At 41.0% G+C, this 42,022-nt stretch carries 41 protein-coding genes (1 of these 41 only partly in view); 16 read left to right on the top strand and 25 right to left on the bottom strand.

What is annotated here, in order from left to right:
* Positions 1 to 370: 370 nt before the first annotated feature.
* Positions 371 to 1,096: a lipopolysaccharide kinase InaA family protein gene (locus ACTG7Q_RS02760; RefSeq protein WP_439240606.1), complete on the top strand. Its 726-nt coding sequence runs from the start codon at positions 371 to 373 to the stop codon at positions 1,094 to 1,096.
* Between the two features lie 27 nt (positions 1,097 to 1,123).
* Entirely contained in the window at positions 1,124 to 1,792 is a 669-nt protein-coding gene (rpe, locus tag ACTG7Q_RS02755) for a ribulose-phosphate 3-epimerase (protein ID WP_439240604.1), read from the top strand.
* 106 nt (positions 1,793 to 1,898) lie between these two features.
* On the opposite strand, the gene ACTG7Q_RS02750 is transcribed toward rpe, so the two are convergent.
* The 5 genes from ACTG7Q_RS02750 to ACTG7Q_RS02730 form a co-directional block, all read right to left on the bottom strand.
* Positions 1,899 to 3,881 (bottom strand): TonB-dependent receptor plug domain-containing protein, encoded by a 1,983-nt coding sequence (locus ACTG7Q_RS02750; RefSeq protein ID WP_439240602.1) that lies wholly within the window; start codon positions 3,879 to 3,881, stop codon positions 1,899 to 1,901.
* A 90-nt stretch (positions 3,882 to 3,971) separates the two neighbouring features.
* Entirely contained in the window at positions 3,972 to 4,802 is an 831-nt protein-coding gene (locus tag ACTG7Q_RS02745; protein WP_439240600.1) for a class I SAM-dependent methyltransferase, read from the bottom strand.
* Between the two features lies 1 nt (position 4,803).
* The gene (locus ACTG7Q_RS02740) at positions 4,804 to 5,553 is read right to left on the bottom strand and encodes an ABC transporter ATP-binding protein (RefSeq protein ID WP_439240598.1); all 750 of its coding nucleotides are present in this window, start codon (positions 5,551 to 5,553) and stop codon (positions 4,804 to 4,806) included.
* On the bottom strand, positions 5,550 to 6,533 hold the full coding sequence (locus ACTG7Q_RS02735) for a FecCD family ABC transporter permease (protein ID WP_439240596.1): 984 nt from the start codon (positions 6,531 to 6,533) through the stop codon (positions 5,550 to 5,552). Before ACTG7Q_RS02735 ends, ACTG7Q_RS02740 begins: the two co-directional genes overlap by 4 nt.
* Positions 6,533 to 7,567, bottom strand: a complete 1,035-nt coding sequence (locus tag ACTG7Q_RS02730) for an iron ABC transporter substrate-binding protein (RefSeq protein WP_439240593.1) — start codon at positions 7,565 to 7,567, stop codon at positions 6,533 to 6,535. Before ACTG7Q_RS02730 ends, ACTG7Q_RS02735 begins: the two co-directional genes overlap by 1 nt.
* Positions 7,568 to 7,878: 311 nt before the next feature.
* On the opposite strand from ACTG7Q_RS02730, the gene ACTG7Q_RS02725 reads away from it, so the two are divergent.
* Positions 7,879 to 10,704: a S8 family serine peptidase gene (locus ACTG7Q_RS02725; RefSeq protein ID WP_439240591.1), complete on the top strand. Its 2,826-nt coding sequence runs from the start codon at positions 7,879 to 7,881 to the stop codon at positions 10,702 to 10,704.
* A 74-nt stretch (positions 10,705 to 10,778) separates the two neighbouring features.
* Here the strand turns inward: ACTG7Q_RS02725 and ACTG7Q_RS02720 are convergent, their stop codons facing one another.
* On the bottom strand, positions 10,779 to 12,083 hold the full coding sequence (locus tag ACTG7Q_RS02720) for a dicarboxylate/amino acid:cation symporter (protein ID WP_439240589.1): 1,305 nt from the start codon (positions 12,081 to 12,083) through the stop codon (positions 10,779 to 10,781).
* 264 nt (positions 12,084 to 12,347) lie between these two features.
* Between ACTG7Q_RS02720 and aspA the strand changes: the two genes are divergently transcribed.
* Positions 12,348 to 13,775 (top strand): aspartate ammonia-lyase, encoded by a 1,428-nt coding sequence (aspA, locus tag ACTG7Q_RS02715; RefSeq protein ID WP_439240587.1) that lies wholly within the window; start codon positions 12,348 to 12,350, stop codon positions 13,773 to 13,775.
* A gap of 64 nt (positions 13,776 to 13,839) precedes the next feature.
* Here the strand turns inward: aspA and ACTG7Q_RS02710 are convergent, their stop codons facing one another.
* The 9 genes from ACTG7Q_RS02710 to glmU all read right to left on the bottom strand — a co-directional run bounded on the left by ACTG7Q_RS02710 (position 13,840) and on the right by glmU (position 23,556).
* On the bottom strand, positions 13,840 to 14,448 hold the full coding sequence (locus tag ACTG7Q_RS02710) for a NapC/NirT family cytochrome c (protein WP_439240585.1): 609 nt from the start codon (positions 14,446 to 14,448) through the stop codon (positions 13,840 to 13,842).
* An 8-nt stretch (positions 14,449 to 14,456) separates the two neighbouring features.
* Positions 14,457 to 14,906, bottom strand: coding sequence for a nitrate reductase cytochrome c-type subunit (locus ACTG7Q_RS02705; protein WP_439240583.1), 450 nt, complete (start codon positions 14,904 to 14,906; stop codon positions 14,457 to 14,459).
* Positions 14,907 to 14,939: 33 nt separating this feature from the next.
* The gene (napH, locus tag ACTG7Q_RS02700; protein ID WP_439240580.1) at positions 14,940 to 15,833 is read right to left on the bottom strand and encodes a quinol dehydrogenase ferredoxin subunit NapH; all 894 of its coding nucleotides are present in this window, start codon (positions 15,831 to 15,833) and stop codon (positions 14,940 to 14,942) included.
* Positions 15,833 to 16,738 (bottom strand): ferredoxin-type protein NapG, encoded by a 906-nt coding sequence (napG, locus tag ACTG7Q_RS02695; protein ID WP_439240578.1) that lies wholly within the window; start codon positions 16,736 to 16,738, stop codon positions 15,833 to 15,835. The genes napH and napG overlap by 1 nt, the downstream gene beginning before the upstream one ends.
* 66 nt (positions 16,739 to 16,804) lie before the next feature.
* Positions 16,805 to 19,291, bottom strand: a complete 2,487-nt coding sequence (napA, locus tag ACTG7Q_RS02690; RefSeq protein ID WP_439240575.1) for a nitrate reductase catalytic subunit NapA — start codon at positions 19,289 to 19,291, stop codon at positions 16,805 to 16,807.
* 54 nt (positions 19,292 to 19,345) lie between these two features.
* Positions 19,346 to 19,609 carry a chaperone NapD gene (locus ACTG7Q_RS02685; RefSeq protein ID WP_439240572.1) on the bottom strand — a complete coding sequence of 88 codons (264 nt, stop codon included), beginning with the start codon at positions 19,607 to 19,609 and terminating at the stop codon, positions 19,346 to 19,348.
* Between the two features lie 6 nt (positions 19,610 to 19,615).
* Positions 19,616 to 20,140 carry a ferredoxin-type protein NapF gene (napF, locus tag ACTG7Q_RS02680; protein WP_439240569.1) on the bottom strand — a complete coding sequence of 175 codons (525 nt, stop codon included), beginning with the start codon at positions 20,138 to 20,140 and terminating at the stop codon, positions 19,616 to 19,618.
* Positions 20,141 to 20,340: 200 nt separating this feature from the next.
* Positions 20,341 to 21,957 (bottom strand): phosphoenolpyruvate carboxykinase (ATP), encoded by a 1,617-nt coding sequence (gene pckA / locus ACTG7Q_RS02675; protein ID WP_439240567.1) that lies wholly within the window; start codon positions 21,955 to 21,957, stop codon positions 20,341 to 20,343.
* 222 nt (positions 21,958 to 22,179) lie between these two features.
* The gene (glmU, locus tag ACTG7Q_RS02670) at positions 22,180 to 23,556 is read right to left on the bottom strand and encodes a bifunctional UDP-N-acetylglucosamine diphosphorylase/glucosamine-1-phosphate N-acetyltransferase GlmU (RefSeq protein WP_439240565.1); all 1,377 of its coding nucleotides are present in this window, start codon (positions 23,554 to 23,556) and stop codon (positions 22,180 to 22,182) included.
* Positions 23,557 to 23,720: 164 nt separating this feature from the next.
* On the opposite strand from glmU, the gene ACTG7Q_RS02665 reads away from it, so the two are divergent.
* The 5 genes from ACTG7Q_RS02665 to ACTG7Q_RS02645 all read left to right on the top strand — a co-directional run bounded on the left by ACTG7Q_RS02665 (position 23,721) and on the right by ACTG7Q_RS02645 (position 28,478).
* Positions 23,721 to 24,833: an anhydro-N-acetylmuramic acid kinase gene (locus ACTG7Q_RS02665; RefSeq protein WP_439240563.1), complete on the top strand. Its 1,113-nt coding sequence runs from the start codon at positions 23,721 to 23,723 to the stop codon at positions 24,831 to 24,833.
* A gap of 9 nt (positions 24,834 to 24,842) precedes the next feature.
* On the top strand, positions 24,843 to 25,754 hold the full coding sequence (gene murQ, locus ACTG7Q_RS02660; protein ID WP_439240561.1) for an N-acetylmuramic acid 6-phosphate etherase: 912 nt from the start codon (positions 24,843 to 24,845) through the stop codon (positions 25,752 to 25,754).
* Positions 25,755 to 25,850: 96 nt separating this feature from the next.
* A complete protein-coding gene (efeO, locus tag ACTG7Q_RS02655) occupies positions 25,851 to 26,663 on the top strand; it encodes an iron uptake system protein EfeO (protein WP_439240559.1) in 813 nt (270 codons plus the stop codon).
* Between the two features lie 14 nt (positions 26,664 to 26,677).
* Positions 26,678 to 27,871 carry an iron uptake transporter deferrochelatase/peroxidase subunit gene (gene efeB, locus ACTG7Q_RS02650; RefSeq protein WP_439240557.1) on the top strand — a complete coding sequence of 398 codons (1,194 nt, stop codon included), beginning with the start codon at positions 26,678 to 26,680 and terminating at the stop codon, positions 27,869 to 27,871.
* The gene (locus tag ACTG7Q_RS02645; protein WP_439240555.1) at positions 27,828 to 28,478 is read left to right on the top strand and encodes a hypothetical protein; all 651 of its coding nucleotides are present in this window, start codon (positions 27,828 to 27,830) and stop codon (positions 28,476 to 28,478) included. The genes efeB and ACTG7Q_RS02645 overlap by 44 nt, the downstream gene beginning before the upstream one ends.
* Before the next feature lie 51 nt (positions 28,479 to 28,529).
* Here ACTG7Q_RS02645 and rfaC read toward each other — a convergent pair whose 3' ends face one another.
* From rfaC to waaF, 3 genes are read right to left on the bottom strand one after another with little or no spacing between them, the layout of a single operon-like run.
* Complete coding sequence (gene rfaC, locus ACTG7Q_RS02640; RefSeq protein WP_439240553.1) at positions 28,530 to 29,489, bottom strand: lipopolysaccharide heptosyltransferase RfaC; 960 nt, start codon at positions 29,487 to 29,489, stop codon at positions 28,530 to 28,532.
* Complete coding sequence (locus ACTG7Q_RS02635; RefSeq protein WP_439240550.1) at positions 29,467 to 29,913, bottom strand: nucleotidyltransferase substrate binding protein; 447 nt, start codon at positions 29,911 to 29,913, stop codon at positions 29,467 to 29,469. The genes rfaC and ACTG7Q_RS02635 overlap by 23 nt, the downstream gene beginning before the upstream one ends.
* Before the next feature lie 9 nt (positions 29,914 to 29,922).
* On the bottom strand, positions 29,923 to 30,966 hold the full coding sequence (gene waaF / locus ACTG7Q_RS02630; protein WP_439240548.1) for a lipopolysaccharide heptosyltransferase II: 1,044 nt from the start codon (positions 30,964 to 30,966) through the stop codon (positions 29,923 to 29,925).
* Between the two features lie 154 nt (positions 30,967 to 31,120).
* Here waaF and ACTG7Q_RS02625 point away from each other — a divergent pair, with 154 nt between their 5' ends.
* Entirely contained in the window at positions 31,121 to 31,795 is a 675-nt protein-coding gene (locus ACTG7Q_RS02625; protein WP_439240546.1) for a hypothetical protein, read from the top strand.
* 39 nt (positions 31,796 to 31,834) lie between these two features.
* On the opposite strand, the gene ACTG7Q_RS02620 is transcribed toward ACTG7Q_RS02625, so the two are convergent.
* From ACTG7Q_RS02620 to ACTG7Q_RS02610, 3 genes are all read right to left on the bottom strand, one after another.
* Positions 31,835 to 32,971 (bottom strand): trans-sulfuration enzyme family protein, encoded by a 1,137-nt coding sequence (locus ACTG7Q_RS02620; RefSeq protein WP_439240544.1) that lies wholly within the window; start codon positions 32,969 to 32,971, stop codon positions 31,835 to 31,837.
* 13 nt (positions 32,972 to 32,984) lie between these two features.
* Entirely contained in the window at positions 32,985 to 33,653 is a 669-nt protein-coding gene (locus tag ACTG7Q_RS02615; RefSeq protein WP_439240542.1) for an amino acid ABC transporter permease, read from the bottom strand.
* A 79-nt stretch (positions 33,654 to 33,732) separates the two neighbouring features.
* A complete protein-coding gene (locus tag ACTG7Q_RS02610) occupies positions 33,733 to 34,491 on the bottom strand; it encodes an amino acid ABC transporter substrate-binding protein (protein WP_439240540.1) in 759 nt (252 codons plus the stop codon).
* 480 nt (positions 34,492 to 34,971) lie between these two features.
* Here ACTG7Q_RS02610 and ACTG7Q_RS02605 point away from each other — a divergent pair, with 480 nt between their 5' ends.
* The gene (locus ACTG7Q_RS02605; protein ID WP_439240537.1) at positions 34,972 to 35,346 is read left to right on the top strand and encodes a type II toxin-antitoxin system RelE/ParE family toxin; all 375 of its coding nucleotides are present in this window, start codon (positions 34,972 to 34,974) and stop codon (positions 35,344 to 35,346) included.
* A 35-nt stretch (positions 35,347 to 35,381) separates the two neighbouring features.
* Positions 35,382 to 35,651, top strand: coding sequence for a helix-turn-helix domain-containing protein (locus tag ACTG7Q_RS02600; RefSeq protein WP_439240652.1), 270 nt, complete (start codon positions 35,382 to 35,384; stop codon positions 35,649 to 35,651).
* Between the two features lie 63 nt (positions 35,652 to 35,714).
* On the opposite strand, the gene rfaD is transcribed toward ACTG7Q_RS02600, so the two are convergent.
* Positions 35,715 to 36,641: an ADP-glyceromanno-heptose 6-epimerase gene (gene rfaD / locus ACTG7Q_RS02595; protein WP_439240535.1), complete on the bottom strand. Its 927-nt coding sequence runs from the start codon at positions 36,639 to 36,641 to the stop codon at positions 35,715 to 35,717.
* 252 nt (positions 36,642 to 36,893) lie between these two features.
* Here rfaD and ACTG7Q_RS02590 point away from each other — a divergent pair, with 252 nt between their 5' ends.
* Both ACTG7Q_RS02590 and ACTG7Q_RS02585 read left to right on the top strand, forming a co-directional pair.
* On the top strand, positions 36,894 to 38,174 hold the full coding sequence (locus ACTG7Q_RS02590) for a transferrin-binding protein-like solute binding protein (RefSeq protein WP_439240533.1): 1,281 nt from the start codon (positions 36,894 to 36,896) through the stop codon (positions 38,172 to 38,174).
* A gap of 192 nt (positions 38,175 to 38,366) precedes the next feature.
* Positions 38,367 to 39,740 carry a surface lipoprotein assembly modifier gene (locus ACTG7Q_RS02585; RefSeq protein WP_439240531.1) on the top strand — a complete coding sequence of 458 codons (1,374 nt, stop codon included), beginning with the start codon at positions 38,367 to 38,369 and terminating at the stop codon, positions 39,738 to 39,740.
* Between the two features lie 42 nt (positions 39,741 to 39,782).
* Here ACTG7Q_RS02585 and ACTG7Q_RS02580 read toward each other — a convergent pair whose 3' ends face one another.
* Genes ACTG7Q_RS02580 through ACTG7Q_RS02570 form a run of 3 tightly spaced genes read right to left on the bottom strand, consistent with a single transcriptional unit; the run spans position 39,783 to position 41,034 of the window.
* A complete protein-coding gene (locus ACTG7Q_RS02580; protein ID WP_439240529.1) occupies positions 39,783 to 40,112 on the bottom strand; it encodes a DUF413 domain-containing protein in 330 nt (109 codons plus the stop codon).
* Positions 40,113 to 40,126: 14 nt separating this feature from the next.
* Positions 40,127 to 40,744 carry a thiol:disulfide interchange protein DsbA gene (dsbA, locus tag ACTG7Q_RS02575; RefSeq protein ID WP_439240527.1) on the bottom strand — a complete coding sequence of 206 codons (618 nt, stop codon included), beginning with the start codon at positions 40,742 to 40,744 and terminating at the stop codon, positions 40,127 to 40,129.
* 20 nt (positions 40,745 to 40,764) lie between these two features.
* A complete protein-coding gene (locus ACTG7Q_RS02570) occupies positions 40,765 to 41,034 on the bottom strand; it encodes a YihD family protein (RefSeq protein WP_439240525.1) in 270 nt (89 codons plus the stop codon).
* Between the two features lie 63 nt (positions 41,035 to 41,097).
* Here ACTG7Q_RS02570 and mobA point away from each other — a divergent pair, with 63 nt between their 5' ends.
* Positions 41,098 to 41,682: a molybdenum cofactor guanylyltransferase MobA gene (gene mobA / locus ACTG7Q_RS02565; RefSeq protein ID WP_439240523.1), complete on the top strand. Its 585-nt coding sequence runs from the start codon at positions 41,098 to 41,100 to the stop codon at positions 41,680 to 41,682.
* On the top strand, positions 41,666 to 42,022 hold the 5' portion of the coding sequence (locus ACTG7Q_RS02560) for a DNA-3-methyladenine glycosylase I (protein WP_439240650.1). The gene runs 195 nt beyond the window's last position; only the first 357 of its 552 coding nucleotides appear in the window; its start codon is at positions 41,666 to 41,668; its stop codon lies beyond the right edge, outside the window. The genes mobA and ACTG7Q_RS02560 overlap by 17 nt, the downstream gene beginning before the upstream one ends.

Raw genomic sequence — 42,022 nt, 5'->3', positions numbered from 1 at the left:
AACTGCTTGCTTTTAAATCGTACTTTCCATTCTTATTAAAGAATAGAAGTTAATGAATTTCTAAGTTAAGCACCTATTAAGACTTCAAGTTTTATTTAATTTTTTAAAACAAGTCAATCAACAAGTGCCCACACAGATTGTCTGATAAATTGTTAAAGAACAAAAAACAACGACGCACGCTAGAAAGTTCGATTTTCACAACAGTGCGTCGTTGTGTGGAGCGTATTATAGAGATTTGAAAATCCTTTGCAAGTGTTTTTTATCAATTTCTTTGAAAAAATACTGACTTGAATAAAAAAAACATAAATCCCCTCCGAGTAACCATCAATTTAATGGTATAATTAGCACTTTCAATTTCTTGTAATCATCAATGACACTTGAACAATATGCTAAAACCCTCTGTTTTCAATACCCCGAAAAACGTGTTCACCCATTTACTTTTGAAAACCACCATTATTGGCTAAAACAACCCGAACAGACTAAAGGTGCTCAACGCTTTCTCAAACCTCATCCTAGAAAAACGTTCCATAAAGAAGTCAAACGTTTATTAGTATTACAACAAAAGAAAGCCCCCATTCCTCATATTTATATTGCTAACGATAGTATGTTGGTGATGGAAGATGCGGGCATTTCCGTTAATCATTGGATGGCAGATCCTTTAATTTCCTCCGAACAAAAACAACAAATCCTCAATGACTGTGCGATTGCTTTAGCTGATTTACATAAACAAAAACTGATTCATGGTCGACCTTTTGTAAAAGATATCTTATGGAAAAATGGCATCGTGAGTTTTGTGGATTTTGAAGTCGATATTATCTCTCACAATCCAATTCAACAGCAGGTGCAAGATAATATTCTATTTATCATTGGTATGTGCCGAGAGCCAATTCTCACCAAAGAACAAATTAAACACGCTGTCATCACTTACAAAAACAGTACAGAGCACCCTATTTGGCAAGCAACATGCCAAAAACTCTGGTATTACCGCCTCATTTACTGGCTATTATTCCCTTTCAAAAAAATAGCGGGTAAAGACTTAAAAGCACTTTATTTACTTATAGAAATATGCTACAACGATGACATTCTGGTAAAATAAGCTCTGATTCTATATAGGAGAAATCGTATGCAACCTTATTTAATTGCCCCCTCTATTCTTTCCGCTGATCTTGCTCGTTTAGGTGAAGATGTGGAAAAAGTCATCAACTGCGGCGCAGATTTAATTCATTTTGATGTTATGGATAACCATTATGTACCGAACCTCACCTTTGGTGCACCAATTTGTCAGGCTTTACGTGATTACGGCATCACTTGCCCTATTGATGTCCATCTTATGGCCAGCCCAGTAGAACGATTAATTACTGACTTTGCCAAAGCAGGCGCAACATCAATCACATTCCACCCAGAAGCCAGTATCCATATTGACCGCACTTTACAACTGATTCGTGACCAAGGTTGCCAATCTGGCTTAGTATTCAACCCTGCCACACCGTTAAGCTATTTAGATTATGTCATGGATAAAGTCGATATTATTTTACTCATGTCAGTAAACCCAGGTTTCGGAGGGCAATCTTTTATTCCCGCTACACTAGATAAACTAAAACAAGTTCGCCAACGTATTAATGAAAGTGACTTGCCAATTCGGTTAGAAGTTGATGGCGGGGTGAAAGTAAATAATATTGCTCAAATTGCGAAAGCAGGTGCGGATATGTTCGTAGCGGGATCTGCTATTTTTGATCAACCTGATTACAAACAAGTGATTGACGCCATGAGAGCAGAGCTTGCACTGGTTTAAGATAATCCTAGCCGAGACAAAACAGCGCCTTCATCAATAAGTGATGAGGGCGCTTATTTTTCTAAGTATTAGACCCACGTGATATCTAAAAATCACGTCTTATATCTTAAAATGTATATTTCACATTTGCAAAATAAACCCGCCCTTCTTCGACATAACCATCCGCAAGATAATAATTTTTATCGAAGATATTAGATACGCCGACATCAAGGCTTAGGCCTTGTTTAAAGGCATAAGTGATTTTCGCATCGGTGGTGCCAAAGCCAGATAGCGTTTCGTATTTTTTGTTCACTAAAGCATAACGTCCTGATTCAGCCGTTTGACTTAAATACACTGATAATTCCGGTGTCATTTTCCAATCCACATACGCAAAGAATTTGTGGCGTGGTAATTCGGTCACTTTAATGCTCGCATCACTGTTTTTTGCTTTGGTGTAAGTGTAATTGGCGCCCAAAGTGAAATCTTTGGTCAAAAAGGCCGTTACGCCCAACTCTACACCTTTATAAATGGCTTTATCCACATTTTTGTTTTGTACTTCAGCGGTCGCATCGTTGATAGCGACTTCATTAATTGCATCTTTAATGTGACTATAAAATAATGCGCCTTCCACCTTAAACATATCATTAAAGGTATGGAAATAACCGAGTTCAACATGATCAGCAATCTCTGGTTTTAAGAATGGGTTAGGTAAGCGATTTCTACTCAAACTACGAGAATAACGCTCTTTCATGGTTGGCAAATGGCTTTTATGGGCATAACTAAGGCTTAACTCGTCATGTTGAGTAAAGTTATGCACAATCTTGGCTTGATAATTGACAGCATGTTGTGAACTCGTATCGAATTCATATAAACCATAAGGGCCTTTTGCATAAAGACGTTGATAATTTTGTGCTTGCACAGCGTCTTTATAGTCATAGCTCACGCCAATGATAGCTTTAGTGCTATCGGTGAAGCTATAGGTATCTTCCAATCCAATGCTGTAAGTACGATCTTCATTACGTGCCACAGGATCACCATCATTATGCTCACGATGCACATCAAATTTGTAAAGTGCGGATAATTTTAAGGTATTTTTTGCACTGGTGTTCGCCCCAAATTCTAGACCTGCACCATAGGAATAGTCTCGATAATGGCTGTTAAATGAGCTATTTTTACTTTGCGTGCTAAAGGTTTCATCATCATACACTGACAAATCATTATTGAACGTGTCGTGGAATAATTTGCTGTTGAGATAATATTGACCGCCTGCAAACTCAGTATGTGATAAGAAATAGATGCTTTCTTTATCCCACGCTGGCCAACGCCAGAATCTTGGCGAGCCATTGCCAGTATAAAATGGCTGTTGTTTTCTCGCATCTTGGTTGGAATAAGAAATCGCATATTCATCCGTTGCGTTAGGCGTATAACCTATACGCAAACTTAACTTACGATCACGGCTAGAGGAATTATCCGCTCGTCCACCATTTTCATAACTCGTGACTTGAAAATCACGAGAAAGCTGTAAACCTTGACGCTCAACGAAACTCCCGCTCACCTGCGCATAGAATTTTTCTTGTTTAGTACCTAAACTAAAATAAGGTTGGTTGACTGCAGTATGGTTATTACGCCCTGTTTGATAACCATAACCAATCACGCCCTCAAAAGGTTGGGCCGGTTTGCGGGTCACTAAATTGACGGCACCACCCATAGTATTGGCGCCATATAACACGGAACTTGCCCCTTTAGAAATATTGATTTCTGCTAAATCAAATGTCGTAAAACGACCTAAATCCATGGTGCCATCATAAGGTACATAAACAGGGATGCCATCAATAAATACAGGGACTCGACGAGCATCAAAACCTCGCACACGAATATTTTGTTCACCTCTTGCGCCACCACGATCAAAAGACACCCCAGGCGACATTTTCGCTACTTGAGCCACATTGGTGATTTGATTTTGACGCAGTTGATCTTGATTAACTGACACAGTACTCATATCCGCACTATGTTCTACAACTTCAATTTGACCAAGAGTAAAGACTTCAGCGTAGCTGGTTGCAGAGCAACAAGCTACGGCAATTGCCGTGCAAATGAATGATTTTTTCATTATGTTTCCTTATAGGTAAGAATAAAAAGAAATTATATAAACTATTATACAACGATAATTGTAAAAATTTGAATATTATTTCAGACTTGTTTACATTGGTTCTTTCACCCAACTCAAAAACGCCCATTTTTTCATACTTGGGCGAACCTTTAAATTAACTTGATTCTGGTGGTAATAATCCTTTAATTTGGCAATTTCCACCTCAGTCAAATCACTGCTGATTGACCATTTTACAGTGCGAATAAAATCTTGCTCAGAAAACACCGCTCTTTTTTCCACCGCAGGAGAAACCATGCCACAACCGCTCTCCAGAAAATCCACTTTCACCTGATAGCCTTGTTGATACAACATATTCACCGCATAAATATAATTAGGAAAACCCACGCCATCTCGCTGGATAAATCGCAACACATCCCGATCAATAAAGTCTTTATCCACCGTCATCGTCATATACACGGCTTTTTTGGCTTTTGCATTGAGTTTATCCAACGCCGCTTGTAAATCGCCCACCATTGAAGAACGTGATGACACACAAATATCACATTCAGGCACATCCGTCCAATCATCCTCCCACGAGCGCAACATCGGCAAGACATTATGAATATTAAGCTGTTGGCAGCGTTGTTGTAATAAATTCAGCATGCCTTGGCTGAAATCTAAAGCGTACACTTGTTTCACATGCGGTGCACAAGCCAGCGAAATGGCGCCACCACCACAACCCACGTCTAGTACAGAATCCACACCATCCAAATTCATGCGACTAAGAAAATCCTGCACATAGCGATTGTGTAAATCAAATTGGCTAGCTTGCATTTGCGCCGCCTTGCGATCCCAATCTTGTGGCAATTTAGGTTCTCGGCTAGCTTGTTGAAAATGATGCTGATAAAGTTCGGCAAAATTAATATCATGAATTGTGTTCATCTTATTCCTTAAATAACGCTAAATTTTTGACAAGCACCTCGGGGCTTAAGCGATAAATTTGTGCCAATAATGCCAATTCCATCACTGCTTTTGGCTCACCCTGTTTAACAATACGCGCCTGATCCATTAACACCACATTATCCGCATAACGCAGAGCTTGCTCAGGTTGGTGCGTAGTGAAAATTATGGTTAAGCCTTGTTGGCGTAGCTGTTGAATTTTCTCTAGCACCCGAATCTGATTGCCAAAATCCAGATTGGAGGTAGGTTCATCCATAATTAAACAACGGGGCTGTTGAGCCAACGCCCGTGCAATCAGCACTAATTGCCGTTCACCGCCACTTAATGCTATATAGGATTTGTTGGCTAAATGAGCAATGCTCAACTGCTCAAGGCATTGTTGAGCAATTTGTTTATCTTGCCGAGAGGGCGTGGCATACCAAGCCAAATAAGCGGTTCGCCCCAATAACACCATGTCCGAGACTGGAATAGAAAACACCCCTTGTTGAGCCTGTGGCACATAGCCAATAGTGCGAGCTAACTGAGCCGCAGTCCAATCAAAGTGCGGTGTATTTTCAATCAGAATGTCCCCTTGTAAGGGTTTAATTAATCCTAAAATAGTTTTTAATAAGGTGGTTTTGCCACAACCATTTGCACCGAGTAAAGCCGTGATTTTTTGATGTGGAAATTCAATATTCAGGTGATCTGCGACGGTTTGTTGATAACCAATTTTCAGATTTTTGACTTCAATCATTGCCGTTCCCCCTTGATTAATAAACTCAAGAAAAACGGCGCTCCGACAAAAGCGGTAATCACGCCTAATGGTACTTCAATGGCAAATAAACAACGGGCTAGCGTGTCAGTAATTAACAAAAAGGCTGATCCCAATAAAACGCAAGTAGGCAATAAAAAACGGAAATCCGCCCCAATCCAAAGACGAGCAATATGCGGAATAATTAAGCCCACCCAGCCGATAATCCCTGTTACCGACACTACGGCAGATGTCATTAAGGTCGCACATAAAATGAATAATAAACGGGTGCGATGCAAGTTTACGCCCAGTGCCGTGGCTTCTTCATCATCAAGACTTAACACATTCATTCGCCAACGCAATAAAATCAACGGAATTAAGGCGATTAACACCAAGGGGGCGACCAATTTTAAATCGTTAAAGCTGGTCATATTCAATCCCCCGAGTAACCAAAAGGTGATGGTGCTTAATTGACTATAGGGATCAGCAAGAATTTTCAGTAAGGAAATACCAGCCCCGAGTAAAGCAGAAATGGCGACACCCGATAACACCAAGGCAAGAATCGGATGTTGACGGCGAACCGTACTAGCAATGAAGTACACCAATCCCACCGCCAACAATCCACCAAGAAAAGCGAAAAATTGAATCATCCACAAGGGAAAATCAAAATAAATAGCGATGACTGCCCCCAACCCCGCCCCCGATGTAACCCCTAAAATATCAGGCGACACCAACGGATTTTTAAACATGCCTTGATAAGTTACCCCCGCCACCGACAAGGCCACCCCAACCAAGATCGCCGTTGCAATGCGTGGCAAGCGAATGTTCCACAAAATAATATCCTGTTGCGAAAGCACATCGCCAACCTGGCTCAAAGACTGCCAAATATCAGCAAAAGACAGGGAAAATTGCCCCGAACTCAAGGCAATCAAAAGGCTAACAAGCAACAGCAAACAAGGCAAAATCAAGCGAAAAAGCGGCATTAGTTATTCCCAAAAAGTGCGGTGATTTCTGATGGAGAAATCGCATAACCGTAAAATAAACGGAAATAGCGTTGCACCAACGCATAGGCAGTGGCTTGTGGCAATGCCTCAGGTTTTAATTGATGAGCCAACCACACACAACCCAATAAACGGTTAACACTCGGAGGCGAATCTAGCCAATTAAATGGCAAACTCGGGGCGAGAAAAACTCGCTGATTTTTCACCGCAGTTAACGCCTGCCAGAGCGGATCTTGTTGCGTACGCTGATAAAAATTGGCATCTTGGGTTAGAATCAAATCAGGTTGCCATTGGAAAAGTTGCTCCATTGACACTCGAGCTAATTTTTTCTCGCCCGCACCCTCTGCCACATTTTGTACACCAAGCCAATCCAACACTTCGGTATGAATTGCCCCTTTTAATGCGGTTTCTAGGCCGTCTGCTCCACGGCCCAAATACGCCTTTGTATTATCCGTTGCACAAAGCTGATGGGTTTTACTTAATATTTCATTGGCTAATTCCGCTAAGGCTTTCGCTCTCGTTTGTACTTGCAACAACTCGCCTAATTCGGTGAATTGTTGTGCAGAATCCGCTAACTTGCCTGACAGGATAAAATACGGCAAGTGGGTTTGTTGGCTGATTTTTTCGGCAGTGGACAAAAAAGTTTCGCTCACACTGCCCACATCTAAAATCAAATCAGCGTTTAAACTGATAATTTTTTCTACGGGAGCCGTAGAGGCTCGCCCAGCAATTCGCCCGATATGGGGTAAATTCTGGATTTGTTCGGATAAAAATTTCTTACTCTGAGGTTTAAGATCCGTGGCAATGCCTACCATTTTTTCAGGACTGAGTGCCATTAATAATAAATCAGATACAAAACCCGCACTTAAAATCCGTTGCGGCGTTTTGTTCAATAATCCTGTGCGGATAATGAGAGATTGTGTGGATTGGGAAAAGACCAAGGGTGGTAAAGCTAAATAAGACACCCCAATCAAAAAGGTTTTAATAAAATGACGACGAGATAAAGTTGAAGTCATAATAATGATCCTATTGAATTTGCTATATACGGAACTATATAGCAATAAATTTAGGAACACAATAAAAAATCCAACAAAAACACCGCACTTTTATCCTCTCCGACAAACATTGAGGCTCAATCATATATTAATAACCTATTATTTGTTTTAAATCAAAGTTATTACAAAATTTTCGGCATAAAATAAGTTTTATTTGATTTTTATTTTCATCAAGAAGAAAATAACGCCGTTTTTATAACTAGCAGTGAAAAACGCTTTTATTTAGGTGATAAACAGGTATTTAAAACTATATAAAAAGGAGAATGATGAATATGGACAATTACCCATTTAAACAGACATTACTTGCCGTTATGATTGGCTTAAGCATGACTTCAACATGTTATGCGGAAGATGCTGAGGAACTGGAAGAACAGGAACAAATTATTAATCCTCATAGTGCTATTGGCTTAACGGAACATATTTCAAACCAATATTCAGGGCTTGGCGTCAAGTTAGGCGTGATTGATTCAGGGTTTATGACAGAACACCCCTTATTTAACCAGAAAAAATTACATTCTTTAGCCTTTGACACAACAGATACTGAAGGTAATAAAAAACGCTTTGATCCTAAAGATTACCCTATTGAAACAGAAGAAGATGAAGACGGTGATGAAAAAATAGTTTATATCATGCATGGGGGCCAAGTTGCTGGAATTATCGGTGCCAAATCCGTTGCACAATATGGTTATGAGGGTGGTGTAGCAAAAGAGGCGGATATTTATCTCACCACCACAGAAGCCCAAAAAATATCCTCAGAAGAAGATGATGATGACAATTCAAATATATCCCCAAATAATGACAGTAAACTGGCATTATTGCTTGGGGAAGAGGCAGAAATAAAAGATTATCGTCATACCCTTGCCACTGCCTTTGCGAAACAAACGGAAAATAACCCGTTGGCAATTAATAATAGTTGGAATGAAGATCCTGTAGAGGGAGATGCACAAGCTGTTGATACACGATATAAGGTTGGTATTGCACAAGCAACAGATAATGAATTGGTCAATGCCATTCAAAGTGCGGTGAAAAAAGGCAGTATTATTGTATTTGCAGCGGGTAATGAAAGTAAGCAACAACCAGGTATTATGGCAGCATTACCTCGCTATTTACCCGCCTTGGAACATCATTATCTTTCGGTAGTAGCGGTTAATGATGGAGAAAATTTAGCAGATTATTCCAATCATTGTGGTGTCAGTAAAAATTGGTGTGTCGCTGCACCTGGGTCATTCACCGTGCTTGTCACCAACGGAGCAGAGCAGCATATTCAACAGCCCGGCTTACAAATGCAAGAGGGAACCTCCTTTGCAGCCCCAGTTGTCACAGGTGCATTGGCTTTAGTGAAACAACGTTTTAATTATTTTACCTCAAGCCAAGTGCGAGATACTTTACTCACCACCGCCACAGATTTAGGCGAAACTGGTATTGATGATACATTTGGTTGGGGATTAATTGATTTATCCGCAGCCATAAATGGACCTGCAAAATTGTTGCAAAATGAAACCTATACGCTCTCTACTAATGATACTTGGCTTAATGATTTAACTGGGGAATATCAATTAACCAAAAACGGGCCTGCTGCTTTAACCTTGGCAGGAGAAAATAACCGCTTAAAAGCGATTGTAGTAAATGAAGGAAAATTAGTATTAACAGGACAAACATCAGTCGATCATATCAGCAACAATGCCCAGTTAGCAATATCTGCTTTAACAGTTAATCAAGGCCTTAATGCGACAAGTGATAGCCAATTGATACTCAATACAAAACAAGCATTTACCGCCGAAGGTACGGGAACGCTGATCAATTTAAACGGGATATTAGCCGTATCTAATGACTTAACTCAAGACGTTCAATCGGGAGAAACAATTACTGACGTGTTAGCGCTAAAAAATGGTGCAAGCTATACCGGAGGCTTTACACAATTGATCTCTAACGACAATTTGATCGCAAAAGGATTACGTCAGGATTTATATTTTAAAAATGAGCGGATTACTTTACAAGCGAATGCCAATCAGCCATTTACAGATCCACAAGCCAACAGCAATGGTAATAATGGATTACAGTTGCTTAACGCATTACGTGACACCCCTATCGCATGGAAAAAAGGCATTTATAATGATTGGCTGCAACATGCCATTGAATATCATGATTTACAGCATTTCCATTATGCCATTGGGAATGTTATCTATGCGGATAGCCTTGATTTATTGAGAAATCACACTGCACTGGGTTTAACACAGACCGATAAAAATTTATCCCATTTACAAGCTCACCCTACAGGTCATGTCAACGTTTGGGTTGAACGTAATGGACAGCGTTATAAATCAGATCACTTTTCATCAAATGCTACTCAATTTGACCAAAAAACCCAATTTAAAACGTACAGCACAGGCATTGGCGTGGCTTATAAACCAAGTGATAAGTTATTTTTCACTGGACATTTAAACTACCATAAATCAGATATTATCAAAAACAATGCTAGCGCCACTATAAAACAACATGAGGCAAAAATGGCATTGCGTTATATGCCGGCAACAACAGGTTGGTTTATGGATGTCATGGGAAATATCGCCCATGTCGATTACCAACAAAACCGCCACTTTCATTCCGCCACATTAGGAATGGGTTCAAATAAAGGTTGGTTCATCGGTGGTGAATGGCAAACGGGATATAATCTGGCGCTGAGTAATTGGTCTTTGACCCCAAAAGTTGGATTACAAGCGACACGTTTAAGTATGCGAGCTTTAACTGAAAAAGGCGAATGGGCAACATCAACCTCACCTTATCATCAAACAGACGTAAACTTATCTAGCGGAATAGAGTTGACCCACGCCTTTACTCTAAGTAACTGGAAAATCACGCCAAACCTAGATGTAAGTTATCTTCGTTATCTCAACGGAAAACGAAACGTGATCACGAGCAAATTAAAGGATATTACATTTAACAGTATGTCCACGGTTTTCAGTAAAAATATCTGGGCCTTGGGTGTTGGGGCTACGCTCGAAAAAAATAACTGGTTACTGTCAGCAAGTGTCAATCAAAATACCTTTAAACAAGGTAGGGCGACAACTTGGCAAGCTAAATTTGGGTTTACCTTTTAACTCAATTCCCCCCTAAAAAAAATAGGATTGCGGTATTCTATCGCAATCCTATTCAACAAAAAACGACGTGAAAATTAACTATTCCACTGCTCAACATCCAATTCTTTTTCAGTTTTTGCTACATAAACCGATGCAACGGCATCACCTGTCACATTCATCCATGTACGCCCCATATCTAAAATGGAATCAATACCTAGAATCATACCGTAGGCAATAGCAACACTGCCACTGACTTTAATACCGACCGACTCTAACACCAATAACAACATTAACGCCCCTGCGCCTGGCACACCCGCTGTACCGATAGCCGCTAACATAGAGGTAATAATAATGGTGAAATAATCACCACCTGTTAAGGTAATGCCGCAAGCGTTCGCAATAAATAACGTACATACGCCTAAATAAACCGTGGTGCCATTCATATTTACCGTCGCCCCCACTGGCAATACAAATCCGTACACAGATTTTGGGATCCCCATATTTTCTGCACATTGCATGGTAATGGGTAAGGTACCATTAGAACTTCGGGTCACAAACGCTGTTAACATAGCTGGACGGACTTTTTTCAAGAACGTGGCAGGACTTAATCCAACTGACGCACAGACAGCGGAATACACCACCAAAATCATCACGATTAACCCTAAGAAATAGGTCACGGTCACATTTAATAACGAACTAAACGCTGCGGCCCCACTTTTATTAAAGACCACAAACATTAAGGCAAACACCCCAATGGGCGCATATTGCATCACCCAACCGACCACTTTAAACATGATTTCACTCATGCCATCAAAGAAACTGTACACCGTATTGGCTGAGTTTTTAATGCGTTCATCTTCGCTAGCACGGCAATAAGCCAAGCCAATACCAAAAAATAAACAGAAAGCAATAATCGGTAAAATATCGCCTTTAGCAATGGAATCAAACGGATTAGTCGGGATAATATTTAATAAAATTTGTCCCATACTTGGCGCATTGGCCGCTTTTTCTACTGCTTTAGAGGCATCGCTTAAATCCAACCCTAAACCAGGGGAGAAAATCGTGGCACTGGCTAAACCAATACCAATCGCAAGTAAGGTGGTGATCGCATAAAATAAAATCGCTTTCCCCCCGACTCGACCTAATTTATCGGGCGAAATACTACTGGAACCAATAATTAATGAACAAATAATAATTGGTACCATGATCATTTTTAATAAACGCACGAATAAATCACCAAAAGGTGTAATCGCACCGACCAATGAGGTGTCACCAATCATAAAATTTTGCGGTAAAATCATACCAATGGCGGAACCCAACACTAATGCAATAATAATTCTCACCAGTAATTTAGAATTTCCACTTTTCGATGTTTTTTGAGATTGAACTGTTGTACTCATATTTTTTCCTGTTATTGATTAAAATATCGCTAAAGCATGACTCACTTTGCGCTGAAAATATACTCGTTTTTTAACAGAAATCCAACTAGATTTATGGTTTTTTCTATTATTTTAACCTCCTAAAGATTACTATTTCTAATTCGACACATAAAATTATATATTGCGTCTCATGTTAATTTTGTGATCTTCGTCAACTTTTTTTTAACAAATTTTCGGTATTATTTACATAAATTTAACCTAATCCCAAAACACAAGGAGAAATTTATGAATAACACCCGAGTTGAAGTCGATTTGTTAGGCGAAAGAGAAGTCTCTAACGACGTCTATTGGGGCATCCATACTCTAAGAGCGGTAGAAAATTTTAATATTTCTAGAAATACCATTTCCGATGTGCCTGAGTTTGTGCGGGGTATGGTGATGGTGAAAAAAGCCACTGCACTGGCCAATGGTGAACTCGGTGCCATTCCAAAAAAAATCGCCAAAGCCATTGTACAAGCCTGTGATGAAGTTCTAGTCAAAGGTCGCTGCATGGATCAATTCCCATCCGATGTGTATCAAGGCGGTGCGGGTACGTCAGTCAATATGAATACCAACGAAGTAGTGGCCAACCTCGCATTGGAATTATTAGGTCACCAGAAAGGACAATACGATATTATTAACCCAATGGATCATGTCAACGCCAGTCAATCCACCAATGACGCCTATCCAACGGGTTTCCGCATTGCGGTGTATAACAGCATTCTCACCTTAATTGACCGCATTCATTATTTACAAAAAGGCTTTGAAAACAAAGCGGAAGAATTTGCCAACGTGTTAAAAATGGGACGCACCCAATTACAAGATGCGGTGCCAATGACTGTTGGACAAGAATTTAAAGCCTTTGCGGTATTGTTAGAAGAAGAAGTACGTAATTTACAACATACCGCAAAATTATTGCTTGAAGTCAACCTTGGCGCCACGGCAATCGGCACAAGATTAAATACGCCTGAGGGCTATACTGAACTCGCGGTCAAATACTTAGCAGAAGTGAGCGGTTTGCCTTGTGTACCATCCGAGAACCTGATTGAAGCTACTTCCGACTGCGGTGCCTATGTAATGGTGCATGGTGCATTGAAACGTACTGCGGTGAAATTATCCAAAGTTTGTAATGACTTACGTTTGCTTTCTTCTGGCCCTCGCGCAGGCTTAAATGAAATCAATTTACCAGAATTACAAGCAGGCTCCTCCATTATGCCAGCCAAAGTCAATCCTGTGGTGCCAGAAGTAGTGAATCAAGTATGCTTTAAAGTCATCGGTAACGACACCACGGTCACATTCGCTGCCGAAGCAGGCCAATTACAATTAAACGTCATGGAACCCGTGATTGGTCAAGCTATGTTTGAATCTATTCAGATTTTATCCAATGCGTGCGTGAATTTACGGGATAAATGTATTGACGGTATCACTGTGAACAAAGAAATTTGTGAGAATTTCGTGTTTAATTCCATTGGTATCGTCACCTATCTCAATCCATTTATTGGCCACCATAACGGCGATATTGTAGGCAAAATCTGCGCCACAACGGGTCGCAGTGTGCGAGATGTTGTGTTAGAAAAAGGCTTACTCACCGAAGCACAATTAGATGATATTCTTTCGGTGGAAAACTTGATGAACCCAACCTATAAGGCCACACGTTTCACTGACGACGAATAAAAATCTGGTCAGTTTTCACCGCACTTTTTTGGGATGGGAAAGTGCGGTGATTTTTTATTGAATTTTATTGTTCTTTTTTCAACATATCTTCAGGTACAAAACTTTTTTGCACATCTTTCATTTGCGGTAACTGATGGGCGATGCCTTTATGGCAATCAATACAGGTTTTGCCCTGTTCTTGTGCCATGGCGTGCATTTGTTGGGCGACCGCTTTTTGTTGCGTAAAGTCCATATCTTCAAAATTATGACAGTTTCGACATTCCTGCGAATTATTGGCTTTCATTCTCGCCCATTCACGCTCAGCCATTTCTAAACGATGGGCCTCAAATTTTTCTTTGGTATCCACTTTGCCTGTCACATGGGCTAACACTTCCGTACTGGCTTGCATTTTACGAATCATTTTAGGGCCAAAATCATGTGGCACATGGCAATCAGAACACACCGCTTTTACCCCAGAACGGTTAGAATAATGCACAGAGGCGTGGTATTCTGGCACCACATCATTCATATGACAATCGGAACAAAATTGTTCGGTATTGGTAGATTCCAATCCCTTGTTAAAGCCGCCCCACACCAATAAAGTCGCAATCGCTGTTAAGACAATGACACTTCCTACTGCCATATTACTACGGCGACATAAACGCTCACGAATTTTCTTGATTAAACCAAACATCGTTCCCCCTATTTCCCTTGATTTTCACGAATGGTATCGAATTTATTTTGAATGATTGGATCCACTTCGGCTTGTTGAACATGACATTGCAAACAGAAATAACGGCGTGGCGACGTTTCGCCTGTTGGATTGCCATCACGATCTTTAAAGTGGCTTTCAGGTACTCTTGGTGCACCTGTGGTCGGTGATACTTCAGGTGCATGACAAGCTAAACATTGGTTGGCATTTTTGGTCACTTGCAAGCCACGAATACTATGTGGCACCAAGGGGGGTTGATGGGGAAACGTCACAGGGATATTGCCCACATCCTTTGGTGGTGTTGTATAAGCAGGTGCCACATTTTCTGGAATATTTTCTAATTGATCGATAGAACCTATGGCATTCGATAGGTTATTTGGTACATCAGCACTTGCCAATGCTGAAAGTGCGGTTAAAATCAAAGCAAGATATTTATTCATCTTGAATTCACTCCGTAATAAAAGTCGTAAAGTTTAAATTTGTTTAATCGGAATCGGTTTCTCAAAACGAGAACCAAAAGCAAAAACCTGTTCAGCACACACATCAACACAACGTCCGCAACTGATACAGTCTTTATCTAAAATAATCGGGCTATCTTGTGCCGAACCATGTAGCGGCAATCTCAACACTTGCGGCTCTGGGCAAACGTTGTAGCAGTCCATACAGCGATCACAAGCGGAACGATCCACTACATTAACTTTGATGATGCTTTTCACCCCAATTACGCCATACAACGCCCCTATTGGGCAAAGATGGCCACACCAACCGTGTTCCACAACCCATAAATCAAATAAAAAGATAATTGCTACTAGCCACAGCGTCGCCCCCAGTCCAAACACAAACACTCGCCCCAAGGCGGCCACAGGATTAATCCATTCCCATAACAAGGTGCCACTGATACTACTGCCGATTAAAATCATCAACAAAAGACCGTAGCGTAATGAACGTGGTAGTTTGGCACTTTGGCGAATGCCCAATTTTCGGCGTAGCCAAGCCGATAAATCGGTGACCATATTCATTGGGCAAACCCAACTGCAAAAGGCTTTACTGGCGATCAACGCATAAAAGACCACAATAATAAATGCCCCTAAAATGGTCGTCCATTCTGGCACATAGCCTGTGGCAAGGCTTTCTAACGTGATGAGCGGATCGGTTAAAGGAATCCGATCAAACAACAAGCTGGCACTGTAATTTCCTTTTAAAATCCAAATATTCCATAATGGCCCAGTTAAAAACAGCAAAATAATGCTTAACTGACTGAGTCGTCTTAACAATAAAAAGCGATAAGCTCGCCGCCAACCTAATTTTTGACGAGCCTCCAAGCCCGCATTTTGGGGTTTATTGGGGGTAAATTTTACGCTTGCCATTATTTCACCCCCTTAATATTCAAATCCAAATTTGGAAAATGTTCTGCCTTTGGCACCGTGGTTGAGCTTGGTTGATAATCATAAGTCGCTCGATTCGGTGTTGCCACTTTGCTATCGGGTTTCACTGGCATAAATTGATAAGTCGGCTCCACTTGCCCATCTGGCATTCTGGCATCAAGTGCTGGACGCAAACCGTCAGGATGTCTTTCTTCCAATAAAGCTTTACCTGCATTTTGTTTCTCTTGCCAACCCAATCGATAATGGCGACCTAACATCCCTTTGGCTAAATCCATGGGCAACACTTTGATAGCAGCCTCTTCCAATACACAAGCCTGTTCACATTTGCCACAGCCTGTGCAAGCATCGGAATGCACCGTTGGGATCAATTTTGCATGAATTTGAGTTCGGTCATTATGCACTTTTTCCAAGGTGATCGCTTTATCAATCAACGGGCAAACCCGATAACATACATCACAACGCAAGCCTTGCCAATTCAAGCAAGTTTCATGATCAAGCAACACCGCCAAGCCCATTCTGGCCTCATTAATATCCTGCAAAGATTCGCTTAATGCTCCTGATGGGCAAGCATTCATACAAGGAATATCAGGACACATTTCACAGGGCTTATCACGTGCAATAAAATAAGGCGTGCCAGCCTCCATGGGCGATAATAAAGATGCCAAATGCAACATATCATAAGGGCAAGCCTGTACACATTGTCCGCAACGTGTGCAAGCACTTAAGAAATCATCTTCGCTCAATGCACCGGGTGGACGTAAGGCGACACCTTGCTTGGCGTTAGCTTGATGATGTTGTAACCCCAAAATCACCCCCACACCACACAAACCTGCAGTGGTTCGAGTGGCGTTTTTGAGAAATTGGCGGCGATTTGGATCCCATTTCATATAGTGTTCCTTTTGAAAAGTGCAGTAAAAATCACCGCACTTTACAGCATTAACATGGCAAGCAAACTAGGCTGCTTTTTCCACTTTCACCGCACATTTTTTATAGTCGGTTTCACCTGAAATCGGATCGGTCGCATCTAAGGTTAATTTATTAGCAAGCTGTCCCGCATCAAAGAACGTGGTAAAAATTAACCCTTTCGGTGCTTTGTTACGCCCCCTTGTATCAAGGTGTGACAACATTTCACCACGGCGAGTAATGAGTTTTACTTTGTCGCCATGACGTAACCCCCGTTTTTTAGCATCTTCAGGGTGCATCCACACTAAGTTATTCGGGAACGCACGATGTAACTCAGGTACTCGACGCGTCATGGTGCCAGTATGCCAATGTTCCAACACACGTCCTGTGCAAAGCCATAAATCATATTCATCATCTGGGCTTTCTGCCGGTGGCTCATAAGGCACCCCAAGAATCACCGCTTTTTTATCGGGATAGCCATAGAATGCCACTTCTTCCCCTGCTTTTACATAAGGATCGTAGCCCTCACGATAACGCCATAGGGTTTCTTTGCCGTTCACCACTGGCCAACGTAAACCACGCACTTGATGATAGGTTTCAAAATCCGCTAAGTCATGACCATGACCACGCCCAAAGCTGGCATATTCTTCAAATAAGCCTTTTTGTAAATAGAAACCAAATTGATCTGCCTCATCATTGAGATAACCTGGGATATTTTTTGGCGTATCGAATTTATTCACTTCACCGTTCAAATACAATACTTCATAAAGGGTTTTGCCCCGATATTCTGGCATTTGAGCCAATAACTCTTCGTCCCACACTTCATCGGTTGTGAAGTATTTAGAAAATTCCACGATTTGCCATAAATCAGATTTTGACTCGCCCGGTCCTTTTACCTGTTGATACCAGAATTGAGTACGGCGTTCCGCATTACCATAAGCCCCCTCTTTTTCCACCCACATACAGGTTGGCAAAATTAAATCGGCGGCCACGGCAGACACAGACGGATAAGGGTCAGACACCACAATAAAGTTTTCAGGATTTCGCCAACCAGGGAAAATTTCATCATTAATATTCGGGCCACCTTGCATGTTATTAGTACAAAGTTGCCATAAGAAATTGAGTTTACCGTCTTTCAGCATACGGCTTTGCATCACCGCTGAATAGCCTAATTTGGTTGGAATCGTCCCTTTCGGTAATTTCCAGATTTTTTCTGCAATTTCAACATGTTTTGGATTGGTAACGACCATATCCGCCGGTAAGCGGTGGATAAATGTCCCTACTTCACGAGCCGTACCACAAGCGGACGGTTGACCGGTTAAGGAGAATGGTCCACAACCTGGTTTAGAGATTTTTCCAGTCAATAAATGTACATTGTAAATCATATGGTTAACCCACACGCCACGTACATGTTGATTAAAGCCCATGGTCCAATAAGACACCATATTTTGTTCAGGATCCGCATACATTTTTGCCAAGGTTTCCAACTGATCTTTGGGTACACCTGAAATTTCGTGGGCTTTTTCTAAGGTATAAGGGGCAACAATTTGCTTAAATTCCTCAAAAGAAGAATCGTGCATTTTCCCCGCACTTTTGGCATTTTGAGCGGCTTGTTGTAATGGATGTTCTGGACGCAAGCCATAACCAATATCGGTTTCACCGCGTTTAAATTTGGTGTGTTTATTGACGAAATCCCAATTCACTTTATCCTGTTGAATAATGTAATTGGCAATATAATTCAAAATCGCCAAGTCAGAGTGCGGTGTAAAAATAATCGGAATATCGGCTAATTCAAAGGAACGATGTTCATAGGTAGAAAGCACCGCCACTTTCACATTGTCATTGGATAAACGACGGTCAGAAATACGGCTCCATAAAATGGGGTGCATTTCTGCCATATTCGATCCCCAAAGCACAAAGGCATCAGTTTTCTCAATATCGTTGTAACAGCCCATAGGTTCGTCCATACCAAAAGTTCGCATAAAAGCAACGGCTGCCGATGCCATACAGTGACGAGCATTTGGGTCAATGGTGTTGGAACGTAGGCCTGCTTTCCATAGTTTCACTTTGGCATACCCCTCAAAAACGGTGGTTTGCCCAGATGAAAACATGCCCACGGAATTCGGCTCTTTTTTCTTCAAAATATCTTTGACTTTTTCCGCCATGACGGTGAATGCTTGATCCCAAGAGACTGGCGTAAAATCCCCCTCTTTGTGGAATTTACCGTCTTTCATGCGTAATAATGGGGTTTGTACACGGTCAGCACCGTACATAATTTTGGATAAAAAATACCCTTTAATACAGTTTAAGCCACGGTTCACTTCCGCATCGGGATCGCCTTGTGTGGCGACCACACGTCCGTCTTTGGTACCCACTAACACGCTACAACCCGTGCCACAAAAACGGCAAGGGGCTTTGTCCCATTTAATGCCAGTATCATCAGCATACACGTTTGTCACCGGAATGGTCATGCCAGCAGCAGTCGCAGCAGCCAGTGCGGCATTGGCTTTCATAAAATCTCTACGATTGAGTTCCATTGTTTTGTCCCACGTTTTTCTACGTTCTTAAAAGAAAAATAATTAGTTAAAAAGTTATTGTTCATCCAGATAATTGGCGATCAAAGACACCACAATGACGCCATTTATCTCTTTGACGTCATCAATACGATCCGCTAAAGCGAGCTGGCGATCACTTTCAATCGTCACCACTAACTTGCCTTCTCTTGCATTTTCAGCATGAATCTCAGTATGCGGAATCGCTAATATATCGGCTTTTACTTGTGCTAATTTGGCGGGCTTTGCTTGCACCACAAGGCTACACACATACCAGTTTTCGCTTTGATTTAGGTTATTCATTATGGGTTATTTCATGTCTAAAATATGAATGGCTTGCGTTGGGCAAACTGACAAGCACGCCCCACAGCCATTGCAACTGTCTGAGTTTAAAAGTAATGCCACAATGCCACCCAGTTGGGGACGAAAGCGAATCGCTCGGCTTTCACAACTGTCACCACAGGAACGGCATTCAATTTTTTTCGTTAATAAACAGCTATCCTGTATCTCAACCTTATGTAACCAAGGGATTTCCTCGGTGCAACGAAATAGCTGTTCCGTACAACTTTCTACACAGCGTTGGCAAAAAGTACATTCACCACGAGTGAAATCAATTTCAGGCAATCCGTCTTTGCCTTTGATAATAATCTGGGTTTCACAAGCAGTGAGACAGTGATCGCATGCCGTACATTTTTCCAAAAATTCATTCAACTTCGCCCAAGGTGGACGAATTGGCTGATAACCTTGCATTTTTTGCTGTTCGGTTTTCAGACGCTGCAAAAATTTGCCTTGTAGGAAAGCACGGCGTGGCAAAGACGGTTGGTGGTGTAGCAAAAAAATCTCTTTATATACTCAAATTAAATAGTGGCTAATTATGAATCGTTTTGGGTGATTTTATTATTACCCTAAGGGGGTATTTATCGGGATAATGGGCGGGATTTATTGATGAAGATCAAATAAATTCTACATAGGATAAAAAAAGTGCGGTGAAATTCACCGCACTTTCTCATTATTGTATCATCTTTTAGCAAAGATTATGCTTTAGGACCTGCTGCCACTAAGGCTTTACCTTCTGCTGTTACTGTATATTTTTCAAAGTTTTTCACAAAACGGTTAGCTAAATCTTCAGCTTTAGTTTGCCATTGTGCTTTGTCAGCATAAGTATCACGTGGATCTAAGATCGCAGGGTCAACATTTGGTAACGCAGTTGGCACTTCAACATTGAAGATTGGTAATGTTTTAGTTTCTGCTTTGTCGATTGAACCGTCTAAAATCGCATCAATGATACCACGAGTATCTTTGATTGAAATACGTTTACCTGTACCGTTCCAACCAGTGTTCACTAAGTAGGCTTCTGCACCAGCAGCTTCCATACGTTTCACTAACACTTCAGCGTATTGTGTTGGGTGTAAGCTTAAGAATGCGGCACCGAAACAAGCTGAGAATGTTGGTGTTGGTTCAGTGATACCACGTTCTGTACCGGCTAATTTCGCTGTGAAACCAGATAAGAAGTAGTATTTAGTTTGTTCTGGGCTTAATTTAGATACTGGTGGTAATACACCGAACGCATCTGCGGTTAAGAAAATCACTTTTTTCGCATGACCAGCTTTAGATACAGGTTCAACAATGTTATCAATGTGATAAATTGGGTAAGAAACACGAGTGTTTTCAGTTTTTGAACCGTCTGCAAAGTCAACAGAACCATCAGCACGAACCACTACGTTTTCTAATAAGGCATCACGTTTGATGGCACCATAGATGTCAGGTTCGTTTTCTTTAGATAGGTTGATAGTTTTTGCATAGCAACCACCTTCGTAGTTGAATACACCGTCATCGTCCCAACCGTGTTCATCATCACCGATTAATTTACGTTTAGGGTCAGTTGAAAGGGTGGTTTTACCTGTACCTGATAAACCGAAGAATACCGCAACGTCGCCGTCTTTACCCACGTTAGCAGAACAGTGCATTGATGCGATTCCACGTAATGGTAAGAAGTAGTTCATCATTGAGAACATACCTTTTTTCATTTCACCGCCGTACCAAGTACCACCGATTAATTGTACGCCTTCAGTGATGTTGAATGCCACGAAGTTTTCGCTGTTTAAGCCTTGTTCTTTCCAGTTTGGATTGGTCACTTTAGAACCGTTCATTACCACGAAATCTGGTTTGAAGTTCGCTAATTCTGCATCGCTTGGGCGAATGAACATATTTTTCACAAAGTGAGCTTGCCATGCCACTTCGGTAACGATACGTACTGCTAAACGAGTATCGGCATTCGCACCACAGAACGCATCAACCACAAATAAACGTTTACCAGAAAGCTGGTGAGTCACTAAGGATTTTAAACTTTTCCAGGTTTCTTGACTCATTGGTTTATTATCGTTTTTAGCGGCATCGCTAGTCCACCAAACGGTGTCTTTTGATTTGTCATCTAACACGATGTATTTATCTTTTGGTGAACGACCAGTGAAGATACCCGTATCTACTGCCACTGCACCAGTTGTAGTCACGATACCTTTTTCATAGCCTTGTAAGCTATCTTTGGTTTCTTCAGCGAAAAGCAGTTCATAACTTGGGTTATGAACAATTTCTGTCACGCCAGTGATACCAATGTCGTTAAGTTCTTTGATTACTTTGTTTAAGTCAGTCATACATTACCTCATTAGAGTTAGAAAATTAAAAATTAATGGATGTGCGTATTCTATAACTTTTTTACAAGAAAAAACCTGAACTCGATCAAATTTCTGAAAAAAAGTTGAAGTTTTATCTGTTTTTTTGATATGGATCAAGTTGAATGCCATACCCTTGGTTAGTTTATCAATTTTTTTACTGAAATAAAGGATAAACCCATAAAATTTCATTGAAAGCGACAATTATTTTTTCTTACTTGGACGTTGCCAACCTTGAATGTGTTTTTGTGGTACACGGCTAATCACAAGCTCATTTTCCGCCACATCTTTGGTGATCGTGGTACCTGCGCCAATCGTTGCCCCCTTTGCAATATTGACAGGGGCAACCAGTTGGCAGTCGGAACCGACAAACACGTTATCGCCAATCACCGTTTTGAATTTATTGGCACCGTCATAATTACAGGTAATTACCCCAGCTCCCACATTCACATTTGCCCCTACTTCTGCATCCCCTACGTAAGTCAGATGATTCACTTTTGAGCCTTTACCAATAGTGGCTTTTTTGATTTCTACAAAATTACCCACATGGGTTTCAGCAGCGAGTTCTGCACCAGGGCGTAAACGGCTAAATGGTCCGATAATGGCTTTCTCGCCCACGGTGCAATCTTCAAATACGGAATAAGGCTTAATTTCTACATTGTCACCCACGACAACATTTTTCAGCACACAACCCGCCCCGATTTTTACACCATTACCTAATTGAACCTTACCCTCAATAATCACGTTAATATCGATTTCGCAATCTTTACCATGGCTTAATTCGCCACGTAAATCAAAACGCTCTGGATCGGCAAGGCTGACGCCAGATAGCAATAAACGGCTCGCCTGTTTGCGTTGGTAATAACGTTCTAACGCATTGAGTTGTAAACGATTATTGGCTCCTTCTACTTCCATAATATCCTCGGCAGTCACGGCGGCAACTTGATAACCGTCTTGGTTCGCCAACCCGATAACGTCAGTCATATAATATTCGCCCTGAGCATTATTATTATCCAAACGGCTTAACCATTTTTTAAAACTGGCGCCGTCAGATACCATCACACCAGTGTTCACTTCGGTGATTTTGAGCTGTTCAGGATTGGCATCTTTTTGTTCGACAATGGCTACTACGGAACCCTTTTCACGAATAATCCGTCCATAACCGGTGGGATTATCTAAATTCACCGTTAATAAGGCAATACCATTTTGTGGTTTAGCGGCAATGAGTTTTTGTAAGGTTTCCGCCGTAATTAATGGGGCATCACCGTATAACATCACAATATTTTCGTTATCTTTAAAAAACGGTGCGGCCTGTTGCATAGCGTGTCCAGTGCCTAACTGCTCCGCTTGGAACACCCAATTAACTGGTTCATCCGCTAAACGTTGTTTTAACAAATCTGCACCATGGCCATAAATTAAATGAATCTGCTCAGCATTGAGCTGTTTTGCGGTATCAATTACATGTTTTACCATAGGTTTGCCCGCCACGTTGTGCAACACTTTTGGTAAATCAGAATACATTCTGGTGCCTTTGCCAGCGGCTAGGATCACTACGCTTAATTTATTGTTAGATTGGGTCATCTTGATGTTCTCAAATTGGATTAAACTGCGGTCTATTTTACACGGATTTTGTGAAATGATCTAATACGACTATAATATATCGCCGTAGGGGCGTATTGCATACGCCCAAAAAAGATCGAGCAATAGGGCGTATGCAATACGCCCCTACAAAATGAGAATAAATAATGCAACCTCAATACTACATCGGCATTATGTCAGGCACGAGCCTTGATGGCGTGGATTTGGCGTTAATGGATTTTGGGCAATCTCCACCAAAAACCGTCGCCTGCGATTTTGTGCCGATGCCTGAAAAAATTCGGCAAAAAATCACCGCACTGGTGCAATCGGGGAAAACGAGTTTACAAGAGTTTGGCGAACTGGATCATCTATTAGGCAAACTTTATGCCGATTCGGTGAATCAATTCTTGCTGAAAGTGCGGTTAAAACCAGATGAAATTATTGCCATTGGTTGCCATGGTCAAACCGTGTGGCATTCCCCTAATTTAGCTTATCCGTTTACCATGCAAATCGGCGATATGAATCTTGTTGCCACTCAAACTGGCATTACCACGGTAGCGGATTTTCGCCGTAAAGATATGGCCGTTGGGGGACAAGGGGCACCACTTGTGCCGGCCTTTCATCAAGCCATGCTAAGTGATCCCAACACATTCAGGGTCATTTTGAATATTGGGGGAATCAGTAATATTTCCGTGCTGAATCCCAGTGCAGAAACCATTGGCTATGATGTAGGAGCAGGCAATACATTATTAGATTGTTGGATTGAAAAACACCTTGGTAAGCGTTATGACAAAAATGGCGAATGGGCGTCCAGTGGAGAGATCAATCAGCCTTTATTGGCGGATTTATTAGATGAACCGTTTTTTCAACAAGCCCCACCGAAAAGCACTGGGCGAGAGCTATTTAATTTAGCTTGGTTAGAAAAAAAATTACAAAAACACACCGCACTTTTACCGCAAGATGTGCAACGTACCTTACTAGAATTTACCGTGCAAGGTGTGGTGAATGAGCTGTTAAAATTAGACCTTCAAGGCTTACCTTGTGAATTGTTAGTGTGCGGCGGTGGGGCAAAAAATCCGTTAATTATGCAACGCCTACAAGCATCGTTACCCCAATGGAGGGTCGCCAAAACCAACGTGGTTGGTTTTGATGTGGATTATATGGAAGCGGCTGCCTTTGCATGGCTAGCTTATCAACGCATCCATAATTTACCGAGTAATTTGCCTGCCGTCACGGGGGCAAAAAGTGCGGTGAGTTTAGGGGTAATTTTTCCCAAATAGGAAATCAATATGACAGAAAAAAATCTACTCAACGCCCTCGGACAAATGCTCACCGAGCAACGTAATCCTGCTTCAACCAACGTGGATCAGATGAACGCGTTGGAGATAGTCCGTCTGATAAATCAGCAAGATAAAGCCGTACCGCAAGCCATTGAAAAATGCTTGCCACAGATTGCGTTAGCCGTCGAAAAAATCGTACAAGCCTTTCAAACTGGTGGCCGATTAGTCTATATCGGTGCAGGCACGAGTGGACGATTAGGCGTGTTAGATGCGTCGGAATGTCCGCCGACCTTTGGCGTGTCCCCTGAAATGGTGGTGGGGTTGATTGCCGGTGGTGAATGTGCTTTGCGTCACCCAATAGAAGGAGCGGAAGATAATTTGGAGCAAGGCAGAATTGATCTGCAACAAATTAATTTTTCAGAAAAAGATGTATTGGTTGGCATTGCAGCTAGTGGGCGTACGCCTTATGTGATCGGGGCGTTGCACTATGCTAAGGAACTTGGAGCTACTACGGTGGCTATTGCCAGTAACCCAAATTCCAAAATGGCACAAATTGCCGATATAGCCATTGAAACCGTGGTTGGCGCCGAAATCTTAACTGGATCAAGCCGAATGAAATCTGGCACTGCACAAAAATTGGTGTTAAATATGCTTACCACAGCAAGCATGATTTTACTCGGAAAATGTTATCAAAATCTGATGGTTGATGTACAAGCCAGCAATGAAAAACTCAAAGCCAGAGCCATTCGCATTGTTATGCAAGCCACGGATTGTGATGAATATAAGGCAACTAAAGCCTTAAAATTAGCAGAAAATGATACCAAGTTGGCGATTATGATGATCTTGGCACAGCTTGATATTCAACAAGCCAAAGCCTTGTTGGCGGAGTATAACGGGCGATTAAGAGAGGCGTTGCCGTAATAAAATATATCAATAGACTATTGAGAATTATTTTTATTTGATCTAAGATAAAGACGATTTTTCATGTTATCCTCACTTCAAATTAAGGAGATTTATATGCGTTTAAAACTCATTGCTGCCGTTATTTCTGGTTTATTACTTTCTGCACCGGCTATGGCAGCGGATTTATCTAAAGAAACCAAAGACTACAAAGATTTTGTGGTGGCACAAATTGATGAATTGGTCACCCAAACCGAATCTTTTGTTGGAGCATTAAAATCGGGCGACGTAGAAAAAGCCAAAGCGATTTACCCACAAGCTCGTATGTATTATGAACGTTCTGAACCCATTGCAGAAAGTTTTGGGGATTTAGATCCACGTATTGATGCTCGTTTGGCAGATTTAACCGAAGAAGGCAAAACTGAAAAAGATTGGTCAGGTTTCCACAAAATTGAAAAAGTCTTATGGGAACAAAATACCACTAAAGGCACCGAAGAAACGGCCGATCAGTTACTCAAAGATGTAAAAGAGTTACGTGCTAAAATCCCAACCGCAGAAGTGACCCCAGAGTTAATGATTACAGGTGCGGTGGATTTGTTAAATGAAGTTTCCACTAGCAAAGTAACGGGTGAAGAAGATATTTTCTCCAAAACGGACTTGTATGATTTTAAAGCCAATATTGAAGGGGCAGAAAAAATCTATGAATTATTTAAACCTGAATTGTTGAAAAAAGACAAAGCATTAAGTGAAAAAATTGAAAAACATTTCAAAGAAGTGAATGATTTATTACAAACTTATAATAAATCTAGCTCAGGTTATGAATATGTTCCATACAATAGCTTAACTGAAAAAGACACCAAAGCCTTGGCTGAGGCTGTGAATAAATTGGGTGAACCATTGGCTCAATTAGGTGTTATTTTAGGTAAATAATCCGTGGAGTCACTATGAGTCATACAAACAATGCTCGGCGTGACTTCCTAAAGAGTAGTGTCATCATCGGTGCTGGCCTCATGGCTGGCACCGCTTATTCTTTAGAACCACGCCAAAAAATCACCATTAAAAATATCTATCCATTTTTCAACATACACCAACAAGGCATCACTTCTCCAGCGCAGCATCATATTTACTTTATTGTGTTGGATTTGCATAGTCAAAATCTTGATGAAATTAAACAGATGTTTAAAACTTGGACAGCATACAGCCAACAATTAACGCAAGGGAAAAATGTCCAGATATATAGCGAAAATGGCTATGTACCGGCAGTTGATACCGGTGAGGCGGATAGCTTAAATCCTTATAATTTAACCCTAACGTTCGGCGTCAGCCCAAGTTTCTTTACTAAATTAGGTATTGAAAAAGCCAAACCCGCAGAATTAGTGGATTTACCGCATTTTCCACGTGATCAACTCAAAGATCAATTTGTCGGGGGCGATATTTGTATTCAGGCTTGTGCGGACGATCCGCAAGTGGCCTTTCATGCAGTGCGCAATTTGGTTCGTGTGGCTCGTTCTGAAGTCACCATGCGTTGGAGCCAATCAGGGTTTAATTCCTTTGAGGGAACCGACACGCCACGCAATCTGTTCGGTTTCCGTGATGGCACCGGTAATCCACAAGGAGAAGAATTAGACAAAACCGTGTGGTACGACAAAGATAACTGGCTGAAAGGTGGTTCATTCCTCGTGGTGCGTAAAATCCAGATGTTCTTAGAAACTTGGGATCGCACCAGTTTAAGCGAACAACAAAATACCTTTGGTCGCCATCGTGATTCAGGCGCTGCCTACGGACAGAAAAAAGAATTTGACCCAGTGGATTTAGACAAAAAAGGTCAAGATGGACAACCGCTCGTGCCTGAAGATTCACATACGCATATTGCCCATAAAACGGGGTTAAAATTATTACGCCGTTCTTTTTCCTATGCCAGTGGCATTGATCCACGCACAGGGCAATTTGACGCAGGTTTATTATTTGTGTCATTCCAAAAAGATCCACAACAATTTATTACCATACAAAATCATTTCGGCAATATTGATAAAATGAACGAGTACATTACCCATATTGGCAGTGGACTGTTCGCTTGTTTCGCAGGAGTAAAAGATGAAAATGACTACTTGGGCAAAGCCCTTTTTGAATCCCTTTAAACTGAGTTTATTATTAGGCTTATGTTTCTCCACTTCGGCGTATGCCAAAGTGGAATTGGGCGCATTATTTGTGCATTTATCGGACGCCTTGTCTGCCGTTAAAAAAGAAAATACGCAGCAAACAAAACAGTATTTACAAGCCTTACAACAAGAGTTTAATGCGATTCCAAACCATGATTCTGAGGCAGGCATACAAACAAGCAAAGCACTCGAAACCGCTATTGCTACCCCAACGTTAGCCAATGTAGAACAAATTTCTAAAGATCTGTATGCGTTTGAGAAAGAACAAAACCCCGTGAATCACGATAAAAATCGTCAGAAATTTGCCGAGCAAGTGGTGCCGACTTTGCAAGAGTTAGAACAAGTGCTAGCGAGTAAAAACATAGATGACATTCAAGCAAAATTTCACCGTTTTGGTGCCACTTGGGGAGCGAATGAATTATCCATGCGTGGCGCCAGTTTAAGCCATTACGGCAAAATGGAAACGGCAATGTCTTTATTCCGTAGTGCTATGCAAGCCAATCCGGCCAATTATGACCAAATGCAGCAGCAGTTGGTCATATTGAAAAACACGGTGGATGATTTTGTTAACAATAAATCTAACTAATTGGTTTGGTTAGGAGAAAAGTGCGGTAAAAAATACCGCACTTTTTTCTGCCTACATAATCATTTCCAGTTGTTCAAGCACATCTCCCGCACAAATTTTAGTCATATCATCTTTGTGTAAATAATGCTGATTTTTACCATAACAACCAATGAGCTTAGGATCCGTGGCACCATATAAGGTCACATTCGGCACATCTAACGCAGCAGTTAAATGCGCCAACCCCGTGTCCACGGACACAACAGCTTTGGCGTTGGCAAGTTGATGGGCTAATTCAGTTAAACTAGATTTGGGTAACACAAGAACATTGGGTAAACCTTGTGCAATCCATTCCGCCCGCTGCTTTTCTTTCTCATTTCCCCAAGGTAAACGAATCTCTATATTGGGATAAAGTGCGGTGATTTTTTCCGCTAATTTTTTCCATTCGCTATCTACCCAATGCTTATCGGATCTAGTTGTAGCATGAATAAACATCATATAAGGCGTTGCTGACTGTTGCTGTTGAAAATGCCGAGCTATGCCGTAATCCCCTTTGCTGTCGGGCAAGTGATAACCTAAGGATTGTGCGAATAATTGACGAATTCGCTCCACCGCATGTTGTTGATAAGGAATGAAAAATGTATGCTGATAAAACAAACTCGCCAAAGGTTCACGAATCGATTTTCGGTCATAACCGAATTTTTCACCCTGTGCCAAACGGGTTGCAAACAACGCACTTTTTATTAACCCTTGTGCGTCAATTACAACACCATACTGCGTGCTTTGTAATTGATTTTTATAAGATTGCCATTGTTGATAGGTTTGTTTATCCAACAAATTTTTCCGCCAACGACGAATAGCGATAGGAATCACCCGATTGACTGCCGAATGCCAAGCTGGAATTTCCGCAAAATTTTCCTCCACCACCCAATCAAATTGCACATCACCTAACGCATGTTGTGCATCCGTAAGTGCAGGTAAGCAATGTAATACATCACCGAGGGAGGAGGTTTTAATAATGCAAATTCTCGCCATTTCGCAACTCTAATTGTTTTAATAACGCCTGACTACTTACCAAAAAATCATTCACCGAACCGCAGACTTGATGGGCCTTATCTTCGTCATAGGTATGCGAAGTAATATTTCGCATTTTGCGATACTCAAACCAATTTTCTACATTATCAATCAGCCCTTTTTCGCCCGCCAAGCGCAACAGATCACGGAAATTACTTTGGTCAATTTCATCAGGACTCAGCGCATCTTGTTCCAACTGCCGTTTCAGCATTTTAATACTCAACTCATAAACAAACTCAAAATTTTGAATTAAGCCTGCAATCAACGTATTTTGCACGGATGTTTCCTGTTGTTCAAACCATTGTTTGTTGGATACAATATCATTGGCCGATTGCAAAGCGATAATCGCTTTTTGTAAACTGGAAAGATCTAATGTATTCGTCATTTACGCCCCTTAATTTGCCAATAATTGGGTTAATTTTTCCAACACCATTTCAGGCGTAATATCCATTAAACTTTGGTGATACCCCTCGCTACTGTCTGCCCCTTTGCGGATTTTAATTAAACCGCCCTCAATCAAGCGAATAATCACCGCTTTATCAGACAATGGCGGTGTATATTGCGGGCTCGTCGGTCCATAAACCGCCACTAATGGACGACCAACCGCTGCTGCAATGTGCATTAAACCGCTGTCATTGGTCACCATGGCCGTACAATCCGCAATCAAATCCACCGCTTGATTAAGTTCGGTTTGTCCGGCTAAATTAACACAATAGCGTTGCAACGGTTCAGGCAAACTTAAACGAATTTGCTCACCGACGTCCACATCTTTATTGGAACCAAACAGGCGAATGCTATACCCTAGCTCAATCAGCTTTTCCGCCAATTTGGCATAATGATAATGCGGCCAACGTTTGGCGGGACCAAATTCTGCCCCAGGGCAAAAACCTATGGCAGGGCGATTTTCCGCCAAAGCAAATTGTGCGGTAAATATTTCTTTGGTTTTTTGCACCGCACTTTCATCAACGGTTAAATACGGTGTTGGAATAGGCAAATCTTGTGCCGTTGGAACTCCCCCTTTTTCATACCCTAACGCCACATAACGCTGCACCATCATGGGATAGTGGTTTTTATTAGATCGTAAATCATTTAAAAAGAAATAACGGCTTTCCCCTTTCCAACCACGGCGAACAGGAATTTTAGCGAACAAAGGAATAAAGGCGGATTTCAACGAATTAGGCAATACAATCGCCATATCATATTGATTACGCAAGATTTTACCGATTTTATAACGTTCCCCCAAGGAAAACGCACCATGTCCAATCGGCATGGTCAACGCTTTTCGCACTTCAGGCATTCGAGCCAACAACGGTTTACACCAGTTCGGCGCAAGTACATCAAGTTGGCAATCGGGATATTGCTGTTTTAAGGTTTGATACAGGCTATGCGACATCATCATATCGCCAACCCACGATGGGGCAATGATTAGGATATTCATAGTTTTTCTATTTCATTGGTTGGAATTGTTTTTATTTTAACTAAAAAATGCGTTCTTTTATACCATCATTCATTTTTTTATGAAATTACATTAAAAATTTTATAATTGAATGGCAAATTAATTGGCAGTATGATTTTACTATCAAGGAGAAACAATGAAATTTTTGCTTTTTTTAGTGGTTGTATTGGGAGCGTCTTTCCTGTTAATGTTGGCTATCTGTGATTGGATTCCACGTGGTTGGCGGGCGTTTTTTGGTGAAAACAAAGCCAAAGCGAATATTGCGCCAATTCAAGCAGCAGTTACCCAAACTGCTGCACCACAAAATATAGAACAGCAAGATTCCATTCAATCATCTTTAGAAAAGCAAATTCATTTCACTCAATTAAGCGTTGAACTTCGGCAGAAATTGGTGAAGTTATTGCAAGAAAAGGGCAATACCCCTTATTTCCAACAGCTTGTGGTGTTACATCAACAAATTTTACCCAAAGAAAGCCGTTTAGTGAGTTTGTTGAAAAAGCAGCTCAAACTCAATAAACAGTTGGAGCGACTACTGAAAAAGGATGATTTTTCCGACCAAATGGATGATGTGCAAGATCAGGCCGATAACCTTGATTTTGAGTTAGATGAGCTGATGGGTGACATTGAGCAATTACAAGATCAAATTGATGTGCTAGAAGATAATCATATTGATAACTTACGTGAACAAGAAATAAGAGAAACATTTAATACTGATTTAGAAACCTTTGTAATGTTGCAAAGTGGGGCTTATTGGGATCGAGATAACCCGATATGGTGGGCGAATTATTGGGCAAATTTCAAGGGGAAATAAAGGCATAGTAAAGGGTATTTTTCACTATGCCCTGTTAGGCTAAATTTTTGCTTTGTCTAATGCTTGATTCAAATCCGCAATTAAATCTTCCGCATTTTCAATCCCAATGGCTAACCGCAATAAACCTTGTGTGATACCAATTTTATCCTGTAATTCTGCGGAATAAGACTCGTGGGTCATACTGGCGGGGTGGCAAATTAAACTTTCTACGCCACCAAGACTGACAGCCAAATCAAACAATTCAAGGCTTTTGGCGAAGATTTTGCTGTCATAACCGTCCTGTAAGGCTAAGGAAATCACGGCACCAATACCGCTCGCTTGTTTTTGTTGTATGGCTCGCTCGTGATCGCTATAAGATCCCGCATAATGCACGGCTTTCACGCCGGAATGTTGGGTTAAAAAAGTAATGATTTTTTGGGTGTTTTCCGCTTGACGATCAAGGCGAACACTGAGGGTTTTTAAACCCTTGATCAACGCATAAGCGTCCATCGGGCTAAGAGTAGCTCCAAGGGTATTTTTCATAAATTGAATACGTTCAGCCAATTCCTCATGATTAGTCGCCACCACACCCGCAATCACATCCGCATGTCCACCAATATATTTCGTGGCGCTGTAAACGACAATATCTGCGCCCAATGACAAGACTCGTTGATAATACGGCGTGAGGAACGTGTTATCCACCACCACTAACGCCCCTTTTTGATGGGCAATGTTGGCAATGCGTTCAATGTCGGTCACTCTTAACAAGGGATTCGATGGCGTTTCAATAAAGATCATTTTGACATTATCATCAATCTGATCAATCACGTTTAAATCATCCACCAATTCATATTCAATGCCTTGATTGGCGAAAATGCCATGTACATAACGATAAGTGCCACCATACACATTATTGTTTAGTAGAACCTTATCCCCTTGTTTTAACAGACTAAAAACGCTACTCGTTGCCGCCATGCCAGAGGCAAACGCAAAGGCCTGTTTTGCACCCTCCATGCGAGCAAACAAGTCTTCAAAATTATCTCGAGTCGGGTTGTGACTGCGAGAATAAGCAAAATCTTGCCATTCATCAATGCCGTCTTGCACAAAGGTAGTAGCAAGAAAAATCGGCGGAATAATGGCTTTATGGGGGTTATGTTTGGCCTCAATGCCTTTCACAATCAGGGTGTCAAGTTTCATGTTTTTCCTACCTTTAAACAAATCGGGATGAATATTTTTCTAATCGGGCTTGCCCGTAGGTTAATAGGGTGCAAACCAATAAATACATCAACGCCGCCAACACATACAGCGTCAATGGGTCAAACACTCGAGCGGCGATACGTTGCGCAGCCATAAACATGTCCACCATCGTGATAGATGCCACTAAAGAGGTTTCTTTTACCGTGCTAATAAAGGTGTTAGAAAGGGACGGCAAGGCAATGCGTACGGCTTGCGGTAACACCACGTAACTCACAATTTGCGGATAAGATAAACCGAGAGACGTGGCGGATTCCCATTGTCCTTTTGATACGGAAAGAATAGCGGCTCGCACGGTTTCACTGGCAAATGCGCCAATATTGAGGCTAAAAGTAATAATCGCTGCCGCCCACACATCTAAGCTAATACCAATGATCGGCAAGCCAAAATATACAATAAACAGTTGCACTAACAACGGCGTGCCACGGAAAATCCAAATATAAAATTGGCATAATTGGGTGAAAACGTTCACTTTGGCGACTTGAATCAGGGCAGTAAATAAGGCAATCACTAACCCGATAGCAAAGGAAATAATGCTCAGTGGAATGGTCACTTTCACCATGGCGTCCGCCATAATGGGAATCGACGTTAAACAAAGCTCGTAAATGCGAGAAAATTCTTCCATATTTAATCAGTTGGGGGAAATGTTAAAAAAATACCCCAAAAATCACCGCAGTTTAGTGGCGATTTTTGGGGAGGGATAGTTATTCGGTAATATCTTTACCAAAATATTTTTCGGAAATGGCTTTTAATTTTCCCTCCGCTTTTAATTCCGCAAGGGCTTTGTTGATTTGGTCTAACAATTCGGTATTGTCTTTTTTCACTAATGCCGCTTGTTGATTGCTTTCTTCGCTCGTGAACGCAATTTTTAGCGGCGCATTCGGGCGTTGTTTTAAGTAATCCAATAAAATCACATCATCTTGCAGAATAGTATCAGCACGTTTGTTAATCACTAATTCCGCCTCCTTGCTAAATCCATCTACGGTGACCAATTCTGCACCGTGAGATTTCGCTAATTCTCCCCAGTTGCTCGTTGCCGCACTGGCATTTTTCTTGCCTTTTAGATCAGCAAAAGAATGAATGTCGGTATTATCTTTATGGGTAATAATGACGGCACGGGTGATCGTATATGGCGTACTAAAATTGTATTTTGGCTTGCGGGAATCTGTAATGGTCACTTGGTTGAACACCACATCAGATTTACCCGCATCAAACGCCGCCAACATTGCATCCCATGGGGCAGTCACATAATCAATTTTAAGACCTAACTTTTCCGCCACCGCTTGAGCGATTTCTACATCAAAGCCAGTGAGTTCATTCTTATCGTTATAAAATGAAAACGGGGAATAGGTGCCCTCGGTTCCCACGGTTAACACACCGTCTTTTAAGGTTTTGGCGTTCACAGATGTGGCTAATAGGGCGAATGCCGCCGCAGTGAAAAGTGTTTTGATGGAAAGTTTCATAATGGTTCCTTAAGTTGAAATAATAAAGTGATTTAATAGTAAAAAAAGGTGTTGCGCTTAGCAATCAAATTTTAATGCTCTGTTAGACTTTAACGTTACTTGATATTTCAAAAAGGAATAAGCGCCCAAAAAGAGGGCTCAGCGATCCCTCTTATTGGGGGCAAAATTTATTATAAAATCTCTTTATCGCATATTTTGGCCGTTTCTCGTAATCTGAGAACGCATAAATTGCTCCTGATCTTCCTTAAGTAACTGAATAAAGCTAAATTGAAGTGCTTTGAGTTTGCTCAGTCTGCTCATTTTGTCCCCCAACTTTTTAGATAACATAAAGAATACGCCATATTTTAACCTATTTTTGTGATCTTGATTCCAAAAACGATAACAAATCATGGCAAGATTTCTCAAGCTGAGATAGATTTGGCTAGTTCAAACTGCTTGTCTGTTGAACAATGATAAATTATAATCTATGGAGAAATTTGTATGGAAGAAATAGAACAATGGGAGGTTATTTTGCAACCACCCATCTTGCATTGGCTTACCTTGCTAGAAAAAGATGATGTGGATAAAATCACTTCTGCACTTAATCTATTAGAAGTTCACGGACCACGTTTAGGGCGGCCTTATGTAGATACATTACAAAATGTAAAATACGCCAATATGAAAGAATTGCGTGTTCAGTCAAGGTTGTCTGTATTTCGCTTGTTCTTTATTTTTGATCCCCTTAGGCAAGCCATTGTGCTATGTGGTGGGGATAAAAAAGGCAAAAATGAGAAAGCATTTTATAAAACAATGATTGCTCAAGCAGAACAAACCTATGAAACCTATTTAAAAGAAGAATATTTGGAGAATAAATGATGAAATCTATGACACTTAAAGAATTTATTGCCGAAATGCCGACTGAACGCCAACAAAAAATCCAACAAGAAACCGAACGGATGTTAATGGAACTCCAACTTGCCGAACTCCGCCAAGAACTTGAACTTTCCCAACAACAGCTCGCCAAAGAACTCAACATCAGTCAACCGTCCGTGGTGGCAATGGAAAAACGAGGTAACGATATTCGCTTGTCGTCAGTTAAACGTTATGTGGAGGCAATGGGAGGACGGCTTAGTCTTTCCGTGGCATTGCCTACGGGGAAAACGGTATCTTTTGCGCTATAAGATGTAAGGGCGTATGGCATACGCCCCACAATGATATCTAATCTATCATCAATACAGACCGCTTTATTTCTTGTTCAGCCACGCCATATATTCCGCCACACCCTCTGCCACGGATTTAAATTGATAATCACAACCTGCTTGACGCAATTTGGTTAAATCCGCTTGGGTGTATTCTTGATAGCGAGATTTTAAATGTTCTGGGAAAGGAATGGTTTCAATTTTGCCTTTACCATGATGTTTCACCACCGCCTCGGCCACTTCACGGAAACTTTCCGCTTTGCCGGTGCCAAGATTGTAAATGCCTGAAATCCCCTCTTGCCATGCCCATAAATTCACGGCGGCTACATCACCTACATAGATAAAATCACGCAAGAAATGCTCAGAACCGGCAAACAATTTCGGGTTTTCGCCGTTTAAAATTTGGTTATTTAAATGGAAAGCCACACTGGCCATAGAGCCTTTATGTTGTTCTCTCGGGCCATACACATTGAAATATTTAAAACCACATACTGGCGAGATGACTTCAGGTAAAACGGAACGCACATATTGGTCGAACAGGAATTTGGAGTAACCATAGGCATTGAGTGGCCCCTCAAATTTTCGTTCTTCCACAAATTCGGTTTTGTCGCCATAGGTGGCGGCACTGGAGGCGTAGAAGAAAGGGATTTCACGGTCAATGCAATAATGTAATAACTCTTTGGAATATTCATAGTTATTGTGCATTAAATATTTACCGTCCCATTCCGTGGTGGCGGAACAAGCACCCTCATGGAAAATGGCGTCAATGTCGCCTAATTCATCCCCCGCAATAATCGAGGCAATAAAATCGTCTTTATCGCAATAATCTGCAATATCCAAATCCACTAAATTAATAAATTTGGTGCCGTCTTTGAGGTTATCCACCACTAAAATATCGGTACGACCCATTTCATTTAAGGCTTTCACGATATTGCTACCGATCATGCCTGCTCCGCCAGTGACGATGATCATAATCTTGTCCTTTTGTTTCTCTCAATTTATCTTATTGTAATCTATTTTAATGGAAAGTGCGGTATTTTTTATCGTTGTTTTTTTGGGCGGCTTTTATAAAAATAACTGGTATGACCAGTTTTGTTTCTCTTGCGTTTTTTTTTTTTTTTTTAGCATATTATAGCCCTTATAGAATCTTTGTTCTTAAAGAACAATATGGGGTTGGTTATGTTCTATCTCTTACTCTTAAACTTTCTTACTAAGGAATAGTATATGTTAAATCAAACCTTTAAAATCACCGCACTTGCTGCTTTTGTTGGATTAACACTCACGGCTTGTGGAAGTAGCAATAAAGATGATAATACCAAAAACACCCAACCAAATACACAAACCCAATTAACACAGCAATCAAGCGATAAAGCGAAAGCAGATGCAGCAGCAAAAGCCAAAGCGGATGCGGAAGCTGCCGCAAAAGAAAAAGCAGAAAAAGAAGAAGCGGCTAAAAAAGCTAAAGAATCTGCTGAAGCCGCTAAAAAAGCGGAACAAGACGCAAAATTAGCTCGTGAGCAACTTGAGAAGAATGCTCACCATGATGGAAATTGGAGAATTATTCTTTCTAACACTGCTCAAGCTGGCTATCTTATAGATGGTAACAATACGAGTGTAATAAAAGATATTTATGTGCCTTATAGCATACATAATATGGATAGAGGATACTATTATAAAAATGAAGAGGGTGGTACGAGTTATGGCAATAGAATAGTTAATGATATTGATCTTTCTAAAACAGAAATTAACCCTAATAAAGTACAAAAATTATCAGCAACAGATAACCTTGATGCATACCGGATGGATGTCTATGTTGTTAATCAAAAATATTCTTCTTATGCCTCTTGGGATAATGGGCCAAATCATAAAGCATTCCCTGATTCAACTAAATATGAGCTTGGTGGTGCTCAAGTCACTGCGAAATATGCTTCTATTGGTAATTATTCTATATATCCTAGTTCTAATCGTGCAGAATCAGCTTATGATAAGCCGGCTCAAATTGTCGTAGATGGCGGTTCAGCCACTTATAAAGGTAAAATTCTTGCAGGAGATCTTTATTTTTATGGTTCTCGTGAAGATTTAAAATTAAATGATAGTAACATGCCTACCGACCATCAACTTGGTGAGTTGACCTTAAATGCGGATTTCAAAAAACAATCCGTATCAGGAACTATTACTTCGTTTGATACCAAAAAAATGGATAATGCTATTTTACATTCAGCAGAAATCGAAGATAGATATGATGGTTTACAGTTTAGCGGTAAGATCACCAGTGATAGTAAGGTTTTACCAACTGCAAATGATTTCAGAGACTACGATGATCAAGGAACTTATCAAGGAACGTTTATCGGTCCGAATGCGGAAGAAGTGGTTGGACAAGGACATTATGTAAACTATGATGATACCCTCCATACTGGAGACTCTTACTATAAACAAAAAGCACAAGTCAATTTTGTCTTTGGTGCCACTCGTGAAGGAGAATATTCTCTTCCTGCAACAAAATAAAATATAATGCATCAATATCAGGGCATATTTATATGCCTTGATATTTAAATTATATTGAATAATGACGCCATTTTTAAATGGCGTTTTTCTGCCTTTTTCATTCGATAGGGACAAAAAATGCACCTAAGATTTTATTTATTATCGCCACTGGTTTTCTTATGTTTCATGCCTTTTTCCTTTGCTGAGATCTCTGTGCAAAATGAACCGGATAAAAATATTAAAGTCGCCGACCCTACTTTACCCACGCTACAAACTCAACAGATTATTTCGCCACAAAGTCAATCGCAACGTCAATCGGATATTGTTGAACTTACAGATCAACAGCTTATTCAGCAACCCGAAATAGCTCGCCAATTACTGAATAATCTCATTGATACGCAACAATGGGTGTTGGTGGAGCGTTTAATTCCCTTATATCAACAAACTGCCAACCCTGATTTAACCCTGATTGAATATGCCAAAGCCAATTTAGAATATCAACAAGGGGAATTAGGTTCAGCCATTAAACGCTTACGTCAAATTTTAAGTGAAAATGATGATTTTGCCCCAGTGCGGTTTTTATTGGCCAGAGCCTTATTTGAAGATCACCAAGACAGTGCCGCACAAAATCAGTTTGAACGGATTCGGGCAGATGCTCCGCCGGCGGAAATTGCACAGGTGAGTGATCAATATTTATCGGCGTTAAATCAACGTAATAGTTGGGATTTCAGTTTTAATTTCAGTTATTTACAAGAAGATAATGTCAACAATGCGGCCAAATCTCGCTATGTGCATATTGGCAATTCACGTTGGTTGAAAAATGACAGTTCGCTGCCACAAAAAGCCCATGGGATCAATTATGGTTTGAGTTTGTCGAAAACCTTTAATCTGGTTAACGGCCATTATGCGGTGTTTAGTAATGATTTTTCAGCCAAGCAATATTGGGATAATCACCAATTTGATGATTTAATTAACCGCACTTCCTTGGGCTATCAATATCAAAATACGCAAAATCGTGTTGCCTTATTGCCGTTCTATGAATGGCGTTGGGTAGGGAATCATCGTTATAGCGGTTCTTTTGGTGTTCGTAGCGAATGGGATCATTGGCTTTCACCGAACTGGCGGTTGTCATTGGCAGGCGAATGGGGTAATACGCATCAAGCCCAAACCCGTGAGGCCAATAGCCATACTGCCTTGTATTCCAGTACCTTAATGTATTTGCCGAATGCGAAAACCTATGTTTATGTAGGCGGTGACTATTCCACCGAAAACGCCAACGATGATATATATAGCTATCATCGAAAATCCGTTCGTGTTGGTTGGGGCCAAAGTTGGTGGGCAGGGATTAGCACAAGGTTAAATCTGTATTATGCTCATAAAAATTATCAAACACCACACCGTTTGTTATTAAAAACTCGCCAAGACAAAGAATGGGGCGGCACTGTCACCGTTTGGAAACAAAACTGGCATTTTTGGGGCATTACGCCGAAACTGTCTTTTAGTTTGAATAAGGTGTCGAGTAATTTAGATGAGCTTTATAGTTATGATAAAAAACGGGTGTTTTTGAATTTTGAGAAAACCTTTTAGTCAAAATCTCCCCCCTATTTGCAGGGGGGATTTTTGTTTTAATTAATCGTTGGCATTAAACTCATCTAAGTTATCGCTCACCACGCCTGAAAGCGTGTAAACACGTTTAATGGTGTTTACTCTGGAGCGGTATTTGTTCCACGTTTTCTCAAAAAAGGTTTCCGCCGAGCGTTCGCCACGACAAAAGGCCACGAAATTTTTTTCTTCAGCAGTTTTGGCTTTGCGAGTGCCTTCGTCTAAGGCTTTGAACGCTTGACCATATTGCTCTAAGGCTTGCGATTCTTTGATAGTATAATCGCCATGACGAGCGAAACCACGTGGGTAATTTTTATCGTCAAAAAAACGACGTTCTACACTAAAACTTTCTGCCATACTCTACTCCTCGGTTATTTTTTCAATAATTGTTTTACAGTTTCTACATAATCTGCCACGAAATCATCACGAGATAATCCCTCTGGATTCACTCGGAATTTTCCGTTCACATACATATCCGGCACACCTCGCACATCAAGCTGTTCCGCTAAATTGGTTTGGGTTTTGACTAAAGCGGTGACCGCAAAGCTGTTGATACCACCGTCAAATTGTTCTGCGGTGATGCCGTTATCCACAAAAATTTGACGAATATCGGCCATACTGCTTAATTTATCGGCTTGTGCCGCCTCAAATAAGGCGGTTTTCACTTTACTTTCTGCCCCTAATGCCATGGCTAACGCCCAAGCACGAGTGAGGTTTTCCGATTGACGCCCTAAGAAATTCACGTGATATTGTTTAAAGCTCGCATCTGCTGGCAAGCTATCTTGCACTTTCTTTGGAATCGCATATTGCATTTCAAAGGCGTAACAATGTGGACAGTAGAAAGAAAAGAATTCGATCACTTCGGCTTTTTCTGAATGTGGACGGCTTAATGTCACGTATTGTTCGCCGTCTTTTAAGTCTGCAGCGTGCAGATTCACACTAGCAATGGCCATGGTGGCCGCAATTACGCTAATAAGAAATTTTTTCATGTTCCCGTTTCCTTACAATATTATTTTAAAATCCCACGAGCTTTTAGCAAGGCGGTTTTAAAATCTTCTTCATAGTCTTTTTTGATCCCTGGAATGGGTTCATGCTTGTCTTTGCCGTGCATTTTGAGTTGATAAATAATCACTTCATCAGATAACTCGGTGAGCGGTTTTTCAAAGCCAGATTCATCTGCAATGGCTTGTAAAATTTGCATTAAACTCATGTCAGGGTCTTTATTAGACCAATAGGGTTGTAAAAGTTCCAAAACTTCATTCAAACGATGACATTTCATAATCTTTTCCTTAATATAGAATGGTTGGCAAATAATACTTGAATTAAAGGCGATTGACAAACAATGATAACGATAAGTGCGGTAATTTTAGCAGGTGGCAAGGCAAGACGTATGCAAGGGGCGGATAAAGGGCTGCAAATTCTGGCCGGCAAGCCATTGGTTGAGCATATTATTCGCCGTTTACGGCCACAAATTGCAGAGATTGCGATCAATGCAAACCGCCATATTGAACAGTATCAGCAATTTGGTTTACCGGTTTTTTCTGACGAATTGGCGGATTTTCAAGGGCCGTTAAGCGGTATGTTAACCAGTTTAAAACGAGCAACAAGCGATTATGTGTTATTTGTGCCTTGCGATTGCCCTTTTTTGCCGTTGAATTTACTGGAGAAATTAAAAAGTGCGGTGTTAATTTCACAACCTTTAGTGGCGTATGCCACAGATGGCGAACGTGAACATCCCACATTCTGTTTGGTTTCTCGTCAATTATGCCCCGCACTTTCGGCTTATTTAGATCAAGGTGAACGGCGAATGTTGCAATTTATGTTAGAACAAGGGGCGGTTGCCGTGGATTTTTCTGAGCAGAAAACGGCGTTTCGTAATTTTAATACCTTACAGGAGTTGGCGGATGAAAATGATCAAACGTTGTGATTGGGCGGGGAACTTGCCGATTTATCAAGATTATCATGATAAGGAATGGGGCAAGCCTGAATTTGATTCTCAGAAGTTATTTGAGAAACTGTGCTTAGAGGGGCAACAAGCGGGGTTATCATGGATAACCGTGTTAAAAAAACGAGAAAATTATCGTCAAGCCTTTCATCATTTTGATCCTGAAAAGATTGCACGCATGACGGAAAAGGATATTGATCGTTTAATGCAAAATGTGGGATTAATTCGTCACCGAGCCAAATTAGAGGCCATTGTGAAAAATGCCCAAGCCTATTTAGCCATGCAAAAGTGCGGTGAAAATTTTGCCGATTTTATTTGGGCG

Origin of the sequence: Lonepinella sp. BR2474, from assembly GCF_051851555.1 — a bacterium.
GTDB lineage: Bacteria > Pseudomonadota > Gammaproteobacteria > Enterobacterales > Pasteurellaceae > Lonepinella.
The sequence above is the reverse complement of the archived record's forward strand: the minus strand, read 5'-3'. Positions and strand labels throughout refer to the sequence as shown.

Bases quoted from the DNA above. Each gene is read 5' to 3' on its own strand.
- ACTG7Q_RS02760 (WP_439240606.1), top strand. From the start codon at position 371: ATGACACTTGAACAATATGCTAAAACCCTCTGTTTTCAATACCCCGAA.
- rpe (WP_439240604.1), top strand. From the start codon at position 1,124: ATGCAACCTTATTTAATTGCCCCCTCTATTCTTTCCGCTGATCTTGCT.
- ACTG7Q_RS02750 (WP_439240602.1), bottom strand. From the start codon at position 3,881: ATGAAAAAATCATTCATTTGCACGGCAATTGCCGTAGCTTGTTGCTCT.
- ACTG7Q_RS02745 (WP_439240600.1), bottom strand. From the start codon at position 4,802: ATGAACACAATTCATGATATTAATTTTGCCGAACTTTATCAGCATCAT.
- ACTG7Q_RS02740 (WP_439240598.1), bottom strand. From the start codon at position 5,553: ATGATTGAAGTCAAAAATCTGAAAATTGGTTATCAACAAACCGTCGCA.
- ACTG7Q_RS02735 (WP_439240596.1), bottom strand. From the start codon at position 6,533: ATGCCGCTTTTTCGCTTGATTTTGCCTTGTTTGCTGTTGCTTGTTAGC.
- ACTG7Q_RS02730 (WP_439240593.1), bottom strand. From the start codon at position 7,567: ATGACTTCAACTTTATCTCGTCGTCATTTTATTAAAACCTTTTTGATT.
- ACTG7Q_RS02725 (WP_439240591.1), top strand. From the start codon at position 7,879: ATGGACAATTACCCATTTAAACAGACATTACTTGCCGTTATGATTGGC.
- ACTG7Q_RS02720 (WP_439240589.1), bottom strand. From the start codon at position 12,083: ATGAGTACAACAGTTCAATCTCAAAAAACATCGAAAAGTGGAAATTCT.
- aspA (WP_439240587.1), top strand. From the start codon at position 12,348: ATGAATAACACCCGAGTTGAAGTCGATTTGTTAGGCGAAAGAGAAGTC.
- ACTG7Q_RS02710 (WP_439240585.1), bottom strand. From the start codon at position 14,448: ATGTTTGGTTTAATCAAGAAAATTCGTGAGCGTTTATGTCGCCGTAGT.
- ACTG7Q_RS02705 (WP_439240583.1), bottom strand. From the start codon at position 14,906: ATGAATAAATATCTTGCTTTGATTTTAACCGCACTTTCAGCATTGGCA.
- napH (WP_439240580.1), bottom strand. From the start codon at position 15,833: ATGGCAAGCGTAAAATTTACCCCCAATAAACCCCAAAATGCGGGCTTG.
- napG (WP_439240578.1), bottom strand. From the start codon at position 16,738: ATGAAATGGGATCCAAATCGCCGCCAATTTCTCAAAAACGCCACTCGA.
- napA (WP_439240575.1), bottom strand. From the start codon at position 19,291: ATGGAACTCAATCGTAGAGATTTTATGAAAGCCAATGCCGCACTGGCT.
- ACTG7Q_RS02685 (WP_439240572.1), bottom strand. From the start codon at position 19,609: ATGAATAACCTAAATCAAAGCGAAAACTGGTATGTGTGTAGCCTTGTG.
- pckA (WP_439240567.1), bottom strand. From the start codon at position 21,957: ATGACTGACTTAAACAAAGTAATCAAAGAACTTAACGACATTGGTATC.
- glmU (WP_439240565.1), bottom strand. From the start codon at position 23,556: ATGACCCAATCTAACAATAAATTAAGCGTAGTGATCCTAGCCGCTGGC.
- ACTG7Q_RS02665 (WP_439240563.1), top strand. From the start codon at position 23,721: ATGCAACCTCAATACTACATCGGCATTATGTCAGGCACGAGCCTTGAT.
- murQ (WP_439240561.1), top strand. From the start codon at position 24,843: ATGACAGAAAAAAATCTACTCAACGCCCTCGGACAAATGCTCACCGAG.
- efeO (WP_439240559.1), top strand. From the start codon at position 25,851: ATGCGTTTAAAACTCATTGCTGCCGTTATTTCTGGTTTATTACTTTCT.
- efeB (WP_439240557.1), top strand. From the start codon at position 26,678: ATGAGTCATACAAACAATGCTCGGCGTGACTTCCTAAAGAGTAGTGTC.
- ACTG7Q_RS02645 (WP_439240555.1), top strand. From the start codon at position 27,828: ATGAAAATGACTACTTGGGCAAAGCCCTTTTTGAATCCCTTTAAACTG.
- rfaC (WP_439240553.1), bottom strand. From the start codon at position 29,489: ATGGCGAGAATTTGCATTATTAAAACCTCCTCCCTCGGTGATGTATTA.
- ACTG7Q_RS02635 (WP_439240550.1), bottom strand. From the start codon at position 29,913: ATGACGAATACATTAGATCTTTCCAGTTTACAAAAAGCGATTATCGCT.
- waaF (WP_439240548.1), bottom strand. From the start codon at position 30,966: ATGAATATCCTAATCATTGCCCCATCGTGGGTTGGCGATATGATGATG.
- ACTG7Q_RS02625 (WP_439240546.1), top strand. From the start codon at position 31,121: ATGAAATTTTTGCTTTTTTTAGTGGTTGTATTGGGAGCGTCTTTCCTG.
- ACTG7Q_RS02620 (WP_439240544.1), bottom strand. From the start codon at position 32,971: ATGAAACTTGACACCCTGATTGTGAAAGGCATTGAGGCCAAACATAAC.
- ACTG7Q_RS02615 (WP_439240542.1), bottom strand. From the start codon at position 33,653: ATGGAAGAATTTTCTCGCATTTACGAGCTTTGTTTAACGTCGATTCCC.
- ACTG7Q_RS02610 (WP_439240540.1), bottom strand. From the start codon at position 34,491: ATGAAACTTTCCATCAAAACACTTTTCACTGCGGCGGCATTCGCCCTA.
- ACTG7Q_RS02605 (WP_439240537.1), top strand. From the start codon at position 34,972: ATGGAAGAAATAGAACAATGGGAGGTTATTTTGCAACCACCCATCTTG.
- ACTG7Q_RS02600 (WP_439240652.1), top strand. From the start codon at position 35,382: ATGCCGACTGAACGCCAACAAAAAATCCAACAAGAAACCGAACGGATG.
- rfaD (WP_439240535.1), bottom strand. From the start codon at position 36,641: ATGATCATCGTCACTGGCGGAGCAGGCATGATCGGTAGCAATATCGTG.
- ACTG7Q_RS02590 (WP_439240533.1), top strand. From the start codon at position 36,894: ATGTTAAATCAAACCTTTAAAATCACCGCACTTGCTGCTTTTGTTGGA.
- ACTG7Q_RS02580 (WP_439240529.1), bottom strand. From the start codon at position 40,112: ATGGCAGAAAGTTTTAGTGTAGAACGTCGTTTTTTTGACGATAAAAAT.
- dsbA (WP_439240527.1), bottom strand. From the start codon at position 40,744: ATGAAAAAATTTCTTATTAGCGTAATTGCGGCCACCATGGCCATTGCT.
- ACTG7Q_RS02570 (WP_439240525.1), bottom strand. From the start codon at position 41,034: ATGAAATGTCATCGTTTGAATGAAGTTTTGGAACTTTTACAACCCTAT.
- mobA (WP_439240523.1), top strand. From the start codon at position 41,098: ATGATAACGATAAGTGCGGTAATTTTAGCAGGTGGCAAGGCAAGACGT.